The sequence below is a fragment of the Prevotella denticola genome, from assembly GCF_900454835.1.
Taxonomy (GTDB): Bacteria; Bacteroidota; Bacteroidia; order Bacteroidales; family Bacteroidaceae; genus Prevotella; species Prevotella denticola.
Window position 1 is genome coordinate 1,095,754 of the sequence record NZ_UGTM01000002.1, and the last position, 57,671, is coordinate 1,153,424.

At 41.3% G+C, this 57,671-nt stretch carries 48 protein-coding genes and 1 pseudogene (1 of these 49 running past the window's edge); 25 read left to right on the top strand and 24 right to left on the bottom strand.

Annotation, left to right across the window (positions count from 1 at the left end; translation table 11 throughout):
* Positions 1-1,019: the 3' portion of an ATP-binding protein gene (locus DYH27_RS12690; protein ID WP_025068384.1), read on the top strand. Its footprint begins 517 nt before the window's first position; only the last 1,019 of its 1,536 coding nucleotides appear in the window; its start codon lies beyond the left edge, outside the window; it ends in the stop codon at positions 1,017-1,019.
* Entirely contained in the window at positions 1,016-2,299 is a 1,284-nt protein-coding gene (locus DYH27_RS12695) for a PDDEXK nuclease domain-containing protein (RefSeq protein WP_025068385.1), read from the top strand. The genes DYH27_RS12690 and DYH27_RS12695 overlap by 4 nt, the downstream gene beginning before the upstream one ends.
* Positions 2,300-2,453: 154 nt before the next feature.
* Here the strand turns inward: DYH27_RS12695 and DYH27_RS12700 are convergent, their stop codons facing one another.
* The 15 genes from DYH27_RS12700 to DYH27_RS12765 form a co-directional block, all read right to left on the bottom strand.
* Positions 2,454-3,113, bottom strand: coding sequence for a hypothetical protein (locus tag DYH27_RS12700; protein ID WP_025068386.1), 660 nt, complete (start codon positions 3,111-3,113; stop codon positions 2,454-2,456).
* A gap of 21 nt (positions 3,114-3,134) precedes the next feature.
* A complete protein-coding gene (locus tag DYH27_RS12705; protein WP_025068387.1) occupies positions 3,135-4,061 on the bottom strand; it encodes a relaxase/mobilization nuclease domain-containing protein in 927 nt (308 codons plus the stop codon).
* Complete coding sequence (locus DYH27_RS12710; protein WP_004342798.1) at positions 4,058-4,405, bottom strand: plasmid mobilization protein; 348 nt, start codon at positions 4,403-4,405, stop codon at positions 4,058-4,060. Before DYH27_RS12710 ends, DYH27_RS12705 begins: the two co-directional genes overlap by 4 nt.
* A 102-nt stretch (positions 4,406-4,507) precedes the next feature.
* Positions 4,508-5,398 carry a CHC2 zinc finger domain-containing protein gene (locus DYH27_RS12715; protein ID WP_025068388.1) on the bottom strand — a complete coding sequence of 297 codons (891 nt, stop codon included), beginning with the start codon at positions 5,396-5,398 and terminating at the stop codon, positions 4,508-4,510.
* A gap of 182 nt (positions 5,399-5,580) precedes the next feature.
* Entirely contained in the window at positions 5,581-6,633 is a 1,053-nt protein-coding gene (locus DYH27_RS12720; protein ID WP_029216383.1) for an AAA family ATPase, read from the bottom strand.
* The gene (locus DYH27_RS12725) at positions 6,630-6,938 is read right to left on the bottom strand and encodes a DUF3853 family protein (RefSeq protein ID WP_025068390.1); all 309 of its coding nucleotides are present in this window, start codon (positions 6,936-6,938) and stop codon (positions 6,630-6,632) included. The genes DYH27_RS12720 and DYH27_RS12725 overlap by 4 nt, the downstream gene beginning before the upstream one ends.
* 734 nt (positions 6,939-7,672) lie before the next feature.
* The gene (locus tag DYH27_RS12730; RefSeq protein WP_025068391.1) at positions 7,673-8,038 is read right to left on the bottom strand and encodes a hypothetical protein; all 366 of its coding nucleotides are present in this window, start codon (positions 8,036-8,038) and stop codon (positions 7,673-7,675) included.
* Complete coding sequence (locus DYH27_RS12735; protein ID WP_025068392.1) at positions 8,035-8,415, bottom strand: hypothetical protein; 381 nt, start codon at positions 8,413-8,415, stop codon at positions 8,035-8,037. The genes DYH27_RS12730 and DYH27_RS12735 overlap by 4 nt, the downstream gene beginning before the upstream one ends.
* Positions 8,416-8,427: 12 nt before the next feature.
* Positions 8,428-9,810, bottom strand: coding sequence for a GxxExxY protein (locus tag DYH27_RS13475; RefSeq protein WP_029754956.1), 1,383 nt, complete (start codon positions 9,808-9,810; stop codon positions 8,428-8,430).
* Positions 9,811-9,820: 10 nt separating this feature from the next.
* On the bottom strand, positions 9,821-10,207 hold the full coding sequence (locus DYH27_RS13630; RefSeq protein WP_244595186.1) for a topoisomerase DNA-binding C4 zinc finger domain-containing protein: 387 nt from the start codon (positions 10,205-10,207) through the stop codon (positions 9,821-9,823).
* 81 nt (positions 10,208-10,288) lie between these two features.
* A complete protein-coding gene (locus DYH27_RS13635) occupies positions 10,289-10,555 on the bottom strand; it encodes a nuclease-related domain-containing protein (protein ID WP_244595187.1) in 267 nt (88 codons plus the stop codon).
* A gap of 6 nt (positions 10,556-10,561) precedes the next feature.
* Complete coding sequence (locus DYH27_RS12750; RefSeq protein ID WP_025068394.1) at positions 10,562-12,394, bottom strand: DUF262 domain-containing protein; 1,833 nt, start codon at positions 12,392-12,394, stop codon at positions 10,562-10,564.
* Between the two features lie 36 nt (positions 12,395-12,430).
* Positions 12,431-13,534, bottom strand: a complete 1,104-nt coding sequence (locus DYH27_RS12755) for a hypothetical protein (RefSeq protein WP_025068395.1) — start codon at positions 13,532-13,534, stop codon at positions 12,431-12,433.
* A gap of 1 nt (position 13,535) precedes the next feature.
* On the bottom strand, positions 13,536-14,819 hold the full coding sequence (locus DYH27_RS12760) for a DNA cytosine methyltransferase (protein ID WP_025068396.1): 1,284 nt from the start codon (positions 14,817-14,819) through the stop codon (positions 13,536-13,538).
* Positions 14,820-14,825: 6 nt separating this feature from the next.
* The gene (locus DYH27_RS12765) at positions 14,826-15,044 is read right to left on the bottom strand and encodes a helix-turn-helix transcriptional regulator (RefSeq protein WP_025068397.1); all 219 of its coding nucleotides are present in this window, start codon (positions 15,042-15,044) and stop codon (positions 14,826-14,828) included.
* A gap of 1,307 nt (positions 15,045-16,351) precedes the next feature.
* Here DYH27_RS12765 and DYH27_RS12770 point away from each other — a divergent pair.
* The 6 genes from DYH27_RS12770 to DYH27_RS12795 all read left to right on the top strand — a co-directional run bounded on the left by DYH27_RS12770 (position 16,352) and on the right by DYH27_RS12795 (position 21,286).
* The gene (locus DYH27_RS12770) at positions 16,352-16,675 is read left to right on the top strand and encodes a helix-turn-helix transcriptional regulator (RefSeq protein ID WP_004353888.1); all 324 of its coding nucleotides are present in this window, start codon (positions 16,352-16,354) and stop codon (positions 16,673-16,675) included.
* Positions 16,675-17,049, top strand: a complete 375-nt coding sequence (locus DYH27_RS12775; protein ID WP_061869213.1) for a hypothetical protein — start codon at positions 16,675-16,677, stop codon at positions 17,047-17,049. The genes DYH27_RS12770 and DYH27_RS12775 overlap by 1 nt, the downstream gene beginning before the upstream one ends.
* Before the next feature lie 3 nt (positions 17,050-17,052).
* Complete coding sequence (locus DYH27_RS12780; RefSeq protein WP_115338023.1) at positions 17,053-19,119, top strand: bifunctional DNA primase/helicase; 2,067 nt, start codon at positions 17,053-17,055, stop codon at positions 19,117-19,119.
* Positions 19,107-19,415, top strand: a complete 309-nt coding sequence (locus tag DYH27_RS12785) for a helix-turn-helix domain-containing protein (RefSeq protein ID WP_025068443.1) — start codon at positions 19,107-19,109, stop codon at positions 19,413-19,415. Before DYH27_RS12780 ends, DYH27_RS12785 begins: the two co-directional genes overlap by 13 nt.
* A gap of 96 nt (positions 19,416-19,511) precedes the next feature.
* Positions 19,512-20,222 (top strand): DUF6577 family protein, encoded by a 711-nt coding sequence (locus DYH27_RS12790; protein WP_025068442.1) that lies wholly within the window; start codon positions 19,512-19,514, stop codon positions 20,220-20,222.
* Positions 20,219-21,286, top strand: coding sequence for a nucleotidyl transferase AbiEii/AbiGii toxin family protein (locus DYH27_RS12795; protein WP_097646958.1), 1,068 nt, complete (start codon positions 20,219-20,221; stop codon positions 21,284-21,286). The genes DYH27_RS12790 and DYH27_RS12795 overlap by 4 nt, the downstream gene beginning before the upstream one ends.
* Before the next feature lie 78 nt (positions 21,287-21,364).
* Here the strand turns inward: DYH27_RS12795 and DYH27_RS12800 are convergent, their stop codons facing one another.
* The 5 genes from DYH27_RS12800 to DYH27_RS12820 form a co-directional block, all read right to left on the bottom strand.
* Positions 21,365-27,610 (bottom strand): helicase-related protein, encoded by a 6,246-nt coding sequence (locus DYH27_RS12800; RefSeq protein ID WP_025068441.1) that lies wholly within the window; start codon positions 27,608-27,610, stop codon positions 21,365-21,367.
* Between the two features lie 93 nt (positions 27,611-27,703).
* A complete protein-coding gene (gene topB / locus DYH27_RS12805) occupies positions 27,704-29,785 on the bottom strand; it encodes a type IA DNA topoisomerase (RefSeq protein WP_115338024.1) in 2,082 nt (693 codons plus the stop codon).
* A 20-nt stretch (positions 29,786-29,805) separates the two neighbouring features.
* Positions 29,806-31,215 (bottom strand): DUF4099 domain-containing protein, encoded by a 1,410-nt coding sequence (locus DYH27_RS12810; protein WP_025068470.1) that lies wholly within the window; start codon positions 31,213-31,215, stop codon positions 29,806-29,808.
* 475 nt (positions 31,216-31,690) lie between these two features.
* Positions 31,691-32,389, bottom strand: coding sequence for a TetR/AcrR family transcriptional regulator (locus tag DYH27_RS12815; protein ID WP_004352624.1), 699 nt, complete (start codon positions 32,387-32,389; stop codon positions 31,691-31,693).
* The gene (locus DYH27_RS12820) at positions 32,390-33,622 is read right to left on the bottom strand and encodes an aminotransferase class I/II-fold pyridoxal phosphate-dependent enzyme (RefSeq protein WP_004352629.1); all 1,233 of its coding nucleotides are present in this window, start codon (positions 33,620-33,622) and stop codon (positions 32,390-32,392) included.
* Between the two features lie 214 nt (positions 33,623-33,836).
* Here DYH27_RS12820 and DYH27_RS12825 point away from each other — a divergent pair, with 214 nt between their 5' ends.
* The 8 genes from DYH27_RS12825 (at position 33,837) to DYH27_RS13330 (ending at position 44,002) form a co-directional block, all read left to right on the top strand.
* Positions 33,837-34,040 carry a hypothetical protein gene (locus DYH27_RS12825; protein WP_004364404.1) on the top strand — a complete coding sequence of 68 codons (204 nt, stop codon included), beginning with the start codon at positions 33,837-33,839 and terminating at the stop codon, positions 34,038-34,040.
* Between the two features lie 375 nt (positions 34,041-34,415).
* A complete protein-coding gene (locus DYH27_RS12830; protein ID WP_238987994.1) occupies positions 34,416-35,651 on the top strand; it encodes a radical SAM/SPASM domain-containing protein in 1,236 nt (411 codons plus the stop codon).
* Complete coding sequence (locus tag DYH27_RS12835; RefSeq protein WP_115338025.1) at positions 35,648-37,912, top strand: outer membrane beta-barrel family protein; 2,265 nt, start codon at positions 35,648-35,650, stop codon at positions 37,910-37,912. The genes DYH27_RS12830 and DYH27_RS12835 overlap by 4 nt, the downstream gene beginning before the upstream one ends.
* Positions 37,913-37,917: 5 nt before the next feature.
* On the top strand, positions 37,918-40,110 hold the full coding sequence (locus tag DYH27_RS12840) for a peptidase domain-containing ABC transporter (protein ID WP_004352635.1): 2,193 nt from the start codon (positions 37,918-37,920) through the stop codon (positions 40,108-40,110).
* A 76-nt stretch (positions 40,111-40,186) separates the two neighbouring features.
* Positions 40,187-40,402, top strand: a complete 216-nt coding sequence (locus DYH27_RS13325; RefSeq protein WP_004364402.1) for a hypothetical protein — start codon at positions 40,187-40,189, stop codon at positions 40,400-40,402.
* Positions 40,403-40,459: 57 nt separating this feature from the next.
* On the top strand, positions 40,460-41,743 hold the full coding sequence (locus DYH27_RS12845) for a radical SAM/SPASM domain-containing protein (protein ID WP_025068367.1): 1,284 nt from the start codon (positions 40,460-40,462) through the stop codon (positions 41,741-41,743).
* The gene (locus DYH27_RS12850) at positions 41,744-43,804 is read left to right on the top strand and encodes a TonB-dependent receptor plug domain-containing protein (protein ID WP_004352625.1); all 2,061 of its coding nucleotides are present in this window, start codon (positions 41,744-41,746) and stop codon (positions 43,802-43,804) included. It abuts the gene before it with no gap.
* A gap of 6 nt (positions 43,805-43,810) precedes the next feature.
* Positions 43,811-44,002: a hypothetical protein gene (locus tag DYH27_RS13330; protein ID WP_004364400.1), complete on the top strand. Its 192-nt coding sequence runs from the start codon at positions 43,811-43,813 to the stop codon at positions 44,000-44,002.
* A 105-nt stretch (positions 44,003-44,107) separates the two neighbouring features.
* Here DYH27_RS13330 and DYH27_RS12855 read toward each other — a convergent pair.
* Positions 44,108-44,401: pseudogene (locus tag DYH27_RS12855) on the bottom strand (conjugal transfer protein TraG); the annotation flags it as partial.
* Positions 44,402-44,812: 411 nt separating this feature from the next.
* Here DYH27_RS12855 and DYH27_RS12865 point away from each other — a divergent pair.
* Genes DYH27_RS12865 through DYH27_RS12880 form a run of 4 tightly spaced genes read left to right on the top strand, consistent with a single transcriptional unit; the run spans position 44,813 to position 49,885 of the window.
* A complete protein-coding gene (locus tag DYH27_RS12865; RefSeq protein WP_115338027.1) occupies positions 44,813-47,848 on the top strand; it encodes an esterase/lipase family protein in 3,036 nt (1,011 codons plus the stop codon).
* 1 nt (position 47,849) lies between these two features.
* Positions 47,850-48,485 (top strand): hypothetical protein, encoded by a 636-nt coding sequence (locus tag DYH27_RS12870; protein WP_004364917.1) that lies wholly within the window; start codon positions 47,850-47,852, stop codon positions 48,483-48,485.
* The gene (locus tag DYH27_RS12875; RefSeq protein WP_004364918.1) at positions 48,482-48,793 is read left to right on the top strand and encodes a hypothetical protein; all 312 of its coding nucleotides are present in this window, start codon (positions 48,482-48,484) and stop codon (positions 48,791-48,793) included. The genes DYH27_RS12870 and DYH27_RS12875 overlap by 4 nt, the downstream gene beginning before the upstream one ends.
* A 51-nt stretch (positions 48,794-48,844) precedes the next feature.
* Complete coding sequence (locus DYH27_RS12880) at positions 48,845-49,885, top strand: M12 family metallopeptidase (protein ID WP_244595189.1); 1,041 nt, start codon at positions 48,845-48,847, stop codon at positions 49,883-49,885.
* Between the two features lie 451 nt (positions 49,886-50,336).
* On the opposite strand, the gene mobC is transcribed toward DYH27_RS12880, so the two are convergent.
* The 3 genes from mobC to DYH27_RS12900 form a co-directional block, all read right to left on the bottom strand.
* Positions 50,337-52,343, bottom strand: a complete 2,007-nt coding sequence (gene mobC, locus DYH27_RS12890; RefSeq protein WP_004364920.1) for a conjugal transfer protein MobC — start codon at positions 52,341-52,343, stop codon at positions 50,337-50,339.
* Between the two features lie 83 nt (positions 52,344-52,426).
* On the bottom strand, positions 52,427-53,707 hold the full coding sequence (gene mobB, locus DYH27_RS12895; RefSeq protein WP_025068368.1) for a conjugal transfer protein MobB: 1,281 nt from the start codon (positions 53,705-53,707) through the stop codon (positions 52,427-52,429).
* Complete coding sequence (locus tag DYH27_RS12900; protein WP_025068369.1) at positions 53,704-54,117, bottom strand: plasmid mobilization protein; 414 nt, start codon at positions 54,115-54,117, stop codon at positions 53,704-53,706. The genes mobB and DYH27_RS12900 overlap by 4 nt, the downstream gene beginning before the upstream one ends.
* A gap of 566 nt (positions 54,118-54,683) precedes the next feature.
* Between DYH27_RS12900 and DYH27_RS12905 the strand changes: the two genes are divergently transcribed.
* The 5 genes from DYH27_RS12905 (at position 54,684) to DYH27_RS12925 (ending at position 57,667) form a co-directional block, all read left to right on the top strand.
* On the top strand, positions 54,684-55,475 hold the full coding sequence (locus DYH27_RS12905) for a ParA family protein (protein ID WP_004353766.1): 792 nt from the start codon (positions 54,684-54,686) through the stop codon (positions 55,473-55,475).
* Positions 55,472-55,993, top strand: coding sequence for a DUF3408 domain-containing protein (locus DYH27_RS12910; RefSeq protein WP_009347077.1), 522 nt, complete (start codon positions 55,472-55,474; stop codon positions 55,991-55,993). The genes DYH27_RS12905 and DYH27_RS12910 overlap by 4 nt, the downstream gene beginning before the upstream one ends.
* Positions 55,990-56,427, top strand: coding sequence for a DUF3408 domain-containing protein (locus tag DYH27_RS12915; RefSeq protein ID WP_004353756.1), 438 nt, complete (start codon positions 55,990-55,992; stop codon positions 56,425-56,427). Before DYH27_RS12910 ends, DYH27_RS12915 begins: the two co-directional genes overlap by 4 nt.
* 3 nt (positions 56,428-56,430) lie before the next feature.
* A complete protein-coding gene (locus tag DYH27_RS12920) occupies positions 56,431-57,210 on the top strand; it encodes a hypothetical protein (RefSeq protein WP_115338028.1) in 780 nt (259 codons plus the stop codon).
* 154 nt (positions 57,211-57,364) lie between these two features.
* Positions 57,365-57,667 carry a DUF4134 domain-containing protein gene (locus DYH27_RS12925; protein ID WP_004365137.1) on the top strand — a complete coding sequence of 101 codons (303 nt, stop codon included), beginning with the start codon at positions 57,365-57,367 and terminating at the stop codon, positions 57,665-57,667.
* The last annotated feature ends 4 nt before the right edge of the window (positions 57,668-57,671 follow it).

The following is a 57,671-nucleotide window of genomic DNA, read 5'->3' on the forward strand; positions in this document are numbered from 1 at the left end:
ACGATGTCAACCAGCATTGTGAACTCAAAAAGCTTGACTTAGCAAAAGAAGATGGAAAGAATATATGGGAGAAGATCAAAGAGTTTCTACCTCAGTACTCTCTATTCCAATCTGATCGTAAGAATAGTGATAACGATAGCGAAGTTCAGGATCCACTAAAAGAGGCCACGAAAGAGATTATTAGTAGTAACAATTTAGAAGCTCAATTCAATGAAATTGCTACAGAAGTCACAAAGAAACTTCGGAAAGTAGCTAATAGCACGCTCAGTAAACTGAAGGAAATGAATCCTGATATTGCCGAAGGTCTAAAGGTAAAAATTCCTGAGGTAAAGGAATTAAAGTGGGCAGAACTCTTCAAGTCTGTATCAATAGAGGGAAATGATGGAATTGCGATGAATAAAAGAGGAAGTGGTGTACGAAGACTGATACTACTCAATTTCTTTCGAGCAAAAGCAGAAGAGAAGGCTTCTAGGGATAATCGCACACTAATTTACGCCATTGAAGAGCCTGAAACATCACAACATAATGAGCATCAAAAAATCCTCATTGATGCTCTAAAGGAGTTGGGAAACAAAGGGCATCAGATACTGCTAACTACTCATAGTGGTCATATAGTTAAACAGCTTGATTTTAACCAGCTCCGCCTTGCACGGCTTAATAATAACAAACAAAAGGAGGTTGTCGAAGTAGATGTACAAGCATTACCTTATCCATCTCTCAACGAAATAAACTATATTGCTTTTGGTGATACTAATGCAGAATACCACGATGAACTCTATGGTCATCTTGAATTACAAGGACAATTAGCATCTTTTGAGCAAGGAAAGTCAAAGCGTACATACATTAAGTGTTGGCATGGGAAGAGTACTACTGAAAATATAAGTCTAGCTAAGTACATTCGTCACCAAATTCATCATCCAGAGAATACACAAAATAGGCTCTATACATCAGAAGAACTCCAACAGTCGATAGAGGAAATGAGGGCATTTTTAATATCCGTAAATAGTTCTAATAAATGAAACAAGAAATACAAGCCATAGACCCAAAGGATTTTTTCTCTATCGTACGTGCTATTGGGTCTGACCTCGAGCATACGCAAGTACGTATGATAGCCTCTGCAAATGCAGATATGCTTTTCCACTATTGGAAAGTAGGGCATTTTATTCTCTACCTCCAAAAAAAAGAAGGTTGGGGAAGTAAAGTCATAGATAAACTTTCCAAGGCGATACGTTCTAAATATCCAGATAAGAAAGGGTATTCTCGCAGAAATATCTTCTATATGTGCCAGTTTGCCAGTGCTTATCCGTTGGAAGTGCTGAAAGAGATGGACAGGATAGATAGCTTACTCACAACTCCTACAGTAGAAAATGTTTTGAGCTTGACTAATGAACTCAATGAAATAGTGCAACAACCTGTTGCACTAATTCAATCCACAGATAATCAATCGAACACAATTACGCAACAGCCTGTTGCACAATTAGAAGAAGTTACTGAAACATTGTCAGCAATCTATCACTGCGACATCAGTCAGATAGAGGAAATCTTCAAGCATTCTGCCATAGTTCGCACCAACTGGGCGAGCTATGTAATTCTGCTTAATAGTAAGCTTCCATTAGGCGAGTGCTATTGGTACATTTCGCAAGCAGTTGCTAATGGATGGAGTCGCAATGTTCTGCAGGTGCAGATTGAGACCAATCTTTTCGCTCGACAGGTCACGGCAAAGAAAGTGAGTAACTTCTCGGCACGATTGCCCAAACCGCAAAGCGACCTTGCCAACTATCTGATGAAAGACCCTTATATCTTTGATTTGATGGGACAGACAGATAAAATGGCAGAACGAGACCTTGAACAACAATTGGTATCTCATATCACCAAATATCTTTTGGAAATGGGCAGTGGCTTTGCATTTGTGGCACAGCAGAAGCATTTTGAAGTAGGCGACTCTGATTTCTATGCCGACCTCATCCTCTATAACATCCAACTGCATGCCTATGTGGTTGTTGAACTTAAAGCCACACCTTTCAAACCAGAATACATGGGACAACTAAACTTCTACATCAATGTAGTAGACGATACGCTACGTGGAGAATACGACAACAAGACTATTGGATTGCTACTCTGCAATGGACGAGATAAGGTGGTGGCGCAATATGCTCTTTCTGGCTATGATCAGCCTATTGGTGTCAGTGATTATCAACTGACAAAGTCTATACCTGATGATTTGAAGTCGGCTCTGCCTACGGTGGAAGAAGTTGAGGAAGAGTTGTCGAAGATAGTAGAGCAAGATAGCGAAAGATGAAATATCTATATTCGTCAGCAATTAATCAAAAAGAGGATTAAAGGTTTAATTTTTTACTCAGTAGTAAACTATTAGTTTACCTACAAGCATAAAAACCAACTACTAAACGAAGACACTCCAAGAAACTATACTAAACAATTTCTTGGAGTGTTTGCTATTTTCTCAACTGCCTCTTAAGTTTTCTTTGTTCCTGTTTGATACGTTCTTGTTGCAACAACAACTCTGCTTGCCGTTGCAGGGCTTGTTCATAATCAATAACCTTCTGCTGCATTTGCTGGATGGCTTTGGGATTACGATGCGTGATAAAAATGCTGTCAAGGTAGTCAAAATCTTTTTTGGTAGCTTTGCCTTGCATTCGCAGATAGCGATAACGGAGGTCGTAATCGGAGGCGGTTTGCAGTTGGTTTGCTCCCATACTGAAGAACCAGCAACTTATCATGACCAGTCCACAGACTAACAGGAGTAACATGCGCTCGGCTAAATGCACACTTGCAAAGAGCGAGTAGTTCTTATATTCTACGGGCTTTTGCTGCTCACGGATGAGCTGCTGTAAGGCTTCAAACTTCGGGTCGAGTTTCTTGCTCGACTGCGATAATGCCTCCAAAACAAAAAGCTGGTGCTCTTTGATTTTAGTTTGCGTCTCTTTGGAGAGATGGATTTGCACGGTCTCTTGCGTTGTGGTGCGCTCTGCTATTGGATTGGCAGGCTGCTCTGCAAGCGTGGTGCGCAGTTCTGTTTGCGCCTTAATGATGGCTTTGCATTCTTGTTTGAGTTCTTCGAGAATATCGAGAACAGGTGCTATTTCGTTATTCATACTGATATAAATTTGATGTGATTAAATTCTACGTTTACGATTAGCTTTATTGCGGAGTTTCTTTTGAAATCGAAGTTCATCAACGTCTACGCCACTACTTGGTGTCAGCATTGTGAACACTTCGCTAATTGCTTCGGAAAAGTCTGAAATAAAACTATTTTCATCGACAGAATATACCATAGGCTCTTTTTGTAGATGACTTTGCTCTTGTCGTTGGGAATTTCGCTCTATCTCTGCATTAAGGCGAGAGAAAGAGCAGGAACGGTCTATCTTTGAGCCACTGAAACTGAAACCGTCTTTTATAAAGATGATGCCTTGCACTACGTCTGTATTGCCTTTTGTTTTGAAATGAGTGGTAATGCCTTGTTTGTCTAAACCTGCGACAAAGCCTTTCCAATTCTTCGATTGGGGCAACACAGCTTTGATGGCATCGAATATTTCATATCGCAATTTATCCTCACCTCTCAATCGTAAGCGGTTTACCTCTTGCTTTCCTTCGCCAATAGTCAGACCATAACGCTCAGTCAGTTCCCGGCAAATCTTTGTGGAGCGGTATTTCTCATTGCGGTCGCTGATGGTCTTGCCATCATTGCCAATGCGATTGATGCAAATGTGCAAGTGCGGATGCTGGCGGTCGCTGTGCCTTACGATAAGGCTCTGCGTATTCCCGTAGCCCATTTTCTCTAAATACTCATTGGCAATCTTCACCATCACATCATCTGTCAGTCGCTCGGCATCGCTGGCAGAGAACGAGAGTATCGTATGGCAAACGGGCTTCTGTACGTTCGGGCGCATAGAGGCTTGCAGAGCGAACTCGTCGGCGCATAGGTTTTGGTCGATAAAACCAATGTTATTACTCGCTAAAACCTTAGCTTTTCCTTTCTCTTTGCTAAGCATATAACTGACAACTCCACTGAAGTTTGTTCCTTTAATAATCTGGGCTATCATGGCTTCAATCGTTTCATAAGTTCATGAATAAGTTGTTTCAGCGCATTCAGTTCTTCGTTGAGTGCAGAGATGCCGAAAGCATTGAGCCGATGGGCAATTTGGTTAAGATTGTTAGCCATACCAGAAACTGTACGGATGAGTTGCATTTCTTCAGGCTTGATTCGGCTCTTTACTTCTGCATTTGTAATGAGCTGCCGTAAAAACTCTGTTCGAGAAATTGAGGCTTCACGTGATTTTCCCAATAAGGTGTAGTACTCCATTGTATTAAGCCGAAGAAGCACTTGATATTTCCGTTTCTCTGATAATGTCTTGGTGGGTCGTCCACCTTTATTCTTCTGTTCCATTTTTTATTTTTTTGATGAGACCAACGGGATTTTCACCTCCCTATGATGGGAGTAAGTAGGTTTTGAGATACTCGAAACACAAACTTGCTCCCCTAATAAACACTATCTTCTGATACCACGCTTCGTGGTTGGTAACGAAGGTTGATTTTCTTGCACTTTGGACTGAGAAACAAGCCATTCGTTGAGATCTTTGTGAGTTCGATAGCGAACAGATCCATCTATGATAGATGGGCAAAACTGCTTCAAAAATTCAAACGATTTTCGTCCAGCATCATCATTATCCAGAAAACTCTCAACTTGCTTGTAGCCTTTTATCTTCTCTTGAATGCGTGACAAAAGAGCTAGAGAATTAAGAACTATGGTATCGTAAGTTGAAGCTGGATTCAGCGTTTGCCACGAAAGAAAATCCATAAACCCTTCAAAGATTTGTAAAACGTCTGTGCCTTTGCTAATAGTTGTAATCGCTTTTGGAGCAATGCAGCCTTTGAAATAAGGACTACGAATTTCCCATCCGCCAGCATCGTTTGCAAACCCAATGGCATAGTATGTCCGATTGGTATTATTGTATCGAATTTCAGAACAGAATCTATTGGCGGTGTTGGGAGAAATTCCTCGCTCTGCGATGTAACGTAACAAATAAGGATTGGTAAGTGATTGCACAGATATGATTTCTAATTTATGTTTAGAGGTTTTTCTTTCACCGCCAAAAGAAAAATCTTGATGCACTATTTGTTTTGAACCGATGAGAAGTTCAATAGCTTCGTTCATGGTACAATGTTGTAAAGCACGCACAAGGTCAATAATATCTCCATGTTCGCCAGTTCCAAAGTCATACCATTGGTTGCGCTCTGTATTTACTTTGAATGATGGTGTACTTTCGTTACGTAGCGGGGAGCAGTACCAAAAGTGAATACCTTGTGCTCGTGCAGGTGAATAACCCTGTTGCAGCAAATAATCTGTGATAGAGATTTGCTTGATATTTTGTATTTCCATTGTGATTTTGTTTTGAAGTTTGAAAAGAATAACTCTCAGCCTTTTTCTTTTGGAGGCTGAAAGGCTTAGGATTGGTCGGACAGTCGTACACTATAGGCACACCTTTACGTCCGACCAAGTTTGTTTCTCATTGGTCGGATTGGTTCAGGTATATATAGCCTGTGTCCGACCGACCAAAGGTTTTATAGTAGAGAATTATGGCTGAGCCGATATTTTCCTCGTTCTTCCTTAACCACTATGCCTTTGTTAAGCAAGAATTGCAAAAGCTCTTTGAGCTTTGTTTGTCCGTAGGATTGTCCCACAACTTTTACATAAGCCTCTTTGAGAGCTACGATAAGTTTACTATATGGCAAGACTTCATTTGTAGAGAAGACTGGTTCCAACGCTTTTCGATGTTCGTTAGTGCTTAACTCTTGGTAGGAGAAACGATGTGACTTCCGTTCATTGTCCGAATATGAGAGATCTATTTGGGGAATGCAAATATTGTCTTCAACCTCCTTAAGTCGAAAGGCAAACCTTTCAAAGGGTTTGGAGCGAATGATGGAGGGGGCAACAATACTGCGTTCAGGCAGCGTGTTGTCTTTCGTGATTTGCAAGACAGTCTCTGCCTTGTTGTTGAGTTCCGTCCCAATATGTCCTCGTGCGTTGTCGTCGCCCTTATTGAGGTGAAGCACAGTTTGGATGTGAATGTTTTGCTCGCTCGTCCATTGCATCAGGTCGCCCACTAACTTGGTTGCCTCTGTTGAATTGTTGATGTCGAGCATCAAATCCCGAATGCCGTCAATGACTACCAAACCCACATTGGGTGTATTGTAAATGGCATAACGAATGATTTCTCTGCGCTCGTTAGGGTCTGCAATGGCTCTAAGATGACTGAACTTCAAATTCTGCGGTTCCTTGTCTATCGGCAGTTTTGCCAATCTCAAAATACGTTGCATCACAAGTTGGCAATGATAAGGACTTTGTTCCGTATCAAAGTAAAGAATCGTGCGTTTACTCTCAGGAAATGATGCCTGATATTCCAGCACCTGCCCATTGACAAGGGCTGCTGCGACGATGGCACTCACATTGAAAGTCTTCTTAGCTTTCGCCTTACCTGTTGATACACTGAAGTTCCCCAGTGTGCCAATAATGGCTTCACCTGCTTGTAGTACAACTGGAGGAAGCGTAAACTCATCGGTTACATGGATAAGCGACTTTTTCCAAATGTTTTCATAATCTGTTATATTCATCATCTTCCTCCTGTCTTTCGTCCTGCCAATTCCAGTGCAAGGTCGGCATCAACGATAATCTTGCGCCCCACCTGCGTAATGGCACGATTGATTTTACCACTTTGCTTGATACGATTAGCCGTGGGCAGGCTACACCCGAAAAGGCGTGCAATACCAGCCAACCCGTACACATATCGCTTTTCTTCTTTGGAGGAAGAAGCCTTTGTTAATTCCCCGCACGTGGATATATTACTGTGTTGTGCAAGGAAAAGTAATTCTTCACCAGTCATCTGCCAAACAGGCTTGTCCCGTAATTCATTTATCGTCATAATTCAATTGTTTTGAAATGAATAACTTGCCCTTGCGCATAGGGCATTCAGTCAGCTCTGACGATGCAAAAGTAGAGGGCTTTTGATACTCTACCAAGAGGCAGGGATATAGCGGGAAGTATAAGGAAATACCAGGAAATCAACGACTATCAAAAACACTTAAACCATACTCATAAAGTGAACAATATCGGGCAAAATACCGTTTATAAGTAATCATTATGATTGTTTTAGTGATTTTCTCTTACACGTACATTAGATTCTGAACAGGTGTAGATCTATAAAAATATTGAGAGGAAATCGTGTCTAATTTTTCACCAAGGGTAGCAACCTAACTTTGTGAAGGGAAAATAAGCCTCTGTTCGCTAAATTCAATCTCTCATTTACTTCTAGCAAACACTCTCCCTCGTAAGAACAAACTTTGGTTCCGTGTCATCACCACGGCACAAGCTACACGGTCGCAGCCCCACAGCAAGCACGAATACCAGCAACCGCCAACCACCCGTGCGAGGTCGATTACACCTACCACTTCAAGCCCCAACGGCGGCGCACTCCCTCCTCCCTCTGGCATATAGACAATGGGCGGTAACCTACCACTGGCGAGAGTGTCCGCCAAAGCAAAGCGACTACCGATAAAAAGAAAGCAGACCTTGGTGCCGCACTGGGCGGATCCAAAGTCTGCTTGTATAGTGAACTATGCACAAGAAAAAACATTTATTTGTGCATATACTGAAGATTTACTCCTCCTCATCATCTTCTGTCTGCCATTTTCCTGTGCGGAATGCTTCCCATTCATCAGAATGGAAATACTTTGAATGGAACTGATCCATAGCGGACAAAGATTGGGATAGTATTAAAACTGCATCGCTGTTTGTCGGCAAATCATCTTCATCCAGTTTTTGAAGGAATTCGATTGTAGGTTCGTCCTTCAGCAGAATCAAAACTTTGTCTAACAATTTATTGATAATCTTGACTTTGTTGAGGTTGAGCTGTTCCGATTGCTTTTTACCAGACATAACTTTTACTTCGGAATATGCTGAATGTAGGAGAGGACGAACGACCTCATATAGTTCAACTTTTTCTTTAGATACCTTATTCATCATTTTTGATATTTAAGAGGCATGTATGTCCTGATGTCATTCTTTTCTTTATTACCATCGACATTCCAATACCAACGTCCTGAAAACATATGAACATTATCTTTTCTCAGTTCTTCCATGCAATTGATATATTGGCTGATAATCATTGCAACATCTCCATTGTTAGGCAAAGCATCTATATCAAACACTTCAAAACCGTCAAAAGGTTTCATATCTCCAAGGATGTCATTTGCTGTTACAAGTACCTTGTTGATAAGTTTAAGTTTGAACTCATTAACTTCTGCCTTGGGGTCTTTTTTGACCAGTACGGCAACTTCGTCATGTAAGGCTTGCAACTGAGTTGCAGTCTTATCGAACTTCAAAATTTCTTCTTTTGTCATTCTAATACTATTTTAATTCGGACACAATCTTGTAAATTCAACATATTTCTTTTTAATAACTTCAATTGGTTTCCTTTGCTCATTGGAGTTGATATTCTGCATTAACTTCAAATCATCGTCTGTCATTATCAAAATACAGCGCCGTTGTCCTGACCAAAGGTCTATTGTGTTTTGAAGCATTTGTTTTGAAGGGTTGTTCCTTGTAAAAAGAATGCCAAAACGTCCAAAATTTCCAGACATGTAACGATTGAGCTGATTGATATGTTCTCGTTCTATCGAGTGAACATTTTTCAATTCCACAACAATTTGTCGGCAATCATACACATCGTACAGTTCTTTGAGGAAGTCAGTGTCGATGTTGTTGTAGAAGATTAAATCACGGATTTGGGTTCCTGACTCAATTCTACTCTGTTCTTGTGCAAAATCCAAATGAGGATATAGTAAAGAAGTCAAGACCTGCCCCATCAATTCCTCATATTTTTTATCTGCATTGTCTTTCTTGCCTGTATATAGTTTTGTAATAGAACAGACTTTCCTTCTTGCAGATTCTTTGCTTATTTTTGAGAACAGAGGGTCGTTCTTGCAATCATCTTTTGCAAGTTCCTTAATGGAAATGTATTTTTCTACTTGGTCGAAATGATGCCTATTATACTCCAGTATTTGGATGCGATTTTTAATGCCGTCATATTCCTTATTTATATCAGCAATAATATAGTCCTTATAGTAGCTGTCATAGTTTAGCCACGGTGAAAACCTCAGCCAACGCTTGGGTACAAACAGAATGCTTTGTTCCGTTTTTTCGTTGATTGGCAAATTTGTTGTTTCTTCAACTATGCTCTTCTTTTTCGTGTCATAATACGATATTTTAGACAAACTGAGAGGTATGCCATACTTTTTACACTCTTGTATTGTGTAGTCAATGAGGAAGGATTTTATCAGAGAACACGCAATATCACTAATCCTATCTTTAGAAATGTCCTGTACCAGTAACTGTATCTGCTCAATATGCTTAAATCCCAACTGCGACACTTGGGTAATTGCCTGAAACAAGTCAAGAACTTCTTTTGCTTTTGCCGTTGAGATAGGCCGCCCCATACGCTTGTTCGATGTGCCTAATCCAACCTCAGCGCATTCACTGAGATAAATTAAGGTCTCAATAGCTTTATCTTGCTTATCGTCCAAATACATTCGCCCCAATTCATTGAATGCGGTAATCACCGATAAATGTTGTCCGTTATCCATTTGTGATGGTGACTTCCACAAGAGAAATGGGTCAACATATAGAGGTATATCTTCGTCCATATATGGGATAGCGAAGTCTACCTTGCTTTGTAACAAGGGAATTCCATAATGATCAGATAATCGAGGTCGAATAAAATCTGTTGTATCAACCATAATATTTTTATTAACGGTTAGATGTAAACTTGCACCTTGGATAGTTAGAACACCCAAAGAAACATCCGTATCTACCTTGCCTTTCTACAAGTCGTCCTCCGCACCTTGGGCATACACCGTGTTGGATTTTATTTTGGCTATCGTATTGCTTGCGAAGTGCATTGTACTTGTGTTCGCATGTAGCACCTTTTTCCAAAGTCTTGCTATTGCTCTCAATGATACTAATAATTTTCTCTTTAATCTCTTGGCTAATTGCAGGAATTTTATATTGCAAAATTACATCTTTTAAGCAGCAACGATTCACCACAATATGGGTGTTAACATTTACCTTCAGTTCTGCCTCGTTGTTGAAGCACACAATCGGAATAAATGGAATGTTCCCTAAATCTTTCAGCATGAACTTCAAGAAACGCACATGGCCATCATTTTGCAGAAGTGGGCTGTAAAAGGTTGACTTGTGTCCGTATATGATTTGCGTCTAGTACTCTGAATTTTCTCCTCCAAGAATCCAACCTTTGTAGCCTTTGGTTTCAATAACAAAAACGGCATAAGGTGATACAACGATATGGTCGATTTGTGTTGACCTACCATTACTCATAAAGAGCACATCGTCTATGACGTGATATTCCTCTGGTAGCTGCATCAATTTATGATGCACCATTTTCTCCGCAATCTTACCTTTGTTGAAGCGAAGGTAAAGCATTGCAGAGAAAGCCAGAATTACTATGAGTGCAGATAGGAACATGAATTGTTATTCTCCAGGAAATTTATAAACTTTCATCAACTCGTCTACCAAGGTTGCGGTGCGGGTCTTGATATCATCGACAGTCCATTTATCCATTGTAGCTATTTCACGGTTGATGTCAAGACCATTCTTGTAACCGATGAAACGCTGACCATCTTTGCTTTTACGGTCACATTTTTCCTCGAATGACTTGTTTCCCAGTGTACTATTATAGCCAGTAATGGTAAGGTTTCCGATTTTATGAGTGTACTCTTCGAGATACTGTTTTGCCAGTTCCTTATCGCCATCTGCAATCATATTGACCCAACTTTCAGGGATATTCTGCCCCTCTGGGAAGATATGCTCAATAGTCCACACAAACACTTTCTTATCGGTGCGACGCCAAAGGTCGGTCCAAGTCTCTTGCGTCATAGCAGCCTCTGCAAGTTTACAAAGAATGTAGCGTGTTGCGCCAACATTATCTTTGTAAACATCGCCCTCCAAACTGCGACGGAACTGCTCGTCAGATGCGCAGTTGGTTGGTGTGCTTAATATGTCAATAATAATCGATACCACTTTGCCACCAGTCGCTTGTGCTTCTTCTAACTTACTGATTATATCCATAAAGATGCGTGTAAGGTCGCGAGTGTTAGGATAGTCAGTAATATTACGGCGAACAAAGTACTTGGCAAGCAAGCGGATTATCAAGTTGATTTGTTCCTCTGAAACTGCAAATTCCTCCTTGTTGCGTATTAAGTACATGAGCAACAAATAGGATGGTGCACCTTGAATGTGGTCAAGGTCTTCCAACGCTTTGTGATATGGATTCTCAATAATATCTTGTAAGATAAGCCATGAGTAGATTTGACCACATTGTAAAATGTCGTCAAGGAACGAGGGAAGGTCTTTGTTGATTAGGCTTTCGAATATATTAAGTAAGTTCGAGCGTGTAGCCACAACGCCCAATGGGTCTTTCTTGCGGTCAGCGTCACTTTGGAAAGGCTCGTTCAAACGGTGTTTGAAGGCATTATAGTACTGGCGGAAGAAGCGTTCCTGTATGCTATAATCTTCTGAAAGGTTTCCGAGCAGCGTTTGCCAGCGATTAAAGCAATCATCAATTGTAAGGTTATTCCCCTCTGCCTTTGCCATGATAAGGTTTTTCATCAAGTCAATAGCTGTGAGTGGTGTTCCTCGATTGTTTAGCGATTCAAACAGCACATAAGCATCAGAGTGTGAAGAAACCTCAATCTTCACCAACATGGCTTGTTTCACCTTGTTGTATTTTCCCAACAGGAAGTCTACAACACTTTCATCATTCAATGACTCAATCTCTTTGTCAATGCGTTTCAAAAAGTAATTATAGCAACGTGCAATCTTGCGTTGTGCATAATAAGGATGCTTGGAAGCAGATGCTTTGCGTAACGCAACGCCATTCATCAGATGATTGAAATCGTCTAAGTTATAGTTCTGCACCTGAGGTACAAGTTTCATCTCATTAGGAGAGTTCTTGCTCTTCAATGATTTTCTCAACGACGGCAAAACATCTTCGTCATCCTCGCTCATTTCATCCTTGTGTTCTTTCAGGCGCGTATATATGGCTGTAAGGAACAAACTGATGGTGGTTAGTCGTTGCTGTCCGTCAATCACCTCTAAATATGGATTGATGGCATCACCCAGTGGGATGCAGATAATAGATCCGATGAAATATTCATCGTTATTCTCACTGATGTCGTCGTAGAGTGCTTCCCACTCACGATAACTCCATGTGTATTCACGCTGATACTTGGGGATGGTGTAATAGAAATTTCCATCCGCAGAAAGTATCTCGTAGATATGATATTTGTTTACGCTCTGAATCATACAAAAATAATCTGTTTGTACAGAGGAATGTTATAATTAGAGATTTAACTTGCTGATTATTTCATTCCATGCAGCCTGCTGAGGATATTTTACATTTTCATCATTCTTCATCAAATTAACGTAGTGTTCGATGAAATCTGAAGGATCACTCAGTAAGCGCAAGTAGTACTTTAGTGATGTGTACACACCGTTTACTATCACCTGACATCCGTGTTTCCTCGCTATTGATTTAATCTCTTCCTCAATAGGACTCCAATCTGCTTTACTCATATCTGCGGTGGTCAGGAGATAATACCTATTGGTATGCTGTGACATGAATTTGGTGTAGGCATGTTCAACCAAATCTTTGGTTATTTCGATATTGTGTTTGATTTCCACTCCTTCAAATGCCTCTCCATTGATGTCATTTATCTGTATGTCGCCAATTTGACCTGATTGAGAATCCGCAGAAGTGTGAGATTCAAGAGGACACAATTGCTTATCATGAAAACGTGACACTTCTTTCATCATACATTCGTATGCCGCATATATGGCAAGTGTCGGAAGGCGAGATGCACCGTGTCCTTGATATGGATAATCAAAGTGTTGGTGTAGTACCTCAATGATGTTTGAGATAGAAAGACTATGTGGCTTTGCTAAGTCAATGTTATGGCTATCTCTCTGCCTTATCAACAAGACAAAGAAATAAGTAAGAATAGATTTCGCATCTACTCCGTTTACCTGTACCTCATTTATGAGTTGCAGGAAAGCGTTTTTCAGTGAGGTCGGCTTTATAGCCCCAGGATAATTCAAGTCATAAGGAACTTTCTGTTCGAGACTCCTTGTTAACCATCCAGACTCAGCCATGGCAGGAAAGTTCTTCTCCTTAATAAAAGGAGTAATAAACTTCGAGTCAATAGTTCTTCCCGAAAAATTGCCAATATCTTTTTGATGATATCGGATGTCATCTTCAGGAACAACTATTTTGTGTGCCATCAGAGTTATAATTACTGCTAAAACAGCTTTACTGTTTTCTGCTTTATCAACAATGGTTTCTATGTAGCCCTTTACTTCATTGCTGAAAGTAAATGTCTCATCGACATTCTGTATCTGCTCGGCAGAAGAATATGCGTCGTCGAGTATTTGTCTATAATTTATCATCTTATAACAATTGTCTTTTTATTTCATTTCCTATTGCTTCAATCATGCTTACACACACAGAGTTCCCTAATTGCTTGTATTGAGCTCCAACAGCACTAACGCGAACAAAATTGTCAGGGAAACCCATTATGCGCCAGCACTCATTAATGGTAAGTTTCCTGACACGATTGTCCTTTGTCAGAACAAAGAATCTACCAGATGATTCCTGTGACGGGAGTGTCGGATGTGTACCATAAATAGAGTAAATCCTATTTGGTTGCTTGTGAACTCTTGAAAGATGTTCTGTACCAGGGCGAACGCCAGCCTTTCTGATGGCTTTGTTTCTATACCCCGCAAATATCAAACCTGCTTGAGTCTGATGGGTTTCTTCGAGCAAAGTGTATTCAGAGGGATCTAAATACTCGAAATCACCTGATTCGTCCAAGAAGTTAACTAATGGTTTTCTCGGTTGTTTAACCAACCTTGAAAAAACAAATGGCTGTTTCAAAGAACCAATGATGATTATTCTTTCTCTGTTCTGTGGAACTCCGAAATCAGCAGCATTTAGAATTTTCCATTCAGTATGATATCCAAGTTCCTTTAATTTCTCCAAAATAACTTCAAGTGTGTGTCCCCCGTCGTGATATTGTAAATGTTTCACGTTCTCTAAGAAAACAACAGAAGGATGTTTTCTTTCTAATATTTGACAAACGTCAAAGAAAAGAGTGCCTCGTGTGTCTGCAAATCCTTTTTGCTTACCAGAGATGCTGAATGGCTGGCATGGAAAACCGGCACACAAGACATCAAAATTATCTGGAATATAACTTTTTGTAGATTCCTTTGTAATATCGCCAAAAGGCATCTCTCCATAGTTTGCCAAATATGTTTGTTGAGCATTTGGCTCAAATTCAGAAGAGTAGACACATCTGCCTCCTATTCTTTGCAAGGCAAGTCTGAATCCACCTACACCAGCAAATAAATCTATAAATTTGAAATCTGTTTGCTTTGGTGCAGAAAAAGGAATATTAAATAAATCTTGGAAGAGGCTATACTGAAGAGGATTCTCAGCAACCATGTTGAGATATTCTTCTGTAATCTCAATATTCCCTTTTTTGTATTCTAAGAATTCTTTGAGCAATAGTAATATCTCATTTCTATCCTCATCTTCATATTTGCCAGTTGTCTTGATGGAATGTAATTTATGGCTTATGACAGCCATGGCATTCTCATACGAGGTTTCATCATAAATCTTAACTCCACCATCTATGGCGGAGGGAAAGTTTTCCATATTGATTTTACTTGTCATCGCAGTTTATCCAAGGTCAACGCTTGTATCAATAAATTTCTCCATCTCGGTATCTAATAACATGCTCATTTGGACAAGTTGTGAAATTGAAGGCTGTATCCGATTTGTACACCATCTCGAAACTGTCATGTCTGTCACGCCCATTTCCGTTGCAAGCCAATGATTTGTAACGTTCTTCTCAGCCAAAATTATTCTTAACCTATTTGGGTATAATTTTTTTGCCATAAGTTATATATCTATTTGTGTGCAAATATACACAAAAAAGGATATAATCGATGCGATGACTTAGTTTTTTTTTCATTAGATGCGAAAAAAACGACAAGAAGGATAAGTTTCTTGCCGAAATGAGAACAATAACGTCGTAACGTTTGAGGAGAAACAAAGCGACATTTGAGCCTAAACGATACATCGTTTGGAGCGAAATAAAGCATCGTTTGGGGAGGGCTGATAGTTAGGCGGTTAGAGAATACCGCTGACAGTATCGCGGACTGGGAATTTTTCGCAGCCGATATAAAGCGTGTCGAAAGCGTCGGAGCCGTCGGTGCGGTGTTCGAGGATATCTTCTTCCTATTCGGCGAACTTTTCGCCTGACTTGTCCTTACGAAAGCCGTTGCGTCCTCTTGACACTCCAGCCAACTAGATGGCAAGAATAAGGCCAGGATTGTTGCTACGGCTGAAAAAGGGACATAAGGCGTTGCTTGCCAGCGAAGCCCTTGACTGATGAGCTGGTGCTGCTCGTTGAGACGCATTGGGTTGCCTAGATGACCCACTTCTACTTGCTAACCGTGGCATTCAAACTCGTAGATGACCACGAAAATCCTGCTCGTTGGTGGGAGGTTTTGTTACGACCAAGGGCAATAGTGTAGTAGTTGATAACAGTCTTATTCTAGTAGCTCTGAGTGATACGTAAGAATAGAATCCCTGACATCGTGCCGCAATAAACCATACAAGAAATACCGAGATTTTTTGGGTGTAATAAAGGGTGTAAATCACGTAACTCGTTGATTTACACCCTTGTTTGCGGAGAGAGGGGTTTGTGAACCAAACTCTCGTATCTCGTTGTATATAAACTTTCTATATGTTTTGACAAATCATCAGTGTAGCATTTTTGTAGCAGTATTCTGACCGCTTAATGACTACCATTCTGACTACCTATTGAAAGCTCAACCGCTCTCTTTTCTTGGGTACAAAGATATATAAAAATGTACTACCATCCAAATCTTTGCGTCATAAATATTTAGAGATTTTACTGCTACATTTTCCAGTGCAAGGTGCAAGCCCTTATATATAAAGGGTCTTGCACCTTGCACTGCGTGTTTTTAAAGCAATTTTAATTGTCTAAACCGTATTTCATATTGTCTTTTTTCAGATTAAAATCATTATATTAGCCAATATATTATGTGTTCCGCTACTGTTAAACAAACTTGCACTGGCTGCAAGACAGATTGCATAGTATGCAAACATTTTCATGTAGCGGGTTGCTCTTGTGACAGTGCTTTAGTAATTTTATAAGTATGAAAGAATTATTGGAAATGCTGAAGTCGGCAAGAGTGAAAAATGGTTATTCGCAGGAGTATCTGTCTGTTATTCTGAAAGTTAGTTCGAGCCGAATCTCGCGCTGGGAAAAAGGAAAGACAGCAATGACCCTTGATCAAGTTCTGATGTACGCTTCTAAAGTGGACATCCAGCCTACCAAAATATTCGAGTTTCTTGCACGTAATGGGCAGACTGATCCTTTACCTATAGCAGAAATTCACCTGGAGGTTTTCACTGAGGAAGCATTCAGAAGACTTTCACAGTTAGTCTGTGAACTCGGAATAGAACATGTAACAATTAAAACCAAACGATTACGCTGATGGAAATAATCGCAGTAGAAAGCCAAGCCTATCAAGAACTGATAGACAAGCTCAATCGTATTGAGCAGTATGTTGAGCGCACCTCCCGTCTTATCCAAGACATTGACGACGAGCTGGAGATGACCACGAAAGACCTAATCGGGACTCTGAATGTTTCAGAGTCCACCCTTTACCGCTGGCGCAAGAAGCAGCTGGTGCGTTACCGCTACACGGAGGGCGGCGATGTGCGTTATTTTTTCAAATCAATCATTATTGCCGTGAAATGTAACCGGCTCCGTGTATCAGGGATGAGGAACGATGAGATTCTCGGACGACTCAACCGCTTCAAGGACAATCTTATAATGAGTTCTTGCCTTAATCCTAAAAATAGATAAAGTATGATAGATAAAGAACAAATACTTTTGCTTACACAAGGAGGGTTGAACGTGTTCTCCCATTTCCTTGGTTTTGAGGTGAACCTTCATCGCAACTTCCGCAGTCCTTTCTATGATGACAGGCGGGCTTCCTGTCATATTTTCTATGACAGGAAGAGCTCATCCTATAAGTTCTATGATCATGGCGATACCGCCTATTCAGGAGACTGTTTCTGGTTTGTGGCAACCTTGCACAGCCTAAACCTGAAAACCGATTTCCCAAAAGTCTTGAAAATCATCGTACAAGAATTGGGACTGTATTCTTTGTATGACGGTGAGAGGTGTAGCGAGGGCAAAATTGCTACGCCGATTCAGAAAAGTCTAGTCATCCCAAGTTCAAAGGCTGACATTACCGAAAGTAAGGAAGAACGTCCATACAGTTTCGAGATACAGCCATTTGACAATGGGCTGCTGAACTATTGGGGGCATTATGGCATCCATGAGGATACACTCCGCCTTTTTCGGGTACGGAGTCTTAAACGCTATGAGAGTATTTCTTCTGATGGAAGAAAATTTGAACTTTATGGCTCACCTACGGAACCTATCTTTGCTTATATCGGAAACGGGTATGTCAAAATATACCGTCCCCACAGCCCGAAAATCCGCTTTCTTTATGGTGGGCGGATGCCTGCCACCTATTGCTTCGGAATGGAGCAGATTCCTGCCAAAGGAGATATGCTCTTCATTACAGGCGGGGAAAAGGATGTACTCTCATTGTATGCACACGGCTTCAATGCAATCTGCTTCAACAGTGAAACGGCACAGATACCGACAAGCATCATCGAGAGCCTTCAGCTTCGCTTTCGGCATATCATACTTCTGTATGATGCTGACGAGACAGGCGTACGCGAGAGTCACAGACAAGCAGAACATCTGGCAGAATACAAAGTATTGAACCTTTCACTTCCGCTAAGTGGTACGAAGTCTGAAAAAGACATTTCAGATTTCTTTGCCTTGGGCAACGGTGCAAAGGAACTGAAAGAGCTGCTTGCCAAGATGTTCTCAGACCTATACAGCCAAACCATGATGATGTTACGTTCCTGTGAGATTGACTATGAGAATCCACCGGACATTTCCAAATCAGTAGTAGCAGTAAACGGTGTGCCACTCGGCACGCAGGATAACCTGTTCTGCATTACCGGAGGTGAGGGGACAGGCAAGAGCAACTATGTCGGAGCCATCCTTGCCGGAGCGTTGGGAGAAAAACGATTGCCGATAGAGAATACCTTGGGATTGGAGATTACCGCCAATCCCAAAGGCTTGGCAGTCCTGCACTATGACACGGAACAGTCCGAGGCACAGCTGCACAAGAACTTGGGTAAGACACTGCGTAGGGCTTCTTTGACGGCAGTACCGGAGTTTTGCCATTCCCTGTATCTTGCCTCTCTGTCCCGCAAGGACAGGCTGAAGCTTATCCGCGAGAGTATGGACTTGTTCCATCACAGGCATGGAGGCATCCATCTTGTGGTGATTGACGGAATAGCCGACTTAATACGTTCCGCCAACGATGAAACGGAAAGTATTGCCATTGTGGACGAGCTTTATCGCTTGGCGGGGATTTATAATACCTGTATCATCTGCGTGCTGCACTTCGTACCGAATGGTATCAAACTCCGTGGTCATATAGGCTCGGAACTGCAACGCAAGGCGGCCGGTATTCTCTCCATTGAGAAAGACGACAATCCCGAATACTCTGTGGTGAAGGCATTGAAAGTCCGTGACGGAAGTCCGTTGGACGTACCGATGATGCTTTTCGGCTGGGATAAGACAGAGGACATGCACGTCTATCGTGGTGAGAAGTCCAAGGAGGACAAGGAAAAGCGCAAGACTGATGAGCTTATTGGCGTTGTCAAAGAAGCCTTCCGAAATTCTTTCAAGCTCACTTACCAAGAACTTTGTGAGGTTCTGATGCGAGAGATGGAAATCAAGGACAGGACCGCAAAGAAATATATTGCCTATATGAAGGAGCAGCGTATTTTGATACAAGATACAAGTGGTAACTATCAAAAAGGAGAATTATGCCATACTTAGATCAACAGCCAGAAGATACATGGCAGAAACGCCTGTTTGATAAACTGAAGAATATGGAAGACAAGCTCGACCGTCTGCTTGTCCTACGGGAACAGGAAGTAGATACGACCGTTCACCCTCCATTGAAACCCGAATACTTGGATATCATAGATGTCTCCAAAATTTTGAAGGTGGAACAAAAGACCATTTACAACTGGGTTTGGGCAGGGAAAATACCCTACCTCAAAGCCAATGGTCGATTGCTTTTCCTTCGGGAAGAGATAGATGAAATGTTGCATAAACGAGATGGTTGGTAACGGCAGGCAGTATACCGACATGTTAGATTTTGGCAATATATTTGTTTTATTGCCAAAATCTAACTATCTTTGCACCGAACCATTAATGATAGCAGAATGAATGTCAGTAATATCATTGTAGATTTTGCAAACGCCAACAAGGAATTCAAGACGAATGACTTGTCTGAGTATCTTTCCGGGAAGATTGAACTTTCCAAGAAGATGCTGTCCTGGCATTTACGCAAGTTGTTGGACGAAAAAAAAATATTCAGAATAAGCAAAGGAGTATATACGACAACCCCAAAAATCATTTTCCGTCCTGTTCCTAATGCTCACTCCATTCGGTTGTATAAGAAATTAAAAGCGGTATATCCCTTATTGGACTTTTGTGCCTATAACGGTGAAATACTGTCTGACTTGCAGCATCACCTGTCGTACAACAACAATATCTATATAGAAACGGAGCGTGATGCCACTGAAACCATTTTCCACTTTGTACAGGATATGCACGAACGCAGTTTCCTTTCGCCAAAGGAGGATATTATGTCCGATTATATCCGGTTGGACAAAAGATCCTTTATTGTGAAGCCTCTTGTTTCAGAATCGCCCATACAGGAAGTAAACGGCATAAATGTACCAAGAATTGAGAAACTCTTGGTTGATATCCAATGTGACAGGGATTTCTTCTACCTGCAAGGTCAAGAGTCCTTGTACATGATGCAGAATGCCTTTGCCAACTATAATGTGAATATTGGCATGTTACTGCGATATGCCTCACGGCGCAATATTAAACCGCAAATAGAAAAATATATCAAGGAATTTGTATGATCAAGAAAGAATGTATGACCGCCGAGTGGATAAAATCCATTTCTGTGCGTAACAAGTATAAAGACCTGAATCTGATAGAGAAAGTCATCAGGGCAATGTACCTGTTGGAGATGCTGAGATTGTCCGGTTGCCCTTTCTGTTTCAAGGGTGGTTCGGCTCTGATGCTTATTTTGGGTGAGTCCGCTCACCGACTATCCATAGACATTGACATTATCTGCCCGCCCGGGACGGATATTGAGCCCTATCTGAAAGATATAGAAAAGTTCGGGTTCATATCCAAAACCCTTGAAGAACGGCAGCAGAGGGACACGAATATTCCCAAGAGTCACTCGAAATTCTTTTATCACATCGCTTATAAGAACGATGATAAACCTGCGTATATACTGCTTGATGTCCTGTACGAGGATTTACAATATCACGCTACTGAAGAAGTCGAGATTAAAGGACCTTTTATAGAATTGGACGATGAGCCGTTGAAGGTAACCGTGCCATCCGCTGATGATATTCTCGGTGATAAACTTACGGCATTTGCTCCCAATACCTCTGGCATTCCTTATATCAAGGGAGACAGGGATTGCTCACTGGAAATCATCAAGCAGCTATACGATGTAGGCAGGCTGTTTGAACATTCCGGTAACTTTCAGCACACTAAGGATACTTTCACCCAAATCGGGAAAATAGAATTGCAATATCGGGGCTTACCCGCTGAACTGTCACTCATTTATGAGGATATTAGGGAGACCGCCTTGTGTCTGGGCACTAGAGGGCAGATGGGTAAAGGTGATTTCAAAATGCTGCAAAGTGGCATTAAGAAAATAGACGGCTACATCTACAAAGGGAAATATCGCATAGAAGAAGCTATCGTAGATTCGGCTCGTGCGGCTTACCTTGCTACCTCAATAGAAAAATCAAGCACAAGAATTGAGAAATACGATGGAAATCCAAACACCATACTTGCCATGGAATTGTCTCCTTCCGTCAATAATAAACTCAACAAATTGAAGAAAATACTACCTGAAGCTTTCTTCTATTGGGTCAAGACAAGCGAACTATTACAAAAATAACCAGTTAAATTTTGGCAATAATACTCGTTTATTGCCAAAATCTAACCGGCTCGACAAATAATTACAAATACACTTCCATTAGTGTCTCCACTTGGGTCTGAAACTCTGTAACCGGCTATCCTCTTCTTTATCTTGGACAGGGTTGTTTTCATTTTTTATTTTGGCAGAATAATTATTGTTGGGTAAATTCTCTTCTTGCTCCTTTTCTTCCGTTTCATCTTTTTCCTCATCAGGTGGAGCAAGTGTAAGTGCAATCTTTCTGTCCAGCTCCGCAGCTTCACTTTTAAGTGAGCGAAGCTCGTCCTCTTTTTTCCACGAGCTGTTTGCAATAGTAATGTAAACATCCTTATTGGCTGTTACTTTCTCCATTTCCTTCTCGTGCGATTCTATCACCTTTGGAATACGCTCCAAGGCATTAACGAAGTTCTGACATGCGAGTTTCGGGTCTGTTGCCAACTTTCCATTATTGTAAGTGTAGTAGATAGACTCCTGCCCTTTCACAAAGAAGCGGTTCACCGAGCAGTCGAACAAGTCCTTGGAAGTGCTCTCTGTCTTGACCATGATAGAGAAACCATAAATATCACCGATTTTGTTGTACTCGCCCTTGGTTCGTGCCTTCTCGTCTATCTCCTGCAAACGTGCGGCGATGATCTTGATGTCGGTGCAGTCCTCCACACCTTTGATTGTCAGTTTATTGACGGGCAGTCCTTCCTTGTCACGCTCCACACGCTTCTCAAAACACTCCAAATCCGCCTTGGCTTCCTTGATCTTATCCGAATGGAAGGACACGGAACTGTCAATCTCCGCCAACTTCCCCGTCGCGGCATCACGCTCACGGAGGAAATTCTTGCGCTCGGATTCCAAGGTGGTAATCTTCTTGTCCAGTCTTGCTTTCTCCAAAAGGTCGGTATTGCCAGAAAGCACCGCTACGTATTCGGAGAAGTTCATGCCGCTGTCCTCGTCCATTGAACCCTCGTCAATGGTACGACTGCCAAGCGTGTTTGTCTTTAGCTGATTGATGAAAAGCTGCTTGTTGTGAAGCAGGTTGAACTTATAACTGTCTAGCGATCGCTCTACGGCATAGATAATCACATCGACCTTGTTGTCGGCAAACTCCTTGGCAACAAGGTTTCCTTTACGGATGGCACGCCCGTTACGCTGTTCCAGATCCGATGGTCGCCACGGCGTGTCAAGTTGATGGACCGCAACGGCACGTTGCTGGGCATTCACACCAGTACCCAACATAGAGGTAGAACCGAAGATAATGCGAATGTCACCACGGTTCATGGCATCTACCATCGCTTTCTTTGCCTTCTCGTTCTTGCACTCCTGAATGAAGCGTATCTCGTAGGACGGGATATGATAGTCTTCTACCAGCTTACGCTTGATTTCCGAATAGACATTGAAATCTCCACCAGGCTTATAAGTCCCCAAATCAGAGAAAACAAACTGCGTTCCTTTCTGTGCATCGTACTTTTGGTAATAGTCATTGAGCAGCTTCGCACAATGACTTGCCTTGTTGTCAATATGATCTGAGTACACATTTTCATCAATCATGCGTAAATCAAGGCTCATCTTGCGGGCGTAGTCTGTGGCAATGAGCATCTTCGCCCTTTCCTCACTCTCGCTCAGCGGCGCACGACCTAAGATTGTGGCATCGCCACTCTTGGCAAACTCCATCAACTTTCCGATAAAAACCTCCTGTTCGGGTGTCGGTGGTATGTTATGCAGTATCTCATTCTTCTCCGGTCTGTCAATACCGATGTCCTTGGCTGTACGAAAATCGCAAATCTCCGCATAGAAAGCAGCCAGCTCCGGAACCTTGATAAATGTTCTGAAGCGTTCCTTCTGAATAATCTCATTCGTGATGGAAAACTCATAGTCGGTGGACTTCTTGGCAAAGACAGCAGCCCATGCGTCAAAACTATTGATGCCTTGCCTTTCCAAGGCTTGCGGGCGCAGATACTTGAAAAGCAGATAAAGTTCCGTCAGACTGTTGGAAATAGTTGTGCCTGAAAGGAAGGTTGCGCCCAAGTCCTTGCCCGACCGTTCCTGTATGGTACGAATAGCAAAGAGCATGTTTAAGGCACGCTGTGAGCCATCGGGATTGCCCAAACCCGACACACGGTCATGGCGTGTGTTGAACATCAGATTCTTGAATTGGTGCGATTCATCTACAAAGAGGTGGTCGATACCCATCATCTTGAAATCTACAGCATCATCCTTGCGCTCGGCGATGCTATCCTGTATGTTCTGCAACTTGGCTTCAAGCGTCTGCTTGCGTTTTTCCAGTCCTTTGAGCATGCCACGGGAGATGTCTCTTCCTTGTTGTCGCAACACTTCGAGGTTCTCTTCCACGGAGTCCAGTTCCTTTTGCATAATCGCTTCCTGTATCTCCAAGGCCTGCGGTATCATACCGAACTGTTCATGTGTAAGTATAATACAGTCCCAATCGTTGTTCTTGATGTCGTTGAAAATACGCTGGCGGTTCTGCTTATTGAAATCGTTCTTGCCTGGATAGAGTACCTTAGCATTAGGATAAGCTTTCCTAAAGGTATCGGCAATATCGAAGACGTTTGCCTTTAGTCCGATAATCATCGGCTTGTTTGAGAGTCCCAATCGCTTCATCTCGTAGGCAGCCGTACACATGATGAGTGTCTTTCCCGCTCCCACCTCGTGATCGCAGATGCCGCCACCGTTGGTTTTGAGCATCCACACAGCATCCTTCTGACTCTTGTAAAGGTCGGCAATGCCCAATCGTCTGAGGTCAAGGTCGGGAAACGTCTGGTGCGTGCCGTCAAAGTTCGGACGTACAAAACAGTTGAAAAGGCGGTTGTAACGGTCGGATAACTGCTGCTTGAACGTGTCAGGTGTCCGTCCGAGCCAATCGACAAAGCCCTGCCTGATTTCCTCAATCTTGGCATTTGCCATCTGTATGGCATGTCCGTCCCTTACTTTGATGGTCTTGGTCTCTCCCGTAACCTTGTCCGTCACCTCCTTGCTCTTGTTGATGTCGGGAATGGTATTGTGTAGGGCATGCTTTAAGAGATTGATACCGTCATAGCGGCGGAACTCACCCTGTACGGCATACTTGTGCCAGATATTGGCATTCTTTCGGTCGCAGACAATGGAATACTCGTCCATGTTGGAATGGTAGGATACGCCAATATCCGTCCCGAAAAACTCTGAGGCAAACCTGCCATAGACTTTGGCAGGTATCCAGCGTTCACCGAGATTGAAGTCAAGGTCCGCAAATGGAATGGGTGTTGGCGTGGCTGCACGCAAGGCAGCAAGGCTCTGCTTTGCCTCTTCGTGGTCGGGATGGTCCAAGAGCCACGACTCGATACGCTCCGCCTTTTCTATTACATTGCCCGAAATGAACTTGTCCGCCACTTCGTAGGCATTCTCTTCGGGATTGAAATAGATGCGACCTTCCAAGGAAGAAATGATGTCGCTTTCCTCCATATCAGGTAAAAGCGAACTCATGTAGTCAAGTTCCACCGTGCCGTACTTGTTGAGCGATGCACCCAGTGCCTCCATCGGGTCTGCGGCAACGGTCAGTTCCGTGGTGGAAAATGCCGTGGGATGGTCAAAGATGTCCGCTTTGACGTACCTGCCATTCTCAGAGCGTTCCAAGAAGAGCATTTCCACGCCTGTAGCATCCATCTTGATGATGTCGGTGTTCGCCTTCTGGTTAAAGTAGCCCCAGCGTGCAACATAGTCATCATACAGATGATTGAGCCTGCTGCGGTCTTCCCTGTCCTCTGCATGGTTCTCTGCCTCGTAGTCATAGAGACGATGATAGCACTCCCGTATCTCGATATAGGCTTTGAGACGGGAGAGCTGCGCATACGGCAAGTCCATCGGGTTAAAAGTCGGATGTCGCTTTAAGTCAGAAAGAAACCCCATCTGCCCTTTCTGCACGACAATGGAGCCGTCTCTCAGGTGAGAGTCCGGCGAAGAGAGAAAAGGGCGCGGTGAAGCGTCAAACTCCTTTTTGACTTCCACTATCGGCTGCGGCTTGCGCTCCTCGGTTTCGTTCATGAAGTCGAAAAGCGACGGCTCACGTGGAGAGGAAGAAGCCTTTTTCCTGTTGCCACGGGTACGCCGTTGAGGAATAGTCGCTGCTTTTTGCATCTTGGACTCCGATGATTTCTGGGGAGCAGTTTGAGTTATAGGACGATGCGCCTGTGAAGTTCCTGAATTATCCTTGATTTCATTGTTCACACGGCTGACCTCTCTTGTCCAAAGGCTGTATTCCTCCGGGGCAAACAGTGACAGCTGCTCCGGTTGTCCGATGTCTTCCATGTTATTGTCCACCACTGGATGATGATCGTCGTCAAAGAATATCGTCTGCCCGTTCATCTTTCTCGGAGCTTCAATATCCGTACGGATTTCCTGTGGCTCCTGCTCGTATTGATGATGAAGTGTCAAGGCGGGTACGCCTTCGGGCGCAGGTTCTATAGTCATGGAAGGCTGTTCTGATACGAATTGTTGTGGGGCAGATTTTGATGATGACGGCTGTAATGGGATTGTCTCGCCGTTAGGAACGGTATTTTCCATTATCTGCGTATCGTTCTCAGAAGCAATGGTTACAGTCTCCTTAACCTTATTCTCTGTTTCTGCCTTTGTTATCACTTCTTCCTTGATTTCCTCTGCCACCACTTCTTCTTTGGTATATTGTCCCCTGACTATTTCTTCCAGTTCGGCTATCTCGTGCAATTTCTTAGGAGAGAAGTACAGGTCACGTTCAATCCCCAATCCTCTTACCTTCACGCCTTCCATCTCATCGAGGGACATATTGCCAAGCTCCCAGCCATAACCCATCGTGACAGCACCGAAACCAATGCGGTTCTTAGGGTCATATTCCAGAAGGTAGGCTGTGTATGCTCCCATAGGGAAGAAATAGCGTGCATAGGCTATCTTATCACCAATGAGTTCCTTTTCCGTGCTGTAAAGTTTTGGCAGTTGCTTCCTGATATTGTCGGGCATGAGGTTATAGGCATCGTTTATACCCTTGTCTTCAGTCTTTGTCTTCTCTGTTTCTTCTTTCCGACTTATGGTAATACCCAACTTGCGAAGCTGTTTCTCTGCTTCTGCCTCTCGCTCTGCCTCTGTCATCGGTATACCTGTTTCATATAGTTTACGGTCGATACGTTGTCCCATTTCAAGGGAGATCCGTGTTCGGAGACTTTCTGCCATTTCCTCAATCCCTCCCGTGAACCGATACTCCCATGCAGGTCTTCCATAAGGGTCTGTACCCATTATGCGCTCTGTGGCAATGGTGCGATGAGAAATGTCTTTCCAATCTCCTACAAAAAGAGAGTTATGCTTGAAGACGACCGAAGAACCTTCTTCCTTGGGAACAGAAACAGTTTCTACGAACTGCTGTTCAATTCCTTCGCTGATTTCTTTACCCGTCTGCTTTTGCAGGACGATGAGGTCACTGCCTACGTCCGTTCCAGCATTGTCTGAAAACATACCCGATGGCAGTCGGAGAGCGGAGATAAGGCGGCTGTTCTGCATGAGGTAATGGCGTATGGCTTCATTGCGGGGACTGTCTAATACGCCCTGTGAGGTGATGAATGCCAAAATTCCACCTTCCTTGATGCAGTCCAGACCTTTCACGAAGAAGTAATTGTGAATGGCACGTGTGGACTCACGTTTAAGAGTGTCCTTACCTTTGCTGTATTCTCGGTCATAGACCATGAAATCACCGAAAGGAATGTTACTTGTAATAAGGTCGTACTTGTCTTTGTTTTCTAACTCCCCTATAGCTTCAAAAGGCTCATTTCGGACGAAGATATTGCCTTTGCCATAGGGGTGCAGGGCTTGACTGATGCGGGCAGTGAGCAAGTCCTTCTCCATTGCATCTACAACTCCTGCTTGCTTTGCAAAGGTCTCGGCAAAGGCACCCATACCAGCCGAAGGATCCAAACATCGGCGTATGGGTACATTTACAGAAGTGAGAGCATCGGCAATGGCGGTAACGATACGGGTATCAGTATAGAAGGAGGTCAGTACGCTTGCCTTGATGCTCTCCCAATACCGCTTGGCAGTGTTGGCATCTAAGGCTTCACGATAAATCATCTGCTTGAGCTGTTGGGTAGGTTCAAAGAGGTTCTGCTCAGACTTGCTCCAATAGCGTATGTCATCGGGATTATCTGTGCGGTTGAGTACACATTTCAAGCCACCGAAACCTTGATAGTTCCGCAAGATACTTTTCTCAGTTTCGGTGGCTTCACGACGTTCTTTCTCTAGGCGCAAGACCACACGGATGGCTTCCGTGTTGGCTTGCAGGACTTCTTTCTTATTGTATGCCATAGTGTTTTCTTTTAATAAAGTGGAGGTAAAAAGGTCGGGAGGTAGTACTTGTATCTCCCGACCTATATCTATTCCTCGTTGTTTTTGCCAGGATTATCTCCCTCTTTGTTTTCCTTTCTTATTCTCAAACTCAAAGAAAGTGATGTAATCTTCGCCCAGAACAAGTCGGGCATTGAATTTCTTTCCTGCCTTGCTGGTCAGCCCTTTAAGGGTAGACGTACGACCGGAGCTTATCAAGTCACGGATGTTATCTTCAGAGAGATGTATGCCGCAGACTTCACGAAACACGTGGAAACCACAGGTTTCATGCCTGCACTTGGCTACCTTGGCATAGATGCCGACACTCTGCTGTCCGCATTTTGGGCAGCGGTAGACAGGATAGAACTTTTGTTCGGGAGTAAGTGAAAGGAGTTCCTCACAGATGGTGACGACGTATGAGTTGATGCCTTGTGAAAACTTATCTGCAGGCATCTTTCCTGCTTCAATAGCGGCAAGTGCCAGTTCCCATGCACCTGTCATCTCCGCGTTGGCAATCTTTTTATCTTTGACAATCTCATAGACTGCCAGGCCTTTCTCGGTAGGTATGATGGCTTTCTTGTCCCTGCGGATATAATCACGGAGGATAAGCGTTTCGATGATGTTGGCTCTTGTGGCAGGTGTGCCAATACCGCACTCTGCCATTGCTTTGCGCTTATCGTCTTCCTTCACTTCCTTGCCAGCATTCTCCATAGCAGAAAGCAGTGTCGCTTCTGTGTAGAGTGGTTTAGGTTTAGTCTTATGCTCGGTGATGTCTGCATTGACAAGTGATAGGACTTCACCTTCTGTTAAGTTCGGCAATGAAGACAAAATATGTTCATCACCATCTTCTTTCTTATCTGCTTCTGTTGCCTTGTCTTTCTGCACGGCTTTCCATCCCAAGGAGATCTGCCTACACGCTTTCCAAGTAAAGGTGTTGGTACCGTCAGTAAACCGCACCTGCATACGCTCTTCCTCGGAATCGGGAGAAAAGGCTTCGACAAAGCGATTGACCACCATTTGATAGATAGTTGTTTCATCTGCCGACAATCCTAAGGGTGTTTCACCTGTCGGTATGATGGCGTGGTGGTCGGTAACTTTGGCATTGTCCACAGAATGGCGGTTAAGTGGATTTGATAGTGTCTTGCCTATCTTGCGTAGCAGAGCGGGTATTTCCTCGAAGACATCCTCGCTGATATATCTGCTGCCTGTGCGTGGATAGGTTGTGATTTTCTTCTCATAGAGGCTTTGGGCTATCGAGAGGGTCTTGTCTGCAGAAAAGCCGTGGCGTCTGTTGGCATCTTTCTGCAAGGCAGTAAGGTCGTACAAGAGTGGTGGCGGTGTACCAGCCACCTTTCTTACGACCGATTCCACTGTAAGCTGGCTCTGACTGCGAAGTGCAGCGAGAGCAGTCTGTGCCGATGCTTCACTCTCATTGTCTTTACAGCCAACGGCTTTCAGCGACAAGCCCTCTTTTTCTGTGTGAACGGATAATTTCCAATAGGGCACGGAAGAAAAATCACGATTCTCTATGTACCGACGGCAGACCATAGCAAGTGTTGGGGTCTGTACCCGTCCCAAAGAATAGCCTCCCTTGCGGGCGATAGACAATGCACGGCTTGCATTGATACCCACCAACCAGTCGGCTTCGCTTCTTGCCTTGGCGGAATGATAGAGATTGTCGTAACAGTTTCCAGGTTTGAGATTGGAAAGTCCTTCACGGATAGCCTTGTCTGTGAGTGAACTTATCCAAAGGCGGTCGAAAGGCTTTCGACAATTTAGATATTGATAGATATAGCGGAAGATGAGCTCACCCTCACGCCCTGCATCGGTGGCAACGATGATGCGGTCTGCCTTGTCAAAGCAGGAGCGTATCACCTTGAGTTGCTTCAATGCTGCTGGATCTGATACATACTCCTTGTCCTTACGCACTTGTCGTACCACTAACTGAAAGGGATTGGGACGAATGGGTAAGTCCTCACGCTTATAAGCGGAAAAACCATAGGATTCGGGCATGGCAAGGGCGATGAGGTGTCCCATTGCCCAAGTAACGACATAGCCGCAGCCTTCCATATATCCGTCCTGCTTGCTCGTTGCTCCTACGATGCGGGCAATATCTCTGGCTACCGAGGGTTTCTCGGCAATAATACAAGTTGTCATAGTGCTGAATGGTTTTAAGGTTACAATCTACGTCCACGGGACTTCTTCTGCTTGTTCTCGTCCTGCTTTTGCTTCTGCTCGGCAGTAGGTTGTGTCTGTCCCGTTTTGAGAGGCTCTTTCACATCCTTGGTGGCTTCATTCGTCTTGCCGTGGTTATTGACAGCTACCTGTGTTTTGTGTTCTTCGGCTACGGTAACCACTTTTTCTTTGCCGGTTTCCTGCTTCTTGTCAGGATTCCACTTGTAAAAACGTGGGCGGTTCTGCTCCTTGTCCATACGAACGTATGCGTTGAAAGGTTGCCCTTGTTTATCCACCATATTCTTTAGATATAGTGTACGACCGCTATCCAAGGCTTCACGCTGTTTATCTGATAACTCTAAGCCGCAAAGCTTATGTGGGATGCCTTGCTGCTGTGTCTGTTTGTGTTCCTGTCGTTCTCTTAAACTCTTGCTGTCGCCAAAGATAAACTCAATGCCCTTTCGCTCGGCATTAACTTGAAGCGTGGCATCAAAGGACTTACCGCTCTTGGCAGTCATACCTTCCACCTTCACGGCTTTGCCTTCCACGAGGTCTTTGTATTGTACATCAGAGAGCGTAACGCCCTTGATTTCCTTGGGAATGTTCACACGGTCGGCACGCAGGGTTATAATTTCGTTGGTCTGCGGGTCGATGGAGACGTAGGCAGAGAAAGGTTCGCCATTCTTGGGTGTTACTTCAATGGTCTTGCCGAGATTACCCGTAGTGAGGAGTTGCTCCTTTTCTTCGGGAGAGAACTTGTAGCCCATATAGGGAAAGTCAAGCTGTGGTTCTTTTCTCAAAGGATGAATTGCCAAACCGATATTGCCATTATCGTCCGTACGGAACGCAAGGCGGGCTTCGGTGTAGATAGTCGTTTCGCCAAAGGGAACGGCAATCGTCAAGAGGTTGGTCTTCTGCCAGTTAAGCATTTTTTCCAACTCTCCACTCTGTTCCAATCTCTCACGGGACAGTCCAAGGTTGTCGAGCATCTTCCAGTCCACTTTCTCGGGGTCGATGGCAGTGGTATTCTTCTTTTGCGGCAGATAATCCTCAAAGGACACTCCAATCTCTGCCAGCTGCTGCTTGCTTTCGAGCTTCTCACGGCTTTGCAGCATGGTGCGCAGGTTATCCACGCCCTGCTCCACATTGTCTGCCAATACTTTGTACAGTCCAAAATGAGTTGGGTTATTAAACTGTTTGAGGAAGTTGGCCATGAAGTTCTTCAGAAGTCCGTCCTTGCTATTGAACTTCAAGAACGCTGCCTGATTGGCAGCGGCAGCCTCTGTGGTCTTGAGGTTTCCCTTGTCGTCAACACCGGACACGACGGACAGCTTGCCCGCTTCCTGCTCATTTTTTACTTCCGTGCGGTCTTCCAAGACCAGCACGTAATTGTCATTGCTGTTTGATTCCATTGCTTGATAATTTTTATGGTGAATACTTTTATCAAGCAGCTAAATTATAGGTATATGAAGAGATATAAAAGTTTTCGGGAAAAGTGGGAAATAAAAGGAATTTATGTGAAATAACCTGTTGTACTTAGTTTACAGGATAACCTCAAAAATCACTTAGCTAGAATATCGTTTCCATAATAAGAATATTCAATTGCTATTCACAAAAAATAAACTGAAAGTCTGCAAACCGTTTATCTATAGGCGATACAGGCATTTTTACTCTATGGGGACTTGTATTTTAGTTCCAAATAGTAAGCATCACAAAAATGCTTGTTCTTATTAGAAAATGACTTATTTTTTGGATTTAAAGTCAAAAAAAGTGGTGTTAAAGACGATTTCTATTACACAGATTGGAAGAAAAAAGTTTTACTGGACGACTTAAAAATCCCCCAATTATCACGCTAGATAAGTGGGGAATATACTTGTTATGTATCGTTCAATTAAGGCATTTTTTAATGATTTCATCACTAATGCCGTTTTCTTTCATTTTCTCTGCAACAGTATGTTTGTAATCAGTCAGATCTTGATAGTGGAATATCATATTCCCTAAATCCTCCAAAGCTTTTTCTATGCGTTTGCGACCAACCTCTGTGTTTAAGTCTATTTCTGCAAATTTAGAGCGATCCCTATGCAGGTTAAGGTAATATATACCACCAATAATCAGTGCAGATATGGCTGAGATGTCTGTATCCTTAAATTTTGTCTCGTAGATATTGACAAGAGGCAAAGTGTGCATTTCACGAAGCATGGCTGTACGAACAGTTGTCTCATTCCCTTCTGCAATTTCCCAACGTAATAGTTCTAACATCACAGATTTTTCTTGAAGTTCCTCCTGCAGATTCTTGAGAATATTGATATACCCTAATTTTGAATCTGTCGGAAATTCAATTCCAGTCAGGACACCCTTAAACCAATAATCGTATCTCTTAACGAATTCATCATAAAACTCGCTAAGATTGTCATATCTGTTATAGAAGACAAGCGGTTCAATCCTGGCTTTCTTAATAAGTTCTGTCACCAGCATTGATGCAAAGCCTTTTTTCTTAATCAGACTTTCTGCTGCCTTGATAATGTCTGCCTGTATGTCGACGTTTGTCCTTCTATATCTTTTGGTTTTGTTTTCTTCTTCTGCCATTTAAAAAGGTATTGATTTTCTGATTTCCACAAGAGCGGTTACCAATTGTTCCAACTGTACTGTTTCATGGGAAGCCAACACGCTGACTCTAAGCCGTGCTTCCTTAGTTCTTACCGCAGGGTATGTGATACCGCTTACAAAGATACATCTTTTTTGCAATTCTCGTGCTATTTCGTATACTTTTTTATTGTCTCTTACCATAATAGGAAATATGGCTGATATGGAGCAGCCTATATCAAAGCCTTCCTCTGTCAGTCGTTTGCGCAGATAATTGACATTAGTCCACAACTTCTTGCGAATCTCTGGTTGTGTCTGTATGAGTTCCAGTGCCTTTAGGGAAGATGCTGCAACCTGTGGAGTCATTGCTGCGGAAAAGACATTACTGTCAGCATAATATCTCAGATACTGAATCAGTTTTTCTGACGCGGCAACAAAACCACCGACACATCCGAAAGACTTACTGAAAGTTCCTGTAATAATATCTACTTGTCCCAAGCAATTATAATATTCGGCTGTTCCTCTGCCGTTTTCTCCCATAACTCCAATGCCGTGAGCGTCATCCATCATAAGAAGACAATTGTGTTTCTTGCAGACCGCAATGTATTGGGGAAGTTTTGATAAATCTCCATTCTGGGAATAGACCCCATCGATGATGACCAATCGAGTCTGATATTTTCCCGTTTCCCGTTCAAGGATCATGTCAAGATAGTCAATGTCGTTGTGTCCTATATGCTTTACATTGGTTCCAATTAAACCACTTGTGGCACTGGTATGGATATACGAATCAATGTAGGCTATGTCATTTTTTCCCAATATAGCACGGAGCAAACCTGCATTGGCACCAAATCCAGATGAGAAGAGAATTGCATCTTCCTGACCAACGAACTTTGCAATGCCTTGTTCCAACTGCTGATGGATGTCTAAATAGCCTCCTATGGCTTGAGCGGCACTTGCCCCTGTACCGTATTTCAGGACGGCATTTATGCCAGCCTCCTTGGTCTCAGTCCTTTGCGACATACCAAGGTAATCATTGGAAATGTATGCGGAAACTTCACCATCATAGCCCTCTATCTGCATTTTTGCTCCAACTCCCGTTTTTGCCATGACCCAATAACTCTTGCAGCCGAACTGCTCCATTTGGTCAATATAGCTTTGGAATTTTTGGCTACGCTCAGTAACATTCTCGTTGGGAGTAATCTCGAAATCTTTTAATGTAATAAATCTTTTTTCCATATAAACAATGTATAGATAGTAAATAATGCTACAAATGTAGCTAAAATACTAAGAAAATACAAATTTTGAAAAAAAAAAAAACTATTTTTCTTGTTTTAAACAATATGTATATGTATATTTGCAGCGTCAAGAAGATAATTTGTCGACAATATTATTGAACAGACATTACAAAGCAATGCCGGAAGCTAAAAGAAGGCACAAAAAAAACATTCTTATGAAGTTGAAATTCAATGAAATCGTAGAACCAAAAGATGTTTTGACAAATAGTCTAAATGACGTCAAAGGTGGTAACAGTGGTTTTTGGAAGGACTTGTTAGACTCCATCGCTGTGTGTTCAACAGGCTGCTCTACTGGAGAGAAAACCGAAAAGAAGAAGTCTGTTTCGTCAGACCAATCTCAATCTACCGTAAAACCTTGAGACTAACAACGATTAAGGGAGGACTCCTTTAGGGAGGACTCCTTTAAAGTATAAAGTTCTATATTCTATGGTAGAAAAATACACAGTTGTCAGATTTTGATAATCTGCTGAAGCTATTATAAGAATTATCTTATAATTATTTCGCTAAAAACAACTCTTATACAAAATCAAGATGACGTGTAAGTCTAAAAAATGGAGCAGAACTACCCCCTTGTCCAAAGTTAGTTTCGCAAAACATTGGCAACGGAAAAGTTTCTGCTCCAATTTCACATAATAACGATACAAATTATGAAATGGTCTCAATTTAATTATCTATTCCATTCTGAAAAGATTGGTTATTGTCTTCATAATACAAGGATGTTGTCCCTAATCAGCTTGGATAAAGAGTCTTATAATGCTCTTTTAGCGTGCGAAAAAGAACCAGATAGAGCTAATGCTCTTGTTGATTCGGAAACATTCGAATATTTGGTAAAAAACAAAATATTAGTTGATGATTTCGAGGATAATAATTACATAAATAAGTTGTCTTTTACGAAAAGGTTTGCTTGTTCTGAGAAAGGAGTCCTTAGTATAGTTTTATGCCCAACATTAGGTTGTAACTTTGCATGTCCTTATTGTTACGAACACAATCTTTCCTCTAAATCAATGCCTGAGGAAATACAAATGAAAGTTATTGATTTCATAAATCAGTATGAGGGAAAGAAAAAAGGAGTAAGTTTAAATTGGCATGGTGGAGAGCCTTTAGTTGCATTTGATACAATAAAGAGTTTTTACACCCTTTTTGATAAGTACTCGAGGCTACCCTTAGAACGTTCTTCTATGGTTTCTAATGGTTATTTATTGAATAGTGAAATATGTAACTACCTAAACCAAAGGAAACTAGATTATTTACAGATAACTATTGATGGTAATGAAGCTACTCACAATAAAACTAGAATTTTAAAGAATGGAAAAGGAACATTTGAACAGATAATTAAAAATATAGATATAGCCTTAGAACTCATGCCAAATTGCACAATTGGAGTGAGAACTAATATTGGTAAAAAAAATAAAGAAGAGTATTCTGAGATATATGATATTCTTTCAAAAAGATGGAAGAACAAAAATGTAAATATATATTATGCATTTATCTTAAACAATTCAACAATTCCACGAATGGAAGGCGGATCTTCTGTAGAGTTAAATACAAGAGAAAAATGCAATTTTATATTGTCTCTTGAGAAAAAAGGAGTTATAACTTATAAATCTCTTTTTCCAAAGATTGATTGTGGAATACGAACATGCACAGATAGTTCTGCTTTTGTAATAGATCCAGAGGGCTTGTTATATAAATGTTGGGCAGATGTTGGAATCAAAAATAGATCTATAGGTACCTTGGAAACAGGATTTAACAACTTTGATATCATTTCAGAATTAGTTCAAGGTAGCGATAAGTTTTCTGATTCCAAATGTTTAAAATGCAAATTTCTACCAGTATGCGATGGAGGATGTAACCTGTATCGGGTTAATTACAAAAAGAGGCTGATACCCTATGATATTTGTCAGTATGATGATGAGGGAATGAAGAATTTTCTTGAAGAATACACCTTAAAGAAAAATAGTGTAATATGAAAAAAATATTAGTAGTATTTTTTATGTTGTTGTTATTATCTGTAAGATTGTCAGCACAAGAGATAAACGGAAGGGTGGTTGACGAGAAAGGTGGACCACTGGCATTTGTAAATGTGGTGCTGCTTTCAAGGCAAGATTCCTCGCTGGTGAAAGGAACGATGACACGTGAGGATGGCTCCTTCACGATAGAGCCCTCTGGCAGTGGAGGTATCGTGAAGTTTTCGTTCATTGGCTATCAGACAGTTTATAGAGATTGCAACGAGCGAGAGATGGGTACCATACGCATGAAGATGGATGCCACGGAGTTGAGCGGTGTTATAGTGAAAGGGAAAAGAACTACAGTAAAAGTAGGATTGAACAAGATAACAGTGGATGTGGCACATTCATATTTGCAATATATGGGCAAGGTGATCGACGTGCTGGGTAGGATTCCAGGTTTGACCTCCGACTTGCAGTTGTTGGAGGGTGGAACGCCCACGTTCGTACTCAACGGAAGACCTGTAGACATGGCGGAGCTGAAAGTTATTCCTGCATCGGAAATAAATAAGATAGTGGTAGACTCCAACCCAACCGTAGAATATAGTGCCAGCAATAATGGAGTTGTGTATATCACCACCAAGTCGGCATTGGGGAACACACTCTCTTCGGAAGTAAGCAATACGTCTGTCTTTGCTAGAGACTATATGAATATAGCGAATGTGACCATCAACGAGAAATATAAGAAGGTGAGCAATATTCTTACGGCAGGGTTCTCGTATGTGAACACAACGCAGATAGACAATACTACCGAAACTGTGTTCCTGCCACAAAAGACTATAGAGAGTGCAAAAGAAAGACATACGCATGGGAATGCCCGGAAGTTCGACTGGTTCTATTCCATGAACTGGGATATCAGCCGACATCAGTTGTTCAGCTTCCAATATACAGGTAATGTAGGTAACACCCATCTCAACGAACCTACTAGGCAGACGATGGATGGAAACGACATGGCTTTCGGTCAAAAGAAACGAGGAACCGACTTTCTGCACAGTGCCAGCGTGAACTACAGGAACGAAATAGACTCCACACGTACTCTATCATTCATTGCCGATTATGCGCTACGCCGCTCCGATGAGACAGGATTGGCTTCCACTGTTCCTGCTGTTGCTACAGAAAGTGAAGGAAAATATCATATCGGTGGTGCACGCCTATCATACAATAGCCACCGCAAGTGGGCCGATGTGTCGATGGGACTTTTCTTCTCGGCCATGAGCAACAAGGGTAACTATGCCTACAATACAGATGCAGAGGCGTACGATGCTCACGAGAGCCTATATGGTGCATACTTGTCACTGTCGAGACAAATTAAGAGCTTTTATCTGCAAGGTGGCTTGAGAATGGAAGCCGACCATCGAAAGCTGGAGACCAACGTATCAGGAGCGTTTGCAGACTCTACAGAATGGAGACTGTTCCCTAATTTGGTAGTTACGAGGAGACTGACTGCTAAGTCATCGGTGGGTCTATCTGTGGGGCAGACCATTGGGCGCCCGTCGTTTGCCAATTTGAATCCCGGGCTTTATTATTATGATGCCATCTCATATAAGGTAGGCAATCCGCAGTTGAAGCCAAATGTTACCACTAACGTGAAACTAAGCTACAACTATGGCGATTTGTTCACCTCGATAGCTTATAATAGAAATCATGATAAAATAGTGGAACTCCCTTTATGGACGGAGACATCAGTTGACAATAAGAATATTAAGTGGATGCCTGTGAACTTCAATAAGGCAGAGAATATTGTGGCTACTGTTATTTATTACTATTCGCTCGGTCCTGTTCGAGGTGATGTAACAGGTTCGTTTACCCAACCTTTTGTCAAGGCAAACTATCTAGGGGAAGAACATTCGTGGAACAAGGCATCCTGGTATATTGATGCGAATGCGCAGTGGGCATTTAATAACCATTCGCTAGTTGTATTTAATGCTTCTTTCGACAGTGGAGGTACAAGCATGTTGTTCGATCATGAGAGTTCGTGGACTGTGAATCTTGCCTACATACTTCGCCTGATGAAGGATAGGCTGAACGTGACAGTTGCTGCTAATGACATATTCCATACTGACAGGTCGAACAACTGGACAATGAAATACAATAATATACGTACAACGATGGATACCAGCGGTGATACCCAACGCCTGATAGTGAAATTGAGTTACAATTTTGGTAAGTTGAAACTCGACAGCAGCAAGAAAATCGCTTCTAAGGAATTCTTAAATAGATTATAACTAATATGGCTTTTCCTTTTTCCTATCAAAAAGATTCTATGCAATGTGGTATTGCTTGCTTGTGTATGATTAGTAAGCATTATGGGAAAACAATACCTATGTTTTTTTTATCCAAGATATGCTTTGTGACCACAGAGGGTGTCTCCCTGAAAGGAATCGGAGAGGCTGCAGAAAATTTGGGTATAAAAACAATCGCGGGAAATATTAAAATTACTAAATTAAGCGATTCACCTCTCCCCTGCATCCTCCACTGGAATCAGAACCATTTTGTGGTGCTGTATAAAGTAAAAAAAGGCAAAATATTCTATGTAGCTGACCCAGCAAAAGGACTTGTAAAATACAATATCGAAGACTTTAAGAAGCATTGGATTAGCACACATTCGAGCGGTGAGGAGAAAGGAATAGCTATGTTCTTAGAGCCCACACCTGCATTTTATGAAAGGCAGATAGACGAGCAGCCAATAGAAGAACGCTCGTTTAAGTTCCTCTTTGGCTACATAAGACAATACCGCAGGTACTTCGGGCAGATTGTCTTAGGGCTATTAGTGGGCTGCCTTTTGCAACTCATTCTGCCTTTCCTCACCCAAGCCATAGTGGATGTGGGCATCAAAAACCAAAACATCGGTTTTATTTGGTTGATACTTCTTGGGCAACTGATTCTTACGGTGAGCCGCACCGCTATTGACTTTATTCGCCGTTGGCTCTTGCTTCACATCTCACTGCGCATTAACATCTCGTTGGTGAGCGACTTCTTTATTAAGCTCTTAAAGCTCTCTATGTCGTTCTTCGATACCAAGTTAATGGGCGACCTCATGCAACGCATAAATGATCATAGTCGCGTAAACATGTTCTTAACACAACAAACGCTCAGCATTGTGTTCTCGCTCTTTACCTTTGTGGTATTCAGCATTGTGCTGTTATTCTATAATTGGCTTGTTTTTGCGATCTTTATGCTCGGCAGTCTGCTCTATGGCGGTTGGCTTGCACTATTTCTTAGGCGCAGAAAGGTACTTGACTATGAACTCTTTGAGCAGCAAGCCATCAACAACAACAAGACTTACGAGTTTATCACCTCCATGCAGGAGATAAAACTACAAGACTGCGAGCAGCGCAGACGCTGGGAATGGGAGGATGTGCAAGCAGACCTATTCGGGGTACAGATGAAGTCGCTGAAGCTGCAGCAAACACAAGAAGCTGGCAGCATCTTTATCAACGAACTGAAAAACATCGTCATCACGGTGGTAGCAGCAACAGCCGTCATTCATGGACAGCTTACACTTGGTATGATGCTTGCCGTACAATACATCATTGGACAACTCAACTCTCCTGTAGAACAGCTGATGGGGTTCTTCTATTCGGTGCAGGACGTAAAGATAAGTCTGGAGCGTATCAATGAAATCCATTGTATGGATGATGAGAACGGAAAGCAGGGATTGGAAACGGCTGTGAAAGAAAGAAATCAAGGTATAGAACTTGAAGCCATAAACTTCAAATACGACCCACACGCACAGAAAACTATCATAGATAATGTAAGTCTCACAATCCCAAAAGGCAAGGTAACAGCCATTGTCGGAGCATCGGGTAGCGGAAAAACCACGCTCATCAAACTTATGCTGGGCTATTATCCTGTGCAGGGTGGACAAATCACCGTTGGTGGAACAGATATAAACACGCTTAATAAAAAGTGGTGGCGCAGACAATGTGGCGTGGTGATGCAGGACGGTATAATATTCTCTGAGTCGATAGCTCGCAATATAGCCGTAGATGATGGGGAGATAGACAAGGAACGATTGCAGAAAGCTGCCGAAATAGCCTGTATTCATGATTATGTAATGGGACTGCCGCTAAAGTACAACACGAAGATTGGGCGCGATGGGGTAGGTTTGAGTCAAGGGCAGAAACAACGTATCTTGATAGCGAGAGCCGTGTATAAGAGCCCCGACTATATCTTCCTTGACGAGGCCACCAACTCTCTTGATGCCAACAATGAACGCATGATTGTGGAACATCTGGACGAGTTCTACAAAGGGAAAACTGTAATTATCGTGGCACATCGATTAAGCACGGTGAAGAATGCTGATCAGATAGTGGTGCTGGATAAAGGCAGGATAGTGGAAATCGGTAACCACGAAGCACTCACAATAAAGCGTGGTATATACTATAATCTCGTGAAGAATCAACTTGAATTAGGCACTTAATCAATAATAGCCAACTAATGGTAAATCATTATTGGCAGGTAATCAACATAATTATTAACATTTAAAAAAGGAAAGAATGAAAAAAAATCTTTTCACGTTCGTAGAACGTAATGATTCCAACAAGCAGTTTGAGAATCATTTGAATGCTGCTGTAATGGCGCAAATCTTCGGAGGTGTCAATCATGCAAATGCTGGCACCGAGTTGGAAGACAAATTGCATTACTGCAACCCATGGTGGAGTTGTGATGCATGGAATTGTGCACCAGATTGCACATGTAAAAATCTAGCATAACTAATAATGAAGAGGGGATTTTCTCTCTAAAGTCCCCTCTTCTTTAAAATTTATTCTATGGATTGGTCTAAATATAATATCGTGTTAGAATCTCCTTATGGAAGATTTATTTACAACACCTACACGAATAATTTGATGAAAATGGACACATCACTTATATCTTGTATAGACAAAGTAAAGGGTGGTGATTTTTCTGATTTATCGGAGAAAGAAATACTGACGCTTAAGAAGAATATGATATTAGTTGATGATGATACTAATATTTATCGTTCTATTAAATTACAACGCTCAATGTCCCGTTTGGATACCAGTTATCTAACATTGACCATAGCACCGACTACAGCATGTAATTTCAAATGCGTGTATTGCTATGAATCGGGTATTACCCCATTGTCTGCAAAAGCTCAGACCAATTTGCTTGAAGATACGATATCATTTGTTAAATTATTCAAGAACACAAAGTATTTGCGCGTTACATGGTATGGTGGAGAACCTTTACTTCAATTTGAGTATATTGAAAAAATGTCACACAGACTATTGGAAATGTTTGACAACTATAACGCCCATATGATAACGAATGCGTATCTATTAGATAAAGCAAAATCCCAGAAATTGAAGGAGTTGAAAATTTCTACTATTCAAGTGACAATTGACGGTTTAGAAGAAGTTCATAATAAACGTAGACCTCATAAACAGAACAATGACAGTTTCCAAAGAATTGTACATAATCTTAACGATTTGTTTTCTATATATCCTGAGGTTTCTATAGGATTTAGAGTTAATGTTGACAAGTCTAATCAATCAGAATATCCTCGTATATACAGTTATCTCAAGGAGAGATACGGAAAATACAGCATCAATATCCATCCGGGGTACGTCACAGATGACTTTTCTGATGAACCAAATAGCTGTTGTTTTGAAGCAGACGAAGTCAATAAGTTTGTGTTAGAACAATATGATACTCATAATATTCCGATTTCATTATATCCTCGCCCTTTGTTTGGAGAATGTAGTGCGCGTCATATTACAAGTTTTGTCATTGGTCCAGAAGGAGAACTTTATAAATGCTGGAATGATATTGGTATCAAGGAAAAAACAATAGGGACAGTTAAAGAAGTATCGTTGTCTCATGAACTGCTATTGAAATATCTATTGGAAAACGATCCTCTGACAGACGTTAATTGTGAGGATTGTTTCTGTTTCCCTATATGCGAAGGAGGCTGTCCATATAAAAGGATTTATCAAAAAGATAACCAAGAAAGTTTTTGCAAGGCAAAAAGAAAAGGTGTCATTGATAAGCTCAAAAGATATATTGATTTTAAGTATAAAGTAATTCAATAGATGAAAACATTATTTGTTATTATTATGTGCTTATGTTTCAACGTATCATATGCACAGGAACCTGACACAACGAAAACATCGGTTCAAACCAAAGAACTTGAAGAAGTGGTTGTCAAAGCATTTTATCTCGCACGTGAGAAAGATCATATCCTTGCGATTCCAACAAAAGAGCAACGTAAACATGCTGTGACTGGTTATGACCTATTGAACAATCTTATGGTCCCAGGAGTATCTGTTGAGCGTTCGACTGGCAGTGTAACAACTCCAGCTGGTGCTGCCACTCTCTACATTGATGGGCGCGAGGCTGATTTCCGGGAGGTGCAGTCATTGAGACCGAAGGATATCTCTCGCGTGGAATATTTTGACGTACCGAACGGTAAATACGCCAAAGACGCATACGCTATAAACATTGTAATGAAACCAATCAACAACGGTGGCTATACCCATCTGGATGCGTCTCAAGGTATAGGGTTTCTTTATGGTAACTATAACCTTATTTCAAAATTTGTCACAGGAACAAAAAGTCTGAATCTTTGGGCAGGATATTCTTTGGAAAATCCCAAATCATCAATGAATGAAAATGAGTTTTTTAAATTTCCTGATTATCAGTTAAACAGGCAACAATATTACAATAATGCTGGAAATAAGGAAACGGGAAAATATGTGCAAGCTTCGATAAGTAACCGAGGAAGAAAATATATATGGATGCTTCGTGGTGGTATGGCATGGGATGATAAAAGAAACAACATCAATGGCGGAAGGATTAACTATTGGCACACAAACACATCCATCAAGAATAGCAGTATTTTAAATATTGACAGTCGAAACAAATCTTATCGTCCGAGTGTTTATTTCTACGGACTGCACACTTTTTCCGATACAAAGTCATTAGATTATGTATTTGATGGATATTATTCTCGGAACGACTATAACCGTTTTTATAATGAGGATGATGAGTCATTTCATTCACTTGTCAAAGAAGATTATTATTACGTCAAAGCGAATGCTAACTATTCAATGGCGTTCAGTCATAGGAACAGATTGGCTTTCAGCTTATTCGAGTTCATGAGAATTAGTGATTCTGAATACACGGGAACTTCGATATATAATCAAAATTTGCATTCTTCGGAAACAATCCTTTTTGCTGACTATTCCCAGCGTTTAGGAAGATTTTTCTTTGATATCAACCCTGGATTATCTTTTCTTACATATAGTTTAAAGGGGATGGAGCCTATTAATCACCTTACGCCAAGACTTCAGACAAGAGCAGCATATAAGATAGATAAAGTACAGCAACTTCAATTTACATTTGCTTTGGGAAATACTTATCCGAGGATTAATACTATTAACAATGTCGAACAACAGATTGATCCTATCATTATTCTTAAAGGTAACCCGGATATGGACAACTCAATTCTTTTAAACCCACGATTAAGTCATACATTGAATCTTAATAAATTCGCTTTACAAACAGGGGTGTCATACTTCTACCAAAATCATTCAATTATTTCGGATTACTACATACGGGACGGACACCTCATCAGCACTTTTAGAGATGATTGTATCTATCATCGCCCCAGTGCTGATATATCTATGACCTATAAACCCTCCGGTTCACTCAATATGAAATTATCCAGTCAATGGATTGAACATTTGGTGCGGGGAGGGACTGAACATCGTAACTTGTCCTCAATCTCAGGATCTGCTATGGTAAACTACTATATTCAGGATTTTTCTTTCAGTGTATCTTTGGCGACACCATCCCGTGATTTAATAGACAGCCAAATTAGTAGGAAGACTTATTGGCAATATCAACTGTCGGCAATGTGGAAACATGGGAATTGGGCTATCGAAGCTAATGCAAACAACTTATTCATGATGAAGAATAATATTGTGGATGAATTGTCAACACCATATTATTCCTTCAAACAAATAAATCAAAGTCGCAGTTACAACCAGTACGCAACATTGAAAATTGTTTATAGTTTTGATTACGGCAAGAAGACATCCAAAACACCTGATTATGAACATAAAAATAGTGAAAGTGCAATCTTAAAATAAATCACAATGAAAAAAGAAACAGGAATAGAATTACGCTCTGAAAAGGTTCGTAGTCTTCTAGGTGAAATACCTTCACCTTTTTTAAGATGGGGAACAGTGATAATAGTTGTCATCATCTTAGTTTTATTATTAGTTATTTGTATCATACCTTATCCTGATTTGAAAAGTGAAAGTATTTTACATTATTTATTGATGTGACTTTCTACCAAAACATGTTAGTTTTTCTGCAATTTTATTCCTCTAAAAAACAATAACATCTTGAAGAATATGTAAGAACTAAATATCACGCATAAAATTAGAGAATTATTCTTTGATAAGGTGTGTCAATGTCGGATCTGCTTTGATACGTTCAATCTCACTCTTCACAAAAGTCTGCACATCTTGTTTGACACATTTATAGTTGGCCTCGATGGTCTCTTTGAGATTGTCGGAGCCATCTTCGTTTACGAAGTTTGTGATTATCGGGATTGGCTGGTAAGCTTTCATTTCTACTGATACCCTGGCACTATCGACAACAATCTCTGCATGGAATATCTTTTGGTCGATACGTTCATCGAAGTTTTCGGATACTGCACCTTCAAACATACCCTGACCCGTTGGCGGAATTAAGGCCGAGTTTACCAAGTCTTTTGAAAAGAATTGCATATATTAAGGATTTTTGCGAAATTCGCATATAAGTTGTGCATACGGATTATTGAACTTAGTGTGTTGGTTATTACTAAGTTACAAAACATCTTTTATATGCAACTTTTCTTGCATATTAATTTATCCTTTAATTTAATTCCGCCAACGAGTTATATAGTAAATAATACAGCAAATATAGTGAAAATACTAAGGAAATACATTTTTTTTGAAAAAAAACTTGTTTTTCTTGTTTTAAACAATATAAATTTATATATTTGTGGCAGAATATCTTATTCAGATAGCTAAAGGAACAATAAGGCTTTAATCGGTCTTGGATGCTAAGATAATAATGCTAAAAATAATAAAAACTTAAAATAAGATTCTATGGTACAGATACTTAAAAAGCTGGTGAAATTAGATGCATATAAATATGCCTATATATTTGTTATAGTTATTTTATTTGCAAGTTATTTTTCTGATGCGAATGCTCAAAAATCCTCGTATCAAAATAATTTGTCGATCAAAGAACAACTGAATAAGATGTTCGTTAAGATTAATCGTAAAATAGTGCCAACTGGTTTTCTTTTGGATTATGCAGAGGAATACGAGCAATTATCTAATTTCAGTCCTAACAAAAATGGGAATATAATACGGAAATGTGATTTGGGTACATATGTTAAATTAGTAGAAACATTACGTTCAGCATATCTTTTTGGCAATCCCTACAAGGGTTATGATAAAGCATATAGTGAAAATATTTCACAACAGAAAGACGGGACTATCGGATTGTGCGTATTATTCTACCAGTATTCACATATTAAAAAGGATGCTTTAAAAGATGGGTATATATCATATACTAATGGTGTGGTTGAATGTTACAGCCCCAAAGCTTATCAAACCCAAATGGTAGGTGCTGGAAGCATAATACAAAATACGTCTAATACAAATGATATAACATTTTACCTTCCTGAAAAGTTAATCCTCGCAAATGTAGGTATAAAAAATGTAGAATTGGATTACGGAAGTGGTTTTATGAGTGTATTGGGATCCAAAATAAAAGCTCACATTAGGAATGGACAGCACAATATAAAAATAAAGATTACTTCCGACGATGGGTATATAGGCATTTATACTACTACATTAAATGTCTGTAACACAATGGACATAAAGAAGAATACTAGGGCTTCAACATTCCTTCAGCCGATAGAAATTGCAGTGCAGGGAGATTCTTATAGAGGAATATCTACAACTGCAAATGTAACGATTATCCCTTCAAGGCTTGGGAACGGGAAAATATCAAAACCATTTATATTTGTTGAAGGGTTTAATCCCCAAACAAGCAATAACGCTCAAAGCGACCAGAGGTCTTTACTTTTTTACTATAGAGCTTGGTCTAAATTTATTACAGATAATGGATATGATTTCGTTTATATTGATTGGTGTACACCTGAAGAATATATTCAAGCGAACGCTTATACATTAATAAAGATAATAGAAACTATAAACAATATGTCTGCTCAAAACAGTGAACCAAGCCTTCTAATAGGCCACAGTATGGGTGGACTTGTAGCTAGATATGCTTTAAAAACAATGGAGAACAAAAACAAGCCACACCATGTGGGGACTTATGTCAGCTATGATGCTCCACATTTAGGAGCTAATGTTCCTATTGGGCTATTGCATGGCTTTTATGGAATAAGAAAATTTCTACAAGAAAAGAATTTGATAGATAAGCTTATTAAAAAGATACCAACTGCAAAGAGTTATTTAGAAATAGGTGAAAAATTGGCATATTCGACAGCTGCTCAACAGATGCTTTGTAATAGTATTGATGCTGCTGGACATTTAAATAACTCTCTACATGTACAATGGCAGGAGGAACTCAGGCAACTTGGCTTTCCTAATGGAGATAAAGGGAAAAACTTCCAAATGCTTGGTATTGCTAATAGCGATTATTCAACATCTAAAGTTCCTAGTTATTATATTAACCTTAATGCCAACGCTGGAACAGAATTAACATCTGATTGGATTTCACCATTGACAGGCCTAGTTATCGGAATTGGGTTGCAAGATGTAATTGCTGGATTGTTAGCATCTCTACCAGGAAGGACCTCGGCTGACTTTCAATTTGAATGCCTACCGGGGAAATCACAAGGACAGAGAGTAAATTATTTCAAACTTGCTTTAAAAAAGGATTTTTTATGGACCATCCCTATTAAGAAAAGTATATTTAAATATGAAGGCTTTAATAGTAGTCCTTTGCTGTATGATATATATCCATCCTCAAAATTCGATTTAAAAAAGATGGATATAGGTGATGGAGGAACAATTCCTTTTCTTGCTGATTATTGGTATTCATGGGGGATAAATATAAATATTCCATTTATCCCCACATCAAGTGCATTGGCATACAACGGTATTTCATTATCTCCTAGCTCTTTTACATTTAATATAGATAATACCCGAACTGCATTTGGTAACAATTTCTATCTTGAAACAAATGACACCTATAAACAACATATGTCTTTCTCTCAGAGTGCACAAAATTGGATATTATCCCACATAAATCAAACTGTTACAGGGCCTATTTTTGGGTATTCTGGAGCAAAGTACACTTTATCTGGAGCGAAAGGAACTGTTGTATGGAGTACGTCGGATGCATCAATTGGAACCATTAATCAAAATGGGATACTTACCGTATCTAAAAATGGTTGTGTATATGTAATTGGTGAAACTAATGGGATGAAGTTTAGCAAATTGGTATATATAGGAGTCCCAACTTATTTGCTTTCTTCCAAACATAAACCAGATGGTTTTGAAATTGAAGCAAAATGCATAGATGAAACCTACAAAGCCAATATTGATAATATAAATTCATCGTTAATATTTAGATGGGGAGTAAAATTTCCAAACAAAGATATACGATGGATTGATACCAATAGCCCATCAGTATTCATACCTATAGAAGACAAAGATGCTGTTGTATTTCTTAAAATTATAGACAGTAATGGAAAAGAATCTCTACTTCAATCTGTAAAGTGTACAGCGACGGATATTTTTTACGCATCAAATAATAGGCTGTTACTTGACGCAGCAAAAAAAATATACAAAGAAGATGGGACTACGTATTCATACAAATACGGCAAGATATACCTTACTAGAGATATTTCTTTGTCTAAAGAATATGAAGGTGACATCTGGACTTCTACGAAAGCTAAAGTATATAGCCCGTTTAATAGTACCTACATAATACCTGTGTCAAGAGGGGAAATGTCTATTAAAGATGTTCTTCCACAAGAAGAATTGGATTATATTACACACAACATGCAGGTTGATCATACATGCCTTTATACGATAGCATTGCTAAACCCGGAGGACAAGTTTATACAAATTATTCCTGTAACTATAAAAATAAAATAATATGTTCAAGCACATTTTAATTTTCTCTACAACATTGCTTATTACGTGTAGCTTGATAGGTTGTTCAAAAGATAAAGATGGAACCATCACTGTGTATGGATATGCTAGCGTTAATGGTGTCGCATATAAAGATTATGTGTCTATATATGATGCTTTCCACCCTGATCTTCCAATAAAGCCAACATTGTTCAATGGTGATAGATTAGGTGTTTATAACGATAGTATTTTTATTTTCCAATTTATGTTTAGAAGTATTCAAAGTCAAACACCATTATGGTTGTTTGGAGCTTTTCGTATCCCTCAAGGTGAAGTCTTTCCAAATTTGGATAAATCTTACCAATTATCAAAGAATTTAATGTACGATAAAGACAGAACTATCTTTGAAGATTTCTTGAAATATATACCAGTTTCTGAAAACAACAATGATAGTAGGGGTATCGCTATTATTATAGATTATAATAAGTTGCCATCAGCAACATCTATAGATGGCACTATTATTTTTAAGAAATTTAATAATAGAACTAAAAAGTTAGACGGTGAGATTTATCTCTATTCCAATGATGAATTCCCTATTTCATATAAGTTAGAGGGACATTTTTCTGATGTTTTATCCTATAACAAAGTACAATTACAATGAAAAAAAGTGTTTTTAGATTTATTCCGTTATTTGCTCTAATGTTTTTCTTTACAGCTTGCCATGACGATATTTACTCAGATATAACTAATGGCGGGAATGGTGTAGAGCATAATAGACAGCCTTTGGACAGTATGGATTTATACAATATCCAAATAGACAAGAGTACTATCCTGACTAATCTTATCCGCAATAATAATGGCAGATATTATCTCGACCTTACAGAACAGGATGCAGAAATTTTAGGTATAAAATCAGAGCTTTACAACAACGCTCTTCGAAATGTTGAGCAAATGAATAACAATAAATAATTTTTACAAATGTTTACAAATCGGTATGTTCAAGTTGTCATGAACTCTTTATTGACAACAGTATTAGCTTTATCTGTGGCATCATGCTCTAATGATGATGCTATACAAACAGAAACAACTCACAGTGAGAAACATGTTGCGTACGTTGCAACATTGAGTACAGAACAGCAAAAGTTGCTACTATCAACAGGAAATCCTTTTGGTAACGTCCAACAAAAGGATGCATGGACAACAACCATTGCATCTACAATTCCAACACGTTGGGGATTGTTTGACGATCCACGTATTTCAGTTTCTACAAGAGCAATTGGCATATATGGATTTTATCCTGCACAATATTGGACAATGCTTAGAGTGAAGTTCCTTAAGCTCCCTGGGAAGATAAAAGATGGGGCTATTCTTGCTATAGCAGAAATGGAAGAACAGACAAATGTACGTTTCTATAACTCTATAGAGGATCCGGAATACTATGAGCCATATCACATAAAACTTCCAAACATTGCTGTCAGAATGGATTCTGGTAGAGAAGGAAGCGGTAACTACGGCTTAGTAGGTGGTGAACAATATATAAATGTCCCAACAACTCTTGAGAATGCAGACGCAAATGAGATAAAGCGATTCTTCTTGCATGCATTCTGTAATGCTGCAGGAATGTTCAATGAACAACAGCGACCAGATCGTGATAATTACGTGAAAATTGATTTTAACAATGTCAAGGACAATTGCAAGTCGGCTTTTGATAAGATAAAGAGCAACTACACTACTATGGGAATGTTTGATATGTTCTCCATTACCCTTGCATCGTCAAAAGATTTCTCAAAGAATGGATTAAATACTATAACTACAAAAACGGGACTTGGTATTGCTATAAATTATACACTTTCTACACAGGATAAGGCTTTCCTGAATTCTCATTATCTACCTTACATAGCAAGAAAAGACAACTATGTTGAATTAGATGATGTGTATGATCCATCAGGCAGACGCCTAACAGAAGAAGAGCGTTTGCAGCTACAGAACCAAATAAATGCCCAAAGAGGACTTTATGGAGTTCCTCCTGCAAATGGTCGTACAGAGTTGGTAGACTGGTAATTAAAATTTGTCTTTATCTGCAAAACATTTGTTAGTTGTCCTCTATGTGTTACCATATTTGTAAGAGGAAATATGTAGTACACCCCCTAATTATGGTCAGTAATTCACATAACGAAATATCAAAATAGTATTTAATATATGTTAGAGGAATTGTCTTTTATTAGATAACATAGCGATGGAGGACAATATTTCTTTCTGTTTATGACAGAGCAAGAGATTCTTTCTCTCTTTAGCTCACGATGGTTGGCTTCGATAGTCTCTTTGAGGTTATCGGAGCCGACTTCGTTTTGGAAAGGCTTGATTTCGGGAATAGATATAGAGACATTTATCTCTGCTGAAGCCTTTTCGAAATCTGCGCCATTCTTATTTGGGCAGATGATAAAACTGTTCTACAGCATATGATAGGATAGTAAATGATGGCATATACAAAAATGTTCTGTATTTATCAGAACTATAATTCTTTTAATAAATATTTTAACCGAGGCTCTTTTTTGATTCGTTCAATCTCAAAATCAACGAGGAAAAGTATATCCTGTTTGATTCTCTTATAATTGGCTTCGATAGCCTCTTTGAGGTTATCGGAGCTATTTTCGTTTCGGAATATATTGATTACAGGGATGGGCTGGTATGCTTTCATTTCGGCAGAAACTTTGGCACTATCCACCACAATCTCAGCGTGGAAAATCTTCTGCTCAATTCGCTCATCAAAGTTGTCGGACACAGCTCCTACAAACATACCTTGGGTAAGGTTGCTAATCTTACTGGCAGGAATCAAACTGTCCAACTGCGTAGATATGGACGTGGACTTATCGTTGCGGTTGATAGTCATTGATTGACGTTGCTGGAGGACTTTGCCAAAGCGTTCCGAGAGCGTTTTGGCTGTTTCTCCAACTACCTGCCCCGAGAACACATTACCAACGGTGTTTTGTATCACCTTGCTTTCTTTGTCTCCATAATCACGGGTTAACTGCGAAAAGTCCTGAAAACCCAGACACACTGCTACTTTATTACTTCGTGCAGTGGCAATCAGATTGTCCAAGCCACGGAAGTAGATTGTCGGTAACTCGTCGATAATAACTGAAGATTTGAGTTGCTTCTTCTTGTTGATGAGTTTTACGATACGGCTGTTGTAGAGTCCGAGTGCTGCTGAATAGATATTCTGGCGGTCTGGATTGTTTCCCACGACGAGGACTTTCGGCTCATTAGGGTTATTGATGTCAAGCGAGAAATCATCGCCTGTCATCACCCAATAAAGTGCAGGAGAAATCATACGTGATAGCGGTATCTTGGCACTGGCGATCTGTCCCTGCAACTGGTCCTGTGCTCCACCCTCCCATGCGTCCATAAAAGGAGAAAGATAATTGGCTAGTTCATCGTAGGAAGTGAGTATCGGAAATATCTGTGCATAGGGTCTGTTCAGAAACTCTATGGCGTGAGGAAAAGTGCAATACTTCCCATTCTCATAGATTTTCAGAAACCAAATGATGGCTGCCAGCAAGATAATCGGTGACTCCACAAAGAAGTCTCCCTGCTTTTGTATCCACGAACGGTTGAGGTTGAGCATGATGGTGTAGGCACTCTCATAGGCATCCGATATATCCGTCATAAATGCTGGATTAATGGGGTTGCAACGATGCGACTTTCTCGGATCATCGAAGTTGATGACATAAAACTGCGGTTTCACCTTATAAGCATCCAAATGCCGAAGCAGATGATTGTAAGCAATCTCGGAAAGGTCGGGAAACTTGTAGTCGTAGATATACATGGCAAAGCCTTTTTCAATCTGCTGCTTGATATAGTTGTTCACAATGGCGTAAGACTTGCCAGAACCCGGAGTTCCGAGCACCATCGAGGCACGAAATGGATTGACCACGTTAATCCAACCTTTGTTCCACTTCTTCTTATAGTAAAAACGTGTAGGCAGATTGACAGAATACTCATTCTCCATCAGTCGGGTTTCCTGCATGAAGCTTTCATTTTCCGTGTTGAACACATCGTCCATCAGGTTGTTTTTGAGTAAACGGCTCATCCATACACCTCCCATCAGCAGACAGATATAGCCCACAGAGAGCGTGAAGATATAAAGCGAGGCTGCACCGACCTTACCGATCGGCAATGCTAAGAGCCACCAGTTGAGGAAGAAAAGCACAAAACCGGAGAAAAGTATTGTCCAAATCTTCGGCCATGTAATTTTCTCTTCCTTCACGCCTTTTGTCCCCAAACAGGACAGTGCAAGGAATACCACACAAAAGAGTTTCGTCCAAAGTATGGACGAGAACAAGCCCGCCGTGTGTTGGAAATTCATCAGAATTCTGTTGACGACGCCGAGTGTAAAATGCCACTCCTGAAATGCCTCGTAGCAGAACCAATAGCAGTTGGTAAGTAGGAATATCACTGATATGCCCCGCATAAAGTCCATCACCTTACCCAATGCCCTTAAATCATCTTCTTGTGCCATAATCGTATTGCTTTTATATTTGTTGTATTATCGTTATTTGAATTGCGTTTGAATACTGTTCAAACAAAATTTGAAATACCTACTTATCTTTTCCTCCGTCTGAGATTGACTTTGCTTTGCCTGCGAAGTTTACGCTGCCATGCCGCTTCTTTCCAATCATCATTGCCCGTAGATCTGAAAGAGTCACCCACTATATCCTCGATTAGTTCATCGACAAGGTTGTCACCTTCCTCAGCATTGGATTGTAAAGGTTGGCCAGTTGCCGATTGTTCCAAACGAGCAAACGGACTGCCATACAGCGTTTCGTCCAAGAATGAGTTATGAGCAGGATTGGAAAAATAGCCATTGAATACATTGGCGGCATATCCCTTGCCCAATCTGGAACCATTGAGTGTAACACCCTGCTCGTCATCAATAAAGGTAATGCCGTAAATTCTTCCATTATCATTCTTTCGGTTTACCACACGCAAGCCTTGTTCCTCCAATCTTTGCCGAAGTTCTTTCTCCGTATTGGGAGAGGTACGCATTGTTTGTAACACCTTGTTCCTTATGGTTGGTATCAGTGGCTTGATGGTTTGCTTGGACTTTTGCATCCTGTTCTGTACGGCAGTATAGCCCACACCACGGCCGATGTCCGAGGCATGGATGGGTGTGCTTACTTTGCCTCCCTTGTCATCAGTCGGAACATAGACCAGTCCGTCATATTTCCTTCCCCGAAACTCCGTCTTGACTTCCTCTACGGCAAGGTTGTATGCTGAAAGGATGGCATTCAGTTCGCCCAATGAACAGAAATGATAATGTTTCAATGCCATTCGGACAACGTTTGCCACCTGCTCCTTGATATTTCTTTGGGTGGTATCAATTTTGGGCGTTTCTTCCACCGTTTTGTTAACGACCTTTGAACTTGGAATGAGACCAAACTTCTTTTCCAAGGCATCAGTAATCTGCTTGCTCCTTCGTTTTTCAAACCTGTCGTTGATTTTCTTTCCCTCACCGTCCACCCGAAGTGATACGATGTGTATATGTTCACGGGCGATGTCGCTGTGCTTGAACACGATATAAGGTTGATTGCCGTAGCCGAGTGCCTCCATATACTCCTTGGCAATCTGCGTGAGTGTTTCATCTGAGAGCTTCTCGTCTGGATGCGGGTTAAGGGAACAATGGAACACCGTCTTCTTCGTTCGGCATTTCTTGGGTATCAATGCCTCCATGTCGGCAAGCACGTCCTCCATCGTATAACGTCCCTCTCTGTCCTGATACAACTCAGCGGCAAGGAGAATGCTTGCTTCCCCTTTCTCCACCTTTTTGAAGTTATAGCCGAGTGCCCCTCCAAGGTTTTCCGTGGCAGAAATCTTGGCAATCATTTCTTGCGGTAGTCTATGGTCAGACGGATAGCCTGTTCTTGCAAGACAATGATTTGAGCCGACAACTCCTCCAACTTTTCAAGTAGGATTTGTGCTGTCTTTACGCTATGATAGCTGTTGATGGCACGCACGGTCTGATTATATAGCACGCCAATCTTATGGATTTGTGCCGTCAATTCTGAGAGCTTCCGGTAATATTCCACTGCGGATTTATCCACCGTAATCACCTTGAAACTCTCTCCAAGAATACGACCACGCACGAAATCTGACTTTGTTTCTGCACCCGAACGCTGAAACAAATCGATTGCCCGTTGCTGGTCTTTGGTGTTGGGCAACCGTACATGCCAGTTGTCCCAACGGGGCTTTTCCGCTTGTTTTCGTTCTGAACCGTGTTCCGTGTCCTTATTCATGTCCCTTCTGTTTTTTAATTACGACTTTGGAGTAATTCATCTCCCCTTCGGGGCAAGGGTCTTTGTGGTACAAACCGAGGTTTGTGTTACAAAGACACACCTTGCCAATACCAAGAGTTGATACGATTGAAGCATCCACCCTTATAGGGTGTCTGTTTCTAAGAGTATACCTCCATGTATTATTCTCGCCTGCAAAGTTACGGCGGATTTTCAAATAACTCATTATCAATGATATTCACTCTTTTTCCTTTCATTTCCCTGCATTTCCCCAAGGGTTGGAAATAACTAAATTACTGACTTATTTTGCAGTGGATTTAGGTCAAAACGTACCAATTTATCAACTCATCTACCGACCGACAAAACTCAGCTAAAGAGTTTTTCGGGAAGTTGGACAGACGGTAATAAAGTCTATAGATCAGTCAGTCAAAAAGTAATTATGACACTCAGTTAAAAATTCTGTCAGTTCAAGGCTCGATACCTATCTACCAACTCACTGTCTATCCGACTGACTGAACTCGGTCTGTAAGAAAGTAACAATAGAGTTAATCATACAATATTCAACAACGATGAAGCAGAAAGTTAAAAATCAGCCCGTCTATCTGGGCTTCGCATCGCAAAAAGGAGGGGTTGGCAAGAGTAGCCTTGCCGAAATCCTCGCGTCCATTCTATATTACGAAAAAGGAATATCTCTTCTTGTCGTAGATTGTGACGGAACGCAAGAGTCGTTCTTCAAGTTGAGGCAGAGAGAACGCCGCGTGATAGAGGGAAGTGAAACCATTTCTAAACAGATGAAGGATTTCTTCACCAAGTTTGGGAAACATGCCTATCCCATTATTCGCTCGACACCGAAAAACGTCATTAAATATGTGAACGAATACATCAGGACGCATGATATAAAGGTAAACCTCGTAATTTTTGATTTTCCCGGTCATGCTTCAACCGAGGATTTGCTCCAACTCTCCATAGACATGGACTATATCATCACCCCTATAGAGGCGGATCCCCAATCTTTGGTGTCCAGCTTTGCCTATGCCAGGACCATCAGGGACTTGGGAGTCGGACTTAGCGATGCCCGTATCCGTGACCTGCTCTTACTATGGAACAAAATCAACCGTAGCGCCAGTTCCATCGTTATGGACTATTACACACAATATGCAAAGGAAGAGGACATCAGTATATTTGATGCCCGCATATACCATTCCGTGAGATTCTCCAGGGAATTGGAGTTAGGTGGCGTGAAGGGTGTCTTCCGCAGTTCTTACTTACCTCCGGCACTTACCTTACGCCTTCCTACTGGTATAGACTTGTGGGTGGAGGAAGTAATCGAAAAATGCCATCTCATTCCGGATAGCCTATGACCTCCATTAGTGAAGAACGAAAGAAAGTCCTCCGGAGCAAACTCAAGGAGATGGGCAATTACGGTGTACAGGAACGTTCTCCGGAAGAATCCCCCTTTTATGACCAGCCCACAGAACTTGAGCGTGATTTGGAAAAACTCCAATCGGATGAACCGCAAGAAGCGAAAGAAGAAGAACCTGTTGCAAGGACTTCTGCAGCAGAACAGACAGCAGAACCTTTACGGGCTAAAAAAAATAAAGACAAAGGAAGCAGGGAAGATGCCCTGTCTGCCAAACTCTCTTTTGAGGAATATCGTGAACGCTACCTTAGCCATTCTCAATGCAGTAATGGTAAATCCGGATTCACCATTAACAGTGAGGTCTTGCAGTTGCTCAGAGATGTCCTTCGGGATGTCCGTGCAAAGACTACCCTCACTGCCTACATTGAAAATATCCTTCTTGAGCATTTGAAAGAAAACCAAGCCATGCTGAACAAGACAGCGGCACAGTATAAACGTAATCAAACACTTAATTTATGATAAAAACATTGTTATTGGATACATTTCTCCTCATGGGGATTATCTGGATGCTTATCAGCATTGTCTATTTCTGTATTCGCTTGGACAGGCTTTTGTCTTCTATGGAAAAACCTGTTGTGGAAACCATGGAGGAAACAGCAGAGTTAGTATTATCAGAAGAAGATACTTCTTCCCCTTCCGTACATTCGGACTACAATAGTTTTGAAGATTATCGCAATCGTTTTCTTCATACTTCACGCTTTCCAAGGAAAACAGCCTTTACCATGAATGTCGAAACCTTGCAGGTGCTTCGCAATATTCTACATGATTTGAATCAGCGTGTGTCTATGACTTCCTACATAGAGAATATCCTGCGTGAACATTTACGGGAACATCAGAATCTAATCAATGATGCAGCCGATAAACAGAGAAGTAAAACCACCATAACACTGTAAGTAATGGAAACAATTCTATTAGATATTCTCCTTTTCTTGGGTGTGATATGGCTACTTTTAGGTATCGCATACCTCTGGAAAATCTGCTTGCGGCCAGTCCCCAAATCTGTGGATGAAACCACAGGAAAGCCTATTGTCACAAAAGAACAGGTAGAACATGCCAGGCACGTTTTGGTGGGCAGGAGTAAACCCTTTACTTCCCCGTCTGTCCCCGAAATTCCCGCTGTTTCCTCGTCTGAAAATTCAACCGATAATCCCAGTACCTTTGCGACGCAAAATGTACGCAAGGAAGATGAAACAGAGTCAACTGTTACACCTCAATCCGCACCCGAACATACGGATGAAAAGGAAGAGGACAATGAAATGCAGGTTGACTACACGATGGACGAGCCAGACGAAGACACTATCATCCGTGAAGAACTGCAGATTGCAGACGATTCTCTGCCCGAAGTATCACCGTCCAGCATCCTCGCAAGGGACATTATCCGTGTCAACGGTTGGCACAGGAATGACGATGCACTCGATGAGGAAAGCGAAACGGAGGTTCACGAAACGCTGCAAGCGATACGAGGGACTGAGCTCATGGAATACATGAAAGAAGCCGCACTCGGACAGGAGCAAGACCATCAAAGGCTCCTTGCTGCCATTCGCAAAGCGGAGGAAGCGGAATTAGAGGAAAGTAATATAAGCTCTTCTTCTGACTTTGAAACGGACTCAAACGTAGTGAACGGCAACAGCGATGTTTCAGAAGAAGCCGACCGTCCACTTTCATACTATCTGTAAAACTAGTGTTTTTGTTCATATTGTACAGTGTTCGAGGGGTGGCTCAAAAGTAAAACAATCATCCCATATCAGTCATACGATAAAACCGAGCCACCCCTTACCACCTCTATCTAAAAGAAAACAATTCATTTAACAACTTAAAATAAAAAGAACAATGAACAACAAAAAGAAAATCACAATGCTACTCCTGATGGCTATCACTGCCGTAGGAGCATACGCACAGGGCAACGGCATGGCGGGTATCAATGAAGCCACAAAGATGGTAACAAGCTATTTTGATCCCGGAACAAAGCTTATCTATGCCATCGGTGCTGTGGTAGGTCTGATAGGAGGAATAAAAGTGTACAACAAGTTCTCAAGTGGTGACCCCGATACGAGCAAGACCGCAGCCTCTTGGTTCGGTGCGTGTATCTTCCTGATCGTGGCCGCGACCATCTTACGTTCCTTCTTCCTGTAATCAT

Excerpts from the sequence above, each read along its gene's own strand:
- DYH27_RS12845 (WP_025068367.1), top strand. The coding sequence starts at position 40,460 with ATGGATTGGTCTAAATATAATATCGTGTTAGAATCTCCTTATGGAAGA.
- DYH27_RS12730 (WP_025068391.1), bottom strand. The coding sequence starts at position 8,038 with ATGATGAATAAGGTATCTAAAGAAAAAGTTGAACTATATGAGGTCGTT.
- DYH27_RS12720 (WP_029216383.1), bottom strand. The coding sequence starts at position 6,633 with ATGATGAATATAACAGATTATGAAAACATTTGGAAAAAGTCGCTTATC.
- DYH27_RS12835 (WP_115338025.1), top strand. The coding sequence starts at position 35,648 with ATGAAAAAAATATTAGTAGTATTTTTTATGTTGTTGTTATTATCTGTA.
- DYH27_RS12735 (WP_025068392.1), bottom strand. The coding sequence starts at position 8,415 with ATGACAAAAGAAGAAATTTTGAAGTTCGATAAGACTGCAACTCAGTTG.
- DYH27_RS12815 (WP_004352624.1), bottom strand. The coding sequence starts at position 32,389 with ATGGCAGAAGAAGAAAACAAAACCAAAAGATATAGAAGGACAAACGTC.
- DYH27_RS13330 (WP_004364400.1), top strand. The coding sequence starts at position 43,811 with ATGAAAAAAGAAACAGGAATAGAATTACGCTCTGAAAAGGTTCGTAGT.
- DYH27_RS13475 (WP_029754956.1), bottom strand. The coding sequence starts at position 9,810 with ATGGTTGATACAACAGATTTTATTCGACCTCGATTATCTGATCATTAT.
- DYH27_RS12910 (WP_009347077.1), top strand. The coding sequence starts at position 55,472 with ATGACCTCCATTAGTGAAGAACGAAAGAAAGTCCTCCGGAGCAAACTC.
- DYH27_RS12825 (WP_004364404.1), top strand. The coding sequence starts at position 33,837 with ATGAAGTTGAAATTCAATGAAATCGTAGAACCAAAAGATGTTTTGACA.
- DYH27_RS12715 (WP_025068388.1), bottom strand. The coding sequence starts at position 5,398 with ATGGAAATACAAAATATCAAGCAAATCTCTATCACAGATTATTTGCTG.
- DYH27_RS12905 (WP_004353766.1), top strand. The coding sequence starts at position 54,684 with ATGAAGCAGAAAGTTAAAAATCAGCCCGTCTATCTGGGCTTCGCATCG.
- DYH27_RS12770 (WP_004353888.1), top strand. The coding sequence starts at position 16,352 with ATGCTGAAGTCGGCAAGAGTGAAAAATGGTTATTCGCAGGAGTATCTG.
- DYH27_RS13325 (WP_004364402.1), top strand. The coding sequence starts at position 40,187 with ATGAAAAAAAATCTTTTCACGTTCGTAGAACGTAATGATTCCAACAAG.
- DYH27_RS12850 (WP_004352625.1), top strand. The coding sequence starts at position 41,744 with ATGAAAACATTATTTGTTATTATTATGTGCTTATGTTTCAACGTATCA.
- DYH27_RS13630 (WP_244595186.1), bottom strand. The coding sequence starts at position 10,207 with ATGCTGAAAGATTTAGGGAACATTCCATTTATTCCGATTGTGTGCTTC.
- DYH27_RS12875 (WP_004364918.1), top strand. The coding sequence starts at position 48,482 with ATGAAAAAAAGTGTTTTTAGATTTATTCCGTTATTTGCTCTAATGTTT.
- DYH27_RS12725 (WP_025068390.1), bottom strand. The coding sequence starts at position 6,938 with ATGACGATAAATGAATTACGGGACAAGCCTGTTTGGCAGATGACTGGT.
- DYH27_RS13635 (WP_244595187.1), bottom strand. The coding sequence starts at position 10,555 with ATGTTCCTATCTGCACTCATAGTAATTCTGGCTTTCTCTGCAATGCTT.
- DYH27_RS12765 (WP_025068397.1), bottom strand. The coding sequence starts at position 15,044 with ATGGCAAAAAAATTATACCCAAATAGGTTAAGAATAATTTTGGCTGAG.
- DYH27_RS12920 (WP_115338028.1), top strand. The coding sequence starts at position 56,431 with ATGGAAACAATTCTATTAGATATTCTCCTTTTCTTGGGTGTGATATGG.
- DYH27_RS12695 (WP_025068385.1), top strand. The coding sequence starts at position 1,016 with ATGAAACAAGAAATACAAGCCATAGACCCAAAGGATTTTTTCTCTATC.
- DYH27_RS12700 (WP_025068386.1), bottom strand. The coding sequence starts at position 3,113 with ATGAATAACGAAATAGCACCTGTTCTCGATATTCTCGAAGAACTCAAA.
- DYH27_RS12750 (WP_025068394.1), bottom strand. The coding sequence starts at position 12,394 with ATGATTCAGAGCGTAAACAAATATCATATCTACGAGATACTTTCTGCG.
- DYH27_RS12755 (WP_025068395.1), bottom strand. The coding sequence starts at position 13,534 with ATGATAAATTATAGACAAATACTCGACGACGCATATTCTTCTGCCGAG.
- DYH27_RS12760 (WP_025068396.1), bottom strand. The coding sequence starts at position 14,819 with ATGACAAGTAAAATCAATATGGAAAACTTTCCCTCCGCCATAGATGGT.
- DYH27_RS12780 (WP_115338023.1), top strand. The coding sequence starts at position 17,053 with ATGATAGATAAAGAACAAATACTTTTGCTTACACAAGGAGGGTTGAAC.
- DYH27_RS12925 (WP_004365137.1), top strand. The coding sequence starts at position 57,365 with ATGAACAACAAAAAGAAAATCACAATGCTACTCCTGATGGCTATCACT.
- DYH27_RS12820 (WP_004352629.1), bottom strand. The coding sequence starts at position 33,622 with ATGGAAAAAAGATTTATTACATTAAAAGATTTCGAGATTACTCCCAAC.
- DYH27_RS12710 (WP_004342798.1), bottom strand. The coding sequence starts at position 4,405 with ATGGAACAGAAGAATAAAGGTGGACGACCCACCAAGACATTATCAGAG.
- DYH27_RS12785 (WP_025068443.1), top strand. The coding sequence starts at position 19,107 with ATGCCATACTTAGATCAACAGCCAGAAGATACATGGCAGAAACGCCTG.
- DYH27_RS12900 (WP_025068369.1), bottom strand. The coding sequence starts at position 54,117 with ATGAATAAGGACACGGAACACGGTTCAGAACGAAAACAAGCGGAAAAG.
- DYH27_RS12775 (WP_061869213.1), top strand. The coding sequence starts at position 16,675 with ATGGAAATAATCGCAGTAGAAAGCCAAGCCTATCAAGAACTGATAGAC.
- DYH27_RS12840 (WP_004352635.1), top strand. The coding sequence starts at position 37,918 with ATGGCTTTTCCTTTTTCCTATCAAAAAGATTCTATGCAATGTGGTATT.
- DYH27_RS12795 (WP_097646958.1), top strand. The coding sequence starts at position 20,219 with ATGATCAAGAAAGAATGTATGACCGCCGAGTGGATAAAATCCATTTCT.
- mobB (WP_025068368.1), bottom strand. The coding sequence starts at position 53,707 with ATGATTGCCAAGATTTCTGCCACGGAAAACCTTGGAGGGGCACTCGGC.
- DYH27_RS12915 (WP_004353756.1), top strand. The coding sequence starts at position 55,990 with ATGATAAAAACATTGTTATTGGATACATTTCTCCTCATGGGGATTATC.
- DYH27_RS12810 (WP_025068470.1), bottom strand. The coding sequence starts at position 31,215 with ATGGAATCAAACAGCAATGACAATTACGTGCTGGTCTTGGAAGACCGC.
- DYH27_RS12865 (WP_115338027.1), top strand. The coding sequence starts at position 44,813 with ATGGTACAGATACTTAAAAAGCTGGTGAAATTAGATGCATATAAATAT.
- DYH27_RS12790 (WP_025068442.1), top strand. The coding sequence starts at position 19,512 with ATGAATGTCAGTAATATCATTGTAGATTTTGCAAACGCCAACAAGGAA.
- topB (WP_115338024.1), bottom strand. The coding sequence starts at position 29,785 with ATGACAACTTGTATTATTGCCGAGAAACCCTCGGTAGCCAGAGATATT.
- mobC (WP_004364920.1), bottom strand. The coding sequence starts at position 52,343 with ATGGCACAAGAAGATGATTTAAGGGCATTGGGTAAGGTGATGGACTTT.
- DYH27_RS12705 (WP_025068387.1), bottom strand. The coding sequence starts at position 4,061 with ATGATAGCCCAGATTATTAAAGGAACAAACTTCAGTGGAGTTGTCAGT.
- DYH27_RS12870 (WP_004364917.1), top strand. The coding sequence starts at position 47,850 with ATGTTCAAGCACATTTTAATTTTCTCTACAACATTGCTTATTACGTGT.
- DYH27_RS12800 (WP_025068441.1), bottom strand. The coding sequence starts at position 27,610 with ATGGCATACAATAAGAAAGAAGTCCTGCAAGCCAACACGGAAGCCATC.